Annotated in this window: 55 protein-coding genes (1 of these 55 cut by a window edge); 36 read left to right on the top strand and 19 right to left on the bottom strand. The window is 39.2% G+C overall.

Annotated features, from left to right (window positions below):
* Positions 1 to 305: 305 nt before the first annotated feature.
* A complete protein-coding gene (locus C9J42_RS16950) occupies positions 306 to 1,607 on the bottom strand; it encodes a GGDEF domain-containing protein (RefSeq protein ID WP_107261890.1) in 1,302 nt (433 codons plus the stop codon).
* A 543-nt stretch (positions 1,608 to 2,150) separates the two neighbouring features.
* On the opposite strand from C9J42_RS16950, the gene C9J42_RS16945 reads away from it, so the two are divergent.
* The 4 genes from C9J42_RS16945 to C9J42_RS16930 all read left to right on the top strand — a co-directional run bounded on the left by C9J42_RS16945 (position 2,151) and on the right by C9J42_RS16930 (position 5,278).
* Complete coding sequence (locus tag C9J42_RS16945; protein WP_369974361.1) at positions 2,151 to 2,552, top strand: YgiW/YdeI family stress tolerance OB fold protein; 402 nt, start codon at positions 2,151 to 2,153, stop codon at positions 2,550 to 2,552.
* 74 nt (positions 2,553 to 2,626) lie between these two features.
* Positions 2,627 to 3,268: an AcfA family outer membrane beta-barrel protein gene (locus C9J42_RS16940; protein WP_107291183.1), complete on the top strand. Its 642-nt coding sequence runs from the start codon at positions 2,627 to 2,629 to the stop codon at positions 3,266 to 3,268.
* Between the two features lie 136 nt (positions 3,269 to 3,404).
* On the top strand, positions 3,405 to 4,088 hold the full coding sequence (locus tag C9J42_RS16935) for a response regulator transcription factor (protein ID WP_107208631.1): 684 nt from the start codon (positions 3,405 to 3,407) through the stop codon (positions 4,086 to 4,088).
* Positions 4,085 to 5,278, top strand: a complete 1,194-nt coding sequence (locus C9J42_RS16930) for a cell wall metabolism sensor histidine kinase WalK (RefSeq protein ID WP_199189334.1) — start codon at positions 4,085 to 4,087, stop codon at positions 5,276 to 5,278. Before C9J42_RS16935 ends, C9J42_RS16930 begins: the two co-directional genes overlap by 4 nt.
* Positions 5,279 to 5,495: 217 nt before the next feature.
* Here the strand turns inward: C9J42_RS16930 and C9J42_RS16925 are convergent, their stop codons facing one another.
* Together C9J42_RS16925 and C9J42_RS16920 are read right to left on the bottom strand one after the other, a co-directional pair.
* Complete coding sequence (locus tag C9J42_RS16925) at positions 5,496 to 5,903, bottom strand: hypothetical protein (RefSeq protein ID WP_107302201.1); 408 nt, start codon at positions 5,901 to 5,903, stop codon at positions 5,496 to 5,498.
* 166 nt (positions 5,904 to 6,069) lie between these two features.
* Complete coding sequence (locus C9J42_RS16920; protein ID WP_107261894.1) at positions 6,070 to 6,543, bottom strand: hypothetical protein; 474 nt, start codon at positions 6,541 to 6,543, stop codon at positions 6,070 to 6,072.
* A 151-nt stretch (positions 6,544 to 6,694) separates the two neighbouring features.
* Between C9J42_RS16920 and C9J42_RS16915 the strand changes: the two genes are divergently transcribed.
* Positions 6,695 to 6,868, top strand: a complete 174-nt coding sequence (locus tag C9J42_RS16915; protein WP_233219147.1) for a hypothetical protein — start codon at positions 6,695 to 6,697, stop codon at positions 6,866 to 6,868.
* A 119-nt stretch (positions 6,869 to 6,987) separates the two neighbouring features.
* Here the strand turns inward: C9J42_RS16915 and C9J42_RS16910 are convergent, their stop codons facing one another.
* Positions 6,988 to 7,302, bottom strand: a complete 315-nt coding sequence (locus tag C9J42_RS16910) for a helix-turn-helix transcriptional regulator (protein WP_107208628.1) — start codon at positions 7,300 to 7,302, stop codon at positions 6,988 to 6,990.
* Between the two features lie 918 nt (positions 7,303 to 8,220).
* Here C9J42_RS16910 and phnC point away from each other — a divergent pair.
* The 13 genes from phnC to phnP all read left to right on the top strand — a co-directional run bounded on the left by phnC (position 8,221) and on the right by phnP (position 18,789).
* Positions 8,221 to 9,042, top strand: coding sequence for a phosphonate ABC transporter ATP-binding protein (gene phnC / locus C9J42_RS16905; RefSeq protein ID WP_107302200.1), 822 nt, complete (start codon positions 8,221 to 8,223; stop codon positions 9,040 to 9,042).
* A 19-nt stretch (positions 9,043 to 9,061) separates the two neighbouring features.
* Positions 9,062 to 10,057 carry a phosphonate ABC transporter substrate-binding protein gene (phnD, locus tag C9J42_RS16900; protein ID WP_107247564.1) on the top strand — a complete coding sequence of 332 codons (996 nt, stop codon included), beginning with the start codon at positions 9,062 to 9,064 and terminating at the stop codon, positions 10,055 to 10,057.
* Positions 10,058 to 10,126: 69 nt separating this feature from the next.
* Complete coding sequence (gene phnE / locus C9J42_RS16895) at positions 10,127 to 10,915, top strand: phosphonate ABC transporter, permease protein PhnE (RefSeq protein ID WP_107302199.1); 789 nt, start codon at positions 10,127 to 10,129, stop codon at positions 10,913 to 10,915.
* A 52-nt stretch (positions 10,916 to 10,967) separates the two neighbouring features.
* The gene (gene phnF / locus C9J42_RS16890; protein WP_107287312.1) at positions 10,968 to 11,663 is read left to right on the top strand and encodes a phosphonate metabolism transcriptional regulator PhnF; all 696 of its coding nucleotides are present in this window, start codon (positions 10,968 to 10,970) and stop codon (positions 11,661 to 11,663) included.
* Positions 11,664 to 12,116: a phosphonate C-P lyase system protein PhnG gene (gene phnG, locus C9J42_RS16885; protein WP_107302198.1), complete on the top strand. Its 453-nt coding sequence runs from the start codon at positions 11,664 to 11,666 to the stop codon at positions 12,114 to 12,116.
* Entirely contained in the window at positions 12,113 to 12,730 is a 618-nt protein-coding gene (gene phnH / locus C9J42_RS16880; protein ID WP_107302197.1) for a phosphonate C-P lyase system protein PhnH, read from the top strand. Before phnG ends, phnH begins: the two co-directional genes overlap by 4 nt.
* Positions 12,715 to 13,848: a carbon-phosphorus lyase complex subunit PhnI gene (locus C9J42_RS16875; RefSeq protein WP_107302196.1), complete on the top strand. Its 1,134-nt coding sequence runs from the start codon at positions 12,715 to 12,717 to the stop codon at positions 13,846 to 13,848. The genes phnH and C9J42_RS16875 overlap by 16 nt, the downstream gene beginning before the upstream one ends.
* A complete protein-coding gene (locus tag C9J42_RS16870; RefSeq protein WP_199189333.1) occupies positions 13,838 to 14,716 on the top strand; it encodes an alpha-D-ribose 1-methylphosphonate 5-phosphate C-P-lyase PhnJ in 879 nt (292 codons plus the stop codon). The genes C9J42_RS16875 and C9J42_RS16870 overlap by 11 nt, the downstream gene beginning before the upstream one ends.
* Positions 14,716 to 15,540, top strand: a complete 825-nt coding sequence (gene phnK, locus C9J42_RS16865) for a phosphonate C-P lyase system protein PhnK (RefSeq protein WP_107302195.1) — start codon at positions 14,716 to 14,718, stop codon at positions 15,538 to 15,540. Before C9J42_RS16870 ends, phnK begins: the two co-directional genes overlap by 1 nt.
* Before the next feature lie 5 nt (positions 15,541 to 15,545).
* A complete protein-coding gene (gene phnL / locus C9J42_RS16860) occupies positions 15,546 to 16,280 on the top strand; it encodes a phosphonate C-P lyase system protein PhnL (protein WP_233220756.1) in 735 nt (244 codons plus the stop codon).
* A 13-nt stretch (positions 16,281 to 16,293) separates the two neighbouring features.
* Positions 16,294 to 17,430 carry an alpha-D-ribose 1-methylphosphonate 5-triphosphate diphosphatase gene (gene phnM, locus C9J42_RS16855; RefSeq protein ID WP_107302194.1) on the top strand — a complete coding sequence of 379 codons (1,137 nt, stop codon included), beginning with the start codon at positions 16,294 to 16,296 and terminating at the stop codon, positions 17,428 to 17,430.
* Positions 17,431 to 17,443: 13 nt separating this feature from the next.
* A complete protein-coding gene (gene phnN / locus C9J42_RS16850) occupies positions 17,444 to 18,019 on the top strand; it encodes a ribose 1,5-bisphosphokinase (protein WP_107302202.1) in 576 nt (191 codons plus the stop codon).
* 2 nt (positions 18,020 to 18,021) lie between these two features.
* Complete coding sequence (phnP, locus tag C9J42_RS16845) at positions 18,022 to 18,789, top strand: phosphonate metabolism protein PhnP (protein WP_107302193.1); 768 nt, start codon at positions 18,022 to 18,024, stop codon at positions 18,787 to 18,789.
* Positions 18,790 to 19,006: 217 nt separating this feature from the next.
* Here the strand turns inward: phnP and tpx are convergent, their stop codons facing one another.
* Positions 19,007 to 19,510: a thiol peroxidase gene (gene tpx / locus C9J42_RS16840; RefSeq protein ID WP_107302192.1), complete on the bottom strand. Its 504-nt coding sequence runs from the start codon at positions 19,508 to 19,510 to the stop codon at positions 19,007 to 19,009.
* A 466-nt stretch (positions 19,511 to 19,976) separates the two neighbouring features.
* On the opposite strand from tpx, the gene C9J42_RS16835 reads away from it, so the two are divergent.
* The 3 genes from C9J42_RS16835 (at position 19,977) to C9J42_RS21650 (ending at position 24,011) form a co-directional block, all read left to right on the top strand.
* The gene (locus C9J42_RS16835; RefSeq protein WP_199188123.1) at positions 19,977 to 21,503 is read left to right on the top strand and encodes a methyl-accepting chemotaxis protein; all 1,527 of its coding nucleotides are present in this window, start codon (positions 19,977 to 19,979) and stop codon (positions 21,501 to 21,503) included.
* Between the two features lie 219 nt (positions 21,504 to 21,722).
* Positions 21,723 to 23,447 (top strand): class I SAM-dependent methyltransferase, encoded by a 1,725-nt coding sequence (locus C9J42_RS16830; protein ID WP_107261912.1) that lies wholly within the window; start codon positions 21,723 to 21,725, stop codon positions 23,445 to 23,447.
* A gap of 129 nt (positions 23,448 to 23,576) precedes the next feature.
* A complete protein-coding gene (locus tag C9J42_RS21650; protein ID WP_199189332.1) occupies positions 23,577 to 24,011 on the top strand; it encodes a hypothetical protein in 435 nt (144 codons plus the stop codon).
* Positions 24,012 to 24,157: 146 nt separating this feature from the next.
* On the opposite strand, the gene C9J42_RS16820 is transcribed toward C9J42_RS21650, so the two are convergent.
* The 3 genes from C9J42_RS16820 to C9J42_RS16810 form a co-directional block, all read right to left on the bottom strand.
* On the bottom strand, positions 24,158 to 24,436 hold the full coding sequence (locus C9J42_RS16820; RefSeq protein WP_107208613.1) for a hypothetical protein: 279 nt from the start codon (positions 24,434 to 24,436) through the stop codon (positions 24,158 to 24,160).
* Between the two features lie 90 nt (positions 24,437 to 24,526).
* Positions 24,527 to 24,823, bottom strand: coding sequence for a hypothetical protein (locus C9J42_RS16815; protein ID WP_233219148.1), 297 nt, complete (start codon positions 24,821 to 24,823; stop codon positions 24,527 to 24,529).
* A 121-nt stretch (positions 24,824 to 24,944) separates the two neighbouring features.
* Positions 24,945 to 25,151: a hypothetical protein gene (locus C9J42_RS16810; RefSeq protein ID WP_369917488.1), complete on the bottom strand. Its 207-nt coding sequence runs from the start codon at positions 25,149 to 25,151 to the stop codon at positions 24,945 to 24,947.
* Positions 25,152 to 25,614: 463 nt separating this feature from the next.
* Between C9J42_RS16810 and C9J42_RS16805 the strand changes: the two genes are divergently transcribed.
* Both C9J42_RS16805 and C9J42_RS16800 read left to right on the top strand, forming a co-directional pair.
* Complete coding sequence (locus C9J42_RS16805) at positions 25,615 to 25,827, top strand: cold-shock protein (protein WP_005363823.1); 213 nt, start codon at positions 25,615 to 25,617, stop codon at positions 25,825 to 25,827.
* Between the two features lie 159 nt (positions 25,828 to 25,986).
* Entirely contained in the window at positions 25,987 to 26,190 is a 204-nt protein-coding gene (locus tag C9J42_RS16800) for a hypothetical protein (protein WP_107208610.1), read from the top strand.
* Positions 26,191 to 26,520: 330 nt separating this feature from the next.
* Here the strand turns inward: C9J42_RS16800 and C9J42_RS16795 are convergent, their stop codons facing one another.
* The 4 genes from C9J42_RS16795 to C9J42_RS16780 form a co-directional block, all read right to left on the bottom strand.
* Positions 26,521 to 27,969: a hypothetical protein gene (locus tag C9J42_RS16795; protein ID WP_107302191.1), complete on the bottom strand. Its 1,449-nt coding sequence runs from the start codon at positions 27,967 to 27,969 to the stop codon at positions 26,521 to 26,523.
* 367 nt (positions 27,970 to 28,336) lie between these two features.
* The gene (gene btsR / locus C9J42_RS16790; protein WP_107291171.1) at positions 28,337 to 29,062 is read right to left on the bottom strand and encodes a two-component system response regulator BtsR; all 726 of its coding nucleotides are present in this window, start codon (positions 29,060 to 29,062) and stop codon (positions 28,337 to 28,339) included.
* 31 nt (positions 29,063 to 29,093) lie between these two features.
* Positions 29,094 to 30,764 (bottom strand): sensor histidine kinase, encoded by a 1,671-nt coding sequence (locus C9J42_RS16785; RefSeq protein ID WP_107208607.1) that lies wholly within the window; start codon positions 30,762 to 30,764, stop codon positions 29,094 to 29,096.
* A gap of 104 nt (positions 30,765 to 30,868) precedes the next feature.
* On the bottom strand, positions 30,869 to 32,353 hold the full coding sequence (locus C9J42_RS16780) for a carbon starvation protein A (protein ID WP_107208606.1): 1,485 nt from the start codon (positions 32,351 to 32,353) through the stop codon (positions 30,869 to 30,871).
* 580 nt (positions 32,354 to 32,933) lie between these two features.
* Between C9J42_RS16780 and C9J42_RS16775 the strand changes: the two genes are divergently transcribed.
* Both C9J42_RS16775 and C9J42_RS16770 read left to right on the top strand, forming a co-directional pair.
* A complete protein-coding gene (locus C9J42_RS16775; RefSeq protein ID WP_107262166.1) occupies positions 32,934 to 33,908 on the top strand; it encodes an OmpP1/FadL family transporter in 975 nt (324 codons plus the stop codon).
* A 252-nt stretch (positions 33,909 to 34,160) separates the two neighbouring features.
* Positions 34,161 to 35,153: a hypothetical protein gene (locus tag C9J42_RS16770; RefSeq protein WP_146144305.1), complete on the top strand. Its 993-nt coding sequence runs from the start codon at positions 34,161 to 34,163 to the stop codon at positions 35,151 to 35,153.
* A 152-nt stretch (positions 35,154 to 35,305) separates the two neighbouring features.
* Here C9J42_RS16770 and C9J42_RS16765 read toward each other — a convergent pair whose 3' ends face one another.
* The 3 genes from C9J42_RS16765 to C9J42_RS16755 form a co-directional block, all read right to left on the bottom strand.
* Complete coding sequence (locus C9J42_RS16765; RefSeq protein ID WP_107302190.1) at positions 35,306 to 36,049, bottom strand: acetoacetate decarboxylase; 744 nt, start codon at positions 36,047 to 36,049, stop codon at positions 35,306 to 35,308.
* Positions 36,050 to 36,068: 19 nt separating this feature from the next.
* On the bottom strand, positions 36,069 to 37,193 hold the full coding sequence (locus tag C9J42_RS16760) for a patatin-like phospholipase family protein (RefSeq protein WP_107247579.1): 1,125 nt from the start codon (positions 37,191 to 37,193) through the stop codon (positions 36,069 to 36,071).
* A gap of 97 nt (positions 37,194 to 37,290) precedes the next feature.
* The gene (locus tag C9J42_RS16755) at positions 37,291 to 38,070 is read right to left on the bottom strand and encodes a 3-hydroxybutyrate dehydrogenase (protein WP_107302189.1); all 780 of its coding nucleotides are present in this window, start codon (positions 38,068 to 38,070) and stop codon (positions 37,291 to 37,293) included.
* Between the two features lie 430 nt (positions 38,071 to 38,500).
* Between C9J42_RS16755 and C9J42_RS16750 the strand changes: the two genes are divergently transcribed.
* Positions 38,501 to 39,001, top strand: a complete 501-nt coding sequence (locus C9J42_RS16750) for a fasciclin domain-containing protein (RefSeq protein ID WP_107302188.1) — start codon at positions 38,501 to 38,503, stop codon at positions 38,999 to 39,001.
* A 208-nt stretch (positions 39,002 to 39,209) separates the two neighbouring features.
* Here C9J42_RS16750 and C9J42_RS16745 read toward each other — a convergent pair whose 3' ends face one another.
* Positions 39,210 to 39,734, bottom strand: coding sequence for a 4Fe-4S dicluster domain-containing protein (locus C9J42_RS16745; RefSeq protein WP_107208752.1), 525 nt, complete (start codon positions 39,732 to 39,734; stop codon positions 39,210 to 39,212).
* Positions 39,734 to 40,318 carry a molecular chaperone TorD family protein gene (locus C9J42_RS16740; protein ID WP_107208753.1) on the bottom strand — a complete coding sequence of 195 codons (585 nt, stop codon included), beginning with the start codon at positions 40,316 to 40,318 and terminating at the stop codon, positions 39,734 to 39,736. Before C9J42_RS16740 ends, C9J42_RS16745 begins: the two co-directional genes overlap by 1 nt.
* A 311-nt stretch (positions 40,319 to 40,629) precedes the next feature.
* Here C9J42_RS16740 and C9J42_RS16735 point away from each other — a divergent pair, with 311 nt between their 5' ends.
* The 3 genes from C9J42_RS16735 to C9J42_RS16725 are packed head-to-tail and all read left to right on the top strand — an operon-like array spanning position 40,630 to position 44,548.
* Positions 40,630 to 43,074 (top strand): DmsA/YnfE/YnfF family dimethyl sulfoxide reductase, encoded by a 2,445-nt coding sequence (locus C9J42_RS16735; RefSeq protein WP_107208754.1) that lies wholly within the window; start codon positions 40,630 to 40,632, stop codon positions 43,072 to 43,074.
* A 9-nt stretch (positions 43,075 to 43,083) separates the two neighbouring features.
* The gene (locus C9J42_RS16730; protein ID WP_107208755.1) at positions 43,084 to 43,701 is read left to right on the top strand and encodes a DMSO/selenate family reductase complex B subunit; all 618 of its coding nucleotides are present in this window, start codon (positions 43,084 to 43,086) and stop codon (positions 43,699 to 43,701) included.
* 1 nt (position 43,702) lies between these two features.
* Complete coding sequence (locus tag C9J42_RS16725; protein WP_107302187.1) at positions 43,703 to 44,548, top strand: DmsC/YnfH family molybdoenzyme membrane anchor subunit; 846 nt, start codon at positions 43,703 to 43,705, stop codon at positions 44,546 to 44,548.
* A gap of 124 nt (positions 44,549 to 44,672) precedes the next feature.
* Here the strand turns inward: C9J42_RS16725 and C9J42_RS16720 are convergent, their stop codons facing one another.
* Positions 44,673 to 45,326, bottom strand: a complete 654-nt coding sequence (locus C9J42_RS16720; RefSeq protein WP_107208757.1) for a toxin-antitoxin system YwqK family antitoxin — start codon at positions 45,324 to 45,326, stop codon at positions 44,673 to 44,675.
* Between the two features lie 190 nt (positions 45,327 to 45,516).
* Here C9J42_RS16720 and C9J42_RS21540 point away from each other — a divergent pair, with 190 nt between their 5' ends.
* Positions 45,517 to 45,765: a hypothetical protein gene (locus C9J42_RS21540; RefSeq protein WP_158259272.1), complete on the top strand. Its 249-nt coding sequence runs from the start codon at positions 45,517 to 45,519 to the stop codon at positions 45,763 to 45,765.
* Positions 45,766 to 46,998: 1,233 nt separating this feature from the next.
* On the opposite strand, the gene C9J42_RS16705 is transcribed toward C9J42_RS21540, so the two are convergent.
* The gene (locus C9J42_RS16705; RefSeq protein WP_107302186.1) at positions 46,999 to 49,110 is read right to left on the bottom strand and encodes a phytase; all 2,112 of its coding nucleotides are present in this window, start codon (positions 49,108 to 49,110) and stop codon (positions 46,999 to 47,001) included.
* Positions 49,111 to 49,495: 385 nt separating this feature from the next.
* Between C9J42_RS16705 and C9J42_RS16700 the strand changes: the two genes are divergently transcribed.
* The 6 genes from C9J42_RS16700 to C9J42_RS16675 all read left to right on the top strand — a co-directional run.
* Positions 49,496 to 50,341, top strand: coding sequence for a diguanylate cyclase domain-containing protein (locus C9J42_RS16700; RefSeq protein WP_158260212.1), 846 nt, complete (start codon positions 49,496 to 49,498; stop codon positions 50,339 to 50,341).
* Positions 50,338 to 51,357: an AraC family transcriptional regulator ligand-binding domain-containing protein gene (locus C9J42_RS16695; RefSeq protein ID WP_107302184.1), complete on the top strand. Its 1,020-nt coding sequence runs from the start codon at positions 50,338 to 50,340 to the stop codon at positions 51,355 to 51,357. Before C9J42_RS16700 ends, C9J42_RS16695 begins: the two co-directional genes overlap by 4 nt.
* A gap of 374 nt (positions 51,358 to 51,731) precedes the next feature.
* Positions 51,732 to 52,622 (top strand): metal ABC transporter solute-binding protein, Zn/Mn family, encoded by an 891-nt coding sequence (locus C9J42_RS16690; protein ID WP_107302183.1) that lies wholly within the window; start codon positions 51,732 to 51,734, stop codon positions 52,620 to 52,622.
* A gap of 10 nt (positions 52,623 to 52,632) precedes the next feature.
* Entirely contained in the window at positions 52,633 to 53,391 is a 759-nt protein-coding gene (locus tag C9J42_RS16685; RefSeq protein WP_107208762.1) for a metal ABC transporter ATP-binding protein, read from the top strand.
* Positions 53,388 to 54,221 (top strand): metal ABC transporter permease, encoded by an 834-nt coding sequence (locus C9J42_RS16680; RefSeq protein WP_107208763.1) that lies wholly within the window; start codon positions 53,388 to 53,390, stop codon positions 54,219 to 54,221. Before C9J42_RS16685 ends, C9J42_RS16680 begins: the two co-directional genes overlap by 4 nt.
* 501 nt (positions 54,222 to 54,722) lie before the next feature.
* Positions 54,723 to 54,741, top strand: the 5' portion of a protein-coding gene (locus tag C9J42_RS16675; RefSeq protein ID WP_107287328.1) for an immunoglobulin-like domain-containing protein. The gene runs 2,180 nt beyond the window's last position; the window shows 19 of its 2,199 coding nt (coding positions 1–19); it begins with the start codon at positions 54,723 to 54,725; the stop codon falls past the right edge of the window.

Here is a 54,741-nt window from a genome sequence, read left to right as displayed (position 1 = left end):
TGCTGCCTCTAATTTAAATTCAGCACTAAATAATCGTCTTGTTCGTTTTGTCATGATGTCACCTATCCATGTTAAGAGGTGATGATATCACCTCTGAGTAGGTGGCCAAATTTAATGTACCACTACATGGGGCACCTACGCCCACTTTGTATATCGGTTAGGCCGTTTTCGAGTGTTAGTTCGCCACGGTGATAGAAGGGCAATAACCTGTAATCATATTGCCATCCTCGAACACTGAATAAGCTATCAAGGATGGCATATAATAGTCGCTGATTTAAACTTTATTAAAACTAAGTATTAGCGAATTAAACAATCGTCGATTGATTACGACCATTATGTTTTGATTGATATAACGCATCATCACTAACTTTATATGCTTCACTAAATGATAATGTGTCTGACACAGTACCACCAATTGAAATAGTGACAGCAATGTTATGGATAGGGGATACCTGCACAACATGTCGAATTTTTTCAGCTTTTAACTTCAATTGTTCTTTCGTCATTGACGTAAAGCTTAGGATAAATTCTTCTCCACCCCAACGGATAGCAATATCACTTTGACGTATGCATCGCCCCAACCTTTCTGCTAACTTACGTATCACTTCATCGCCTACTTCATGACCATAGGTATCATTAATTGACTTAAAGTGATCAATATCAATAATCAGTAAGCAGAAACCTTTTTGAGCATGTAGTTTTTTCTCATAGTAATCACGTCGATAGAAGTGGGTCATGAGATCTCGTTGTAATGAGAACTTTCTCATTTTTATTTTTGCGGTTAACCAGTAAATAAAAAAAGTTAATGATAATGCAGGTATTAGTGAGTACTTTAAAATATTAAATAAGTTAACTCCGACATAAAAAGGGTCTTGGCTTGAGCAAGGTAAGAGTTTTTTAATGGAAAAGTCATACTTTGATGGATTCGAATAAAGTACAGTTTTATACTTATTATTATAAATCTTAAGTGCATCATTGAGTATATTGTTTTTAATATCAATAGCTAGTAACGCATCTAATTTACGGTTGTTATAAATTGGATAGTATAATGTTCTGATTGCTTGGTTTGATCCATCTTCTATATATTTCTCTGTCATTTTTATATTACAGCCATAAAAATAACTATAGGTTTCACCTAGGCCTTCTTTATCTATAATCCTTTTGATGACAGAATTTTTCTCATAGTTTTTATAAGATTCTAAATATTGTCTACGTGCGGGATCAAAATGCGCATGAGTTGCTGGATTATCAAAAACAGCGATTGTCCAAATATTGTTATCTGTTAGTTGATCCAGTTGATCACGAAGAAGGTTTATCCCTTTAGATAAGTTTTTCACTTCAGATGTATGGTTTATAACCACGGAAACACCATTGAAATACTGTTGGCCTTTTGGGATAAGTCTAGTATCTGTATTGTTGTAAAATGAACTAAAACGACGGCTTACAGAATATACTGAATTTATTGTCTTGAAGTATTGCTTATAAAATTTCTCTAAATGATAGGCATTATAAGCAAAATATCCACATGATATTATCGTAAAAAATAGCACGAATGGCTTAATAAAAGTAATTAACGTTTTGTTTTTATGTGTTATTTTATCGATCATTGCAATGTGAACACTAGTATGTAAGGGTTATATTTTCACATTCTAAATATATAAAGTAAATTTTATTTCTCATATCTTTAATGAATATATTTCATGAGAATGACAAATTAATTTTTCGTCGTTGTTGGTAAATATTAACAAGAGTAATTAAATGAGATTAATGTTTGTTGTCTGAAAGAGGATAAATATAAAAGGACTTGGTGAAAAAAATCAATATGAAATTAGAATTATAGTTTTCTATATTTAATTAAGCTATTCAATGGCCTATTTTAAATTCAAATAGAAACACTTTATTCCTGAATAAGCAGTAACAGCAACAGCAACAGCAACAGCGACTAGTGAAGTATCTCAACAATAGGATAGAGTCCGATCATTTACCTATTAAGATTATTTGCAACAACCTCTGGTGACTCAAAACATTCTTTACCTTGTGTACGGTGCTATTGCGAACCTTACAAAAATGTAAAGTTCATGACAGGTTGGTGTATAGAACCTTATGTATTCTTTCAGCATCAAAACAAACATAAGGTTTTCAACATGTCTATTAAACGTATTTCTTTATTCCTTTTACCAGCAGCATTGTTATCAACATCAGTTTTAGCTGAAATGCCAACTCAAGGTTTTATACCGTCAGTGGCAGTACAAACTCAACAACAAGGATTTACTGGACCAAGTTACGGCTTAGACACAGTGAAGGCTGTGCTTGATGCTGGCATGTTCAGTGATGATACACCGGTGGCACTGACAGGAAATATTACCCGCTCTTTAGGTGGTGAGCATTACACATTTACTGATGGTACTGGCTCTGTCACGATTGAGATTGATCATGACAAGTGGTTCGGCATCCAAGTTACACCGGAAACGAAAATAACGATCTCTGGCGAAATTGATAAAGAATTTAATCATACTGCTATTGATGTAGATTATATTCGAATTGCGAGTTAATACTTTCTAGATATCACGATAATTTCACAATTGTTGAAATAGTATAATCTCCTCATTAGTTACAGATAGATAAAATGAAAAAGTCAGTATTGCTTTCGTTAGCCTTCCTAAGTGGTAGTGCAGTGGCTACGCCTTATATGGGTTTGGAATATGGTGCAGCATCAGTAAAACACGATTACCAAACACACTTTCTCGCTGATAATAAAACGGTTGTAGCTAGTGATTCTAGCTCTGTGTTCGGTGGTTTTATTGGCTATAAAACAGAAAACAATTATGGTCTTGAACTTAGCTATAAACAGTTTGATTTAGACGGGGATAGCAGTCAGTTACTTCTGTCTGATAAACCTGGATTTATTTTAGAGCGCGAGTGGGAGTCGGATTTATCGGTTAAACAAATTAGCCTAAAGCCTGTGATGTTTTACTCATTATCTGAAAACATACAGCTTAAAGGCGGTCTTGGTTTAACGTATAGCCATTATAAATACACCTCATCATCTCATGATGAATATGAGCACGTATTAAATGATGACATTGAGATAAATCTACCTCGCTCTGGTGGTGAGAATAAAAAAGACAGTGCGTTAGGTATTGTTGCAAGTGTTGGCGTTGATTATAACCTTTACCGAAATATTCATATTGGTGCGGCAATGGAATACTATGTAGATAGCATCGCGAATGGTGGCAATATTACGGTAAATACGTCGTACTTTTTCTGAGTATAAGCCTACCTCTAAAATGATTGCAGTGAGCGATGTTGTTAAAGCGCTCACTGCTTTTCTGTATTGATCTAGTTCATTTATTTTTATTGGACAGCACGTTTAGTGAGTCTGATTATATTACCGAGCGATTATTATGCGTATCTTGCTTGTTGAAGACGATATCAGTTTAAGCCGTTATGTTGAGAAAGGCCTCCAAGAAGCCGGACATAATATTTTATGTGTTGATGATGGGAGACATGCATTATCGATATGTCTCACGGAACAATTTGATATTGCGATTGTAGATCGAATGTTGCCAGGCTTAGATGGACTCGCGCTTGTTAAGGCATTACGAGCATCAAAAATAACCATGCCCGTATTATTTTTAACCTCGCTGGGGGGGATAGATGATCGCGTTGATGGATTAGAGGCAGGAGGCGATGATTATTTAACTAAGCCATTTGCTTTTTCAGAGTTATTGGCACGCTTGTCTGCGTTATCTCGTCGTTCACATCAGTTGCTAGAAAAAGCCACTAACGAATTGCACTATGCTGATGTTTCACTGAATTTATTTGATCATACCGCATGTCGCCAAGGGCAAAACTTACAGTTACAGCAGAAAGAGTTTCGTATTTTGGAGCTTTTTCTTCGTCATCCAGGCCGTGTGATCACACGAACTATGTTACTTGAGCATGTATGGGGATTGTATTTTGAGCCTCAGACCAGTGTAGTAGAAACACATATCAGTCGCTTGCGTAATAAATTAGAAAAACCGTTTGGCGATCAGTTGATCCATACCGTACGTGGGGCGGGTTACAAATTAGAGTGCAAAAAATGAGAAGCTCAATACTGCCGTTAATGGTCGAACGCATAAAGACATTTTGCGCTTCGCATCCTTGGTTACGTCATTCTGCGATTCAACAAGGAGTAATGTTTGTTACCGTCTCTATAGTGAGCTTGCTACTGATATCAAGTATCACGATTTCGTATGTTGATTATCATTTAGATGAATTAAATGACGAGATTGAGCAAAACATTGAAGCCTTTATGTATGGAATGACAACTGAAATAGACAAAGAACCTATTGATGAAGATGATGTTATCGATGTTTTAGTCACAGGCTTTACCTTATCTGGGATACTCGTTGTGCTACTGAGTGGCGTAATCGTCACTTACATGAGTAAACGTAACCAAGAAAAAATTGATCGTATTGAACATGTGCTAAAAATGGCATCAGAAGGCAATTTATCGGCAAGAACCACCGTTTCTCGGCAAGATAATGATCTGGATCGTATCAGTTATTCGGTGGATGAAATGCTCTCTCACTTACAAAGTGTTGTGGCGGCAATGAGCGATATTTCTGCCAATATTGCTCATGAATTGAAAACACCTATCACACGTTTGCAGTATCATTTACTGACTCTCGATGAAATGCTGGTTCAACAAAATACAGTTGATAGCCATCATTTATCTGAGCAGTTAGCATTAGCTGTCAAAGAATCTACTCGTTTGGCTGATATTTTTGATGCGCTATTGCGGATTTCACAAATTGAGTCAGGTCAACGTCGTCAACGATTTGAAACTGTTGATATTGTTGATGTAGTCAATATTATTGCGGATATCTATGTCGATGTAGCAGATGATGCAGGGATGGTCTTAAACGTTCATACGCCAAAGTCTCCGCTTGTTATTCAGGGTGATCGTGAATTGTTGATCCAGCAACTGGCTAATTTGGTGGAAAACGCATTGCGTTATTGCCCTAAAGGAAGTGAGCTTTCTCTGATTTGCCGACAAGAAAATGAATCCGTGATGATCGCGATGAAAGATAATGGCCCTGGTATTCCTGAATGCGAAAAAGAGCGAGTGTTTGAACGATTATACCGGATCAATAAAGCACGAAATGATGGTGGTTTAGGCATAGGGTTATCTTTAGTTAAAGCGGTAGCTGAATTACATAAAGGTGACGTAAAACTTTATGACTGTCATCCTGGGCTCGGTGTTGATATTCATTACCCTAAAGAAGAGTAATTTCCATTCACTGTATGATATTCAAAAAGGCCGATAAATATCGGTCTTTTTTGTATCAAACATTTAGGCTAGGTATAAAGATGATTAAAAATCAGAAATAAAGATGTAATTTTTCACATTCTTTTTAATTATTTTATCACTAAGTATAAATAGCCGTATTTTATGTATCATATAAATAATTTTAAACCTGATTAAATTTGTATTTGCCATTATTCAGTTATTGATGCTCTGCATCTTTAGGTATGTTAGGCTCTTGATAGTCTCCCCTAATATCAGCAGACACTATTTTAGCGTTCCACTTATTATTAATCTGCTTTGCTACAATAGCGAATTGACCATATGTGGTACCGAATGAATGGTACTCTAGAGGGATGTCCATACCGTCGATATGAAGTGTTCCTCTGATATACCTCAGCAGGCAATCTCCTCTGTCATAAGGGTAGTCCTCCTGCTTTAACGACTGAGGACCTAACTTATCAATATAATTAGGCCTACATACAACTTGATAAAAAGTAAGTTCATCAATAGTACCTCGTGTACTGTTTAAAACTATATATTTTGGATAGGCGAAGGATGGAGCTGAAAATAGTAAAAAAGGGAGTATTGCTAAAAGAAGTTTTTTCATCACGTAGTATCCTTAACATCGATTATAGAATAAGTGACACGCGCTATGTATTTGTAAAAAAGTATATCTCTCAAGTGATCTGGTCGCTTATAAGTACATATATAAAGCCGCCAAAGAGCGGCTTTTTATTTTCCATTTGTCGTTATTTAGTTATTGAGGATTACCTTTACACCGAGGGAGTATCATCATATTTCGGGGTATCATCATATTTCGGGGTATCATCATATTGAGGGGTATCATCATATTGAGGGGTATCATCACTATTGTTATAGTTACCCAAAATATCGGCGGATACTATTTTTGCTGTTACCTTATTATCAACACGCTTCGATACAATAACGAATTGGCCATATGACGTACCTGATGAATGATATTCCAATGGTATATCTTCGCCATCAATGTGAAGTATTCCTTGGATACTCTTAAGCAGGCAAGCTCCCCTGCCATCAGAATCAGGCGTTAATGACCAGGGTGTTAGATTATCAATATAGTGCTCACCACAAAAAAGTCCGCTCATTTGTTTAAAGATAAGGTAGTCAACAGTACCTGAAGTACTGTTTAAAACCGTATATTTTGTATAGGCGAAAGATGGAGCTGAAAATAGTAAAAAAGGAAATAGAGCTAAAAGGAGTTTTTTCATCACGTAGTATCCTTAGCATCAATTCTAGAATAAGTGACACGCGCTATATATGCGCAAGAGACATACTATGTGTTCGGTAAATAAGTGACCGATCAAAATGACTCATTGTTGCGAATGTGAGACAGCCAATATTAGGTTTTTGAACCAATCTATGTTTTTTGTTGATATAGCCAAAGCGATGGGTATCGACACGGCAGCAATGACACAAGAGCAAGCAATGAATGTAGCCCTTGAAGTCATTGATGTGCTATATGAAAAGGTAGGGAGGAAACAACGCCTAGCAGATTTGGGTGTAACTGAAGACAAGCTAGCGTTCATGGCGTAAACGATGCGTGTTGTTTGGCCACCCCATACAAAGTGAGCTTCGAGGAAATCGTAGAAATCTTTAAAGCATGGATGTCATTAGCAATACCCTCCCAAAAGGTTGCTATCTCCCAGACTTTTTTATTCCGGTTGAGCCGTCGCCTCTTCAGTCCTGTCAGTGGAAAGCGTCACATAGCGTTGTTGCAGCTCCGCCAGTAACTCCAAGGTGTCAAATTCATCTAAAGAAGGACGATCACCAGCAAAGAACATAATGCTTTTATTAAACATCTTTGATAATTCTAAAAGTGTATCTAAGCGTGGTTGTGTTCGACCATTCTCTAAGTCTAAGTAGGTTTGTCTTGCTATCTTAAGGTGTTTGGCAGCATCGACTTGGGTCATGCCATGCTCTTCACGGGCTTGTTTTAGCCGGTGGTGAAAGATTAGGAGCTCATTCATTCTTTTATTCTTCTAAATTTAAAACGCCAAGATTGTATAGATAAACGATAAGTTGAAAAATAGGTGAAAGTGATTTTTGTGTCATTCAAAGTGAGTTTGGAAGGGGGGGCACTAATCAGAATGTAAAAGTTTCATGTTTAATCGACTGATTATGATTTTTCTTTGTAATCATCTATCGCGATTTGATTTTGACTCGTTTTTGAGGTAGAGAGTAGCCTGTTCATACCTTGAGTAGGTTGTTGCTTACTCAAGGCTTTCGGAAAATGATTTAAGAAAAACGCAGTGGTATTGGATTAACGTTTCTGATTTTCTGCAATTTAACGCTTTTATCTTTTATCTTTTATCCTTTATCTTTATTTCTTTCTTCAAAAAATGCTCTAAAGTCGAATTTAGTACAATTTCCATTATCATTGCTCATTAGTGCAGGGTTACTCACGAGAACACAATGCTCATTATCGCTTACTGAGTCTTTTTCACTATGGCTACTGCAACCCATTAACACCAATATTAATGTGGTTAGCGTTATTACTTTTTTCAATTCAGACGCCTTACTTTAGATATTGCTTATTATAATAGAAATATGATCAACCTTATGATTATATAGAACTTAAATTCAAGATAATACCTAAAAAGTATATTTTGTTTATGGGTTAAATACAATGAAATCTAAAGGCTATTTTATTTTCTATTATATATAGCCGCGCTATTGATTCATTTATTAACTTTTCATTAAGGCGTTATCTAGACAAGTTAGTGCTCTCGTCTAGATAATCTCTCTGCTCCTTTATTCTGCTTGAATCTTACCTGCTATACCTTTTTTGAATGCGCTTTTCTGCCACATTCCTGAAATGTTTTTTTTATAAAAGCGACACAAAAAATTGCCACGCTATGAGCATTATTTAACTAGGACTCAATAGCATGGATAACATTATTGAAGTCAAAGCGTTGACAAAAACGTTTGGAAATAAAAAAGCTTTAGATGGGATCGATTTCAGTATTCATCATAAAGAAATGACGGCGCTCTTAGGCCCTTCGGGATCGGGTAAATCAACATTAATGCGCCATTTAAGTGGCTTAGTCTATGGCGATAAAGATCAAAACAGTGAGATCCGTGTTTTAGGTGAAGTGGTCCAAGCGCATGGTCGTGCAACGGTTGATATTCGACAAAGACGCGCCCAAGCGGGGTACATTTTTCAACAATTCAACCTTGTTAATCGCCTCACTGTCCTAACTAACGTATTAATTGGTGCCATGAGCCATACACCGTTGTGGCGTACTTTAAGTGGTCGATTCAGTGTAGAGCAAAAACAGCAAGCGTTAGCTGCTTTAGAGCGAGTTGGGATGAGTGATTTTGCCTATCAACGTGTTTCGACTCTTTCTGGTGGGCAGCAACAACGTGTAGCCATCGCTCGTGCCTTGATGCAAAAAGCGAAGATCATTTTCGCTGATGAACCCATTGCTTCATTAGATCCAGAGTCTTCTCGTATTGTGATGGAATTACTGACAGACATTAACCAGCGGGAAGGGATTCCTGTGGTTGTTACTTTGCACCAAGTCGAGCATGCCCTTAAATATTGTAAACATGTCATCGCGTTAAAAGAAGGCAAAGTCTTTTATCAAGGTGAAAGCGCAAGCATCAGCCAACAAGAGCTTGAACAGCTCTATAGCTATCAACCCAAAGTCAATATTGATGAGAGTGAACCTCTACCACAAACCCATTCCACCCCTTTACTACGTTAACACACAAAGGATATTGAAGATGTTACGAGCACTAAAGACGATGGTTTGTAGTCTTGGACTACTTACAGCTGCAACAGCGATCCCCGTTTCTGCTGAAGAGCAATTGGAATCGCTTAATTTCGGTATTATTTCGACTGAATCACAGCAAAATCTCAAAACAGTGTGGGACCCGTTCCTAAAAGATATGAGTGATAAGCTGGGCATGGAAGTGAAAGCGTATTTTGCGCCAGATTATGCAGGCATTATTCAAGGTATGCGTTTCGATAAAGTTGATGTCGCTTGGTTTGGTAACAAATCAGCGATGGAAGCGGTTGACCGAGCTGGGGGCGAGGTTTTCGCGCAAACGGTAGACTCCGAAGGTAATCCTGGTTACTGGAGTTTATTGATCACCCATAAAGACAGCCCAATTAACAGTGTTGAAGACATGATTTCTCAGCGTTCGGAGCTCGCGTTTGGTAATGGCGATCCCAATTCAACATCAGGTTTTCTTGTACCGTCATACTATGTTTTTGCAAAAAATAACATTCAACCGTCAGAGTTTAAGCGCACGTTGAATTCTAGTCATGAAGTGAATCTCTTTGCTGTTGCAAATCAGCAAGTGGATGTAGCGACGAATAATACCGAAAGCATGCGCCGTTTCGAGCTTACCAATCCAGAAAAGTTTGCCAATATCAAAGTGATTTGGCAGTCACCACTGATTCCATCCGATCCTATTGTGTGGCGTAAAAATCTCCCTGATTCAGCAAAAAATGAAATTTACAGTTTTTTCATGGATTACGGTACTTCTGGTGATGAGAAAGAGCTAGCCGTTCTAAAAGAACTCGGTTGGGCTCCTTTTAAACCATCGAGTGACTTACAGCTGCTACCCATTCGCCAGCTAGCGCTCTTTAAACAGTTAAATAGCTTGAATAAACAAACAAGTTTAACCAAAGAGCAAGCGTCAAAATTAGAATCAGCGAAGAGTAAGCTTGCTGTTCTAAACCGCCAAATGAGTGCTCTTGAAGCAATGGAATAGCGTCGCATGGGCTGGAGGCGCGAGTTTTCCAGCCCTTTGCTGCCACACAGTTTTTAATGGATAGATGCAATGAGCAGTTCAACTCAAAATATCCCAATGGGTCCCACTTCTCAATGGAAGCGCTTTGCAATCATGTTATTGGTTGCGTTTGTTCTTGCTTGGTCTTGGCAAGGTGCAGAAATAAATCCAGTTCAATTAATAAAAGATTCTGGAAACATGATTGAGCTAGGGGCGGATTTTTTCCCGCCAGATTTTACTTACTGGAAACTTTACCTCGAAGAGACCTTGATAACGATACAAATTGCATTGTGGGGGACGATATTAGCCGTCGTTATTTCCATCCCATTTGGATTGATGTGCTCAGAAAATATAGCCCCTTGGTGGATATATCAGCCAATGCGCCGCTTGATGGATTCTGCTCGAGCCATTAATGAAATGGTATTTGCAATGCTATTTGTTGTTGCTGTTGGGTTAGGACCTTTTGCCGGCGTACTTGCGTTATTTGTACATACCACAGGGGTACTTGCAAAACTGTTTTCTGAAGCGGTCGAAGCGATTGATATTGGCCCAGTAGAAGGCGTTCGTGCGACAGGTGCCAATAAAATTGAAGAGATTTTATATGGTGTTCTTCCTCAAGTATTACCGCTTTGGATTTCTTTTACGTTATATCGGCTTGAGTCGAACGTTCGTTCGGCCACTGTGGTAGGCATGGTGGGTGCTGGTGGTATAGGGGTTCTGTTATGGGAAGCGATAAGAGGTTTTCAGTTCCAACAGACCGCTTGCATTATGTTGATCGTCATTGTCACTGTGAGTTTGATTGATTTTGCCTCACAACATATCCGAAAAATGTTTATTTAATATTTTTCATAACTTGTCTAGATAAGTCACCCGTGATGCTGAGAGATTGATGATGAGAGTGTATTTGAATATTGCGAAACACTTAGAAGAGGATGTTCGCCGCTATTTTCAAGCCGGTGACTATTTACCATCAGAATCAGTACTTGCTAAACGGTTTAATGTAAATCGTCATACCGTGCGTCGTGCGATAGATGAGCTGGTGTTTAATGGGATGATCGAACGCCAACAAGGACGAGGCAATATGGTGGTTAGCCAACCATTCGAGTACCCATTACATGCCGGGGCGCATTTTACTGATAATTTGTTGGAGCAGGGCAGTTTACCAACGAGTCGAGTGATCGAACGAGGTTTAACTCGTGCAAACGACAAGGTGGCAGCTCTCTTTGGTGTCTTACCTGAGTCATCGATTATTAAACTCACCACATTAAGAAAAATTGATGGTGTACCAGCCAGTGTGATTGACCATTACCTCTCTGATGTGAACTGGTGGCCTGCTGTAAAACATTTTGAAGTGGGATCGCTTCATCACTATTTGAGAGACAAACTAGACGTTCAACTGACGAGACGTTCGACGCGGTTGAGGGCCGTTATGCCCACCAAAACGGATTGTCGTCTACTACAACTTCCTAGCAAAACGCCAGTTATGGCATTTAAAACCACCAATGCCTTAAAGGGCACTGATCGGATCGTGGAGTTTTCATCTTCACATACGCGATCGGATTTGGTTGAAATTGTTTTGGAGCACTAAATGGAAACGGAACAAAGAACGCAACGACAAAAGTGGATGGCTGTGTTAGCTCGATGCGATCATCGTGCCTTAGCTAACGGTTGGCAGCAACTTGGTTTAGATCCGAGTTATCACTTTGTTCGAGAACCTGAGATTGGTCTAGCCCAAGTTCGCGCAAGAATGGGTTCAACAGGGAGCCAGTTTAATATCGGTGACGTTACGATGACGCGAACAGTGATCCAACTTGATAGTGGAGAGCTAGGGTATAGCTACATCACAGGTCGTGATAAATCTCACTCTGAGATAGCGGCTGTGATTGATGCCCTAATGCAAACATCGATGCAAAGCGATCTGCATCATCGTCTCATTAACCCGTTAAATGCCGACATTGTGAAGCAAGAACAGTCTCGGGCTAAACAGGTTTCCGCCAGCAAGGTGGACTTTTTCACCATGGTGAGAGGAGAAGATGAATGAGCCAGCTAGTAAAAGGATTTGATTGTCCAGTTCATGACGCTCAGCAGACTTTTCGTTTATTAATGGACGCAATGGCTAAACCTGGTCTCGTGGTTGAATTACCAAGTGATGTTCGCTTTGGTGGTGTTAGCAAAGCCGCAACACAGTTAATGCTTACTCTGGTGGATAACTCGACGCAAGTATTTATGTCTTCGCACTATTTAAATGATCCGTCTTTCATTGAGAATGTCCGTTTTCATTGTGCCGCTTCTTTAACACAAATAAGAGAGCACGCCGATTTCGGGTTGTTAGCAGGTAACGAAATAACAACGTTAAACGGTTTTTCTAAAGGCGAAGAGAATTATCCAGACAAAAGCGCCTCCCTCATTATAGAAGTGGACTCGTTACAATCTGGTATTGAGCTGTCGCTGACAGGCCCCGGTATTCAAGGAAAAAACACGGCCTATATCAATGGATTATCAAGCGAATTACTTGCCGCGGTATTGAATGGGCGAGGGGTATTTCCGCATGGCGTGGATCTTTATTTAACAAGTGGTCGCCAAGTTATGGCGCTACCTAGAACAACGCAAATTCGATTAAATAATAAAGAGGATACGCTATGTACGTTGCTGTAAAAGGTGGGGAAAAAGCCATTGCCGCCGCACATCGGCTTCAAGAGAAAAAACGTCGCGGTCCAACCTCGCAACAACCACTTGAGGTCGCTCAGATAGCTGAACAGTTAGCTGGCGCAACAGACAGAGTGATGACAGAAGGCAGTGTTTACGATAAAGAGTTGGCAGCCCTTGCCATTAAACAGGCCGGAGGCGATTTAATTGAGGCGATATTTTTACTTCGAGCTTATCGCACAACACTGCCAAGATTTGCTGTTACTGAGCCGTTACAAACCGAAAGTATGCGTATTGAGCGTCGAATTTCAGCGGCTTATAAAGATCTCCCTGGGGGGCAGATACTGGGGCCAACTTACGATTATACCCACCGTTTACTTGATTTCACGCTACTGGCAGAAGGCGGTGAACAGGCGCATATCTGTAGCGAAAGTGATGATAGAGAACAGCCGCTGAATAACACTGAAACACCAGCGTTAAGCCCCCAAGTCCTGCAAATTTTAGAGAAATTAGAGTTGGCAGTACAAGAGTCAGATAACGGGAAATTACCGGAAGATATAACCGTAACCCCACCTGCTTATCCTGCTAATCGAAGCGCAAGATTACAACAATTATCACGATGTGATGAAGGGTTTTTACTTGCGCTGGGGTATTCGACACAACGCGGTTATGGACGCAATCATCCTTTCGCAGGTGAGATCCGTTCAGGCCAAGTGACATTAGAAATTATTCCTGAAGAATTAGGCTTTGCTGTCGAAATTGGCGATATCGAATTGACAGAGTGTCAAATGATAAACGCATTTACAGGGAGTAAGACTGAAAAAGCCAAATTTACCCGAGGGTATGGAATTAGCTTTGGCTTTTCAGAACGCAAAGCGATGTCGATGGCACTTGTTGATCGTTCACTACAACATAAAGAGTACGATGAAAAGCCACAAGGCCCCGCTCAGGACGAAGAATTTGTTCTGTCACATGGCGATAATGTTGAAGCCTCCGGTTTTGTTAGCCATTTGAAACTTCCTCACTATGTTGATTTTCAATCTGAGCTTGAATTGATTCGAAAACTACAAAAAGAGTATGACGAGCAACAGAGTGAAATTATCAAAGAGGGCCTTCATGATGTTTGATTCAAACCAAACCGGTGGCTACAACTATGGCTACTTAGATGAGCAGACGAAAAGGATGATACGTCGAGCACTGCTAAAAGCGATTGCGATACCGGGTTATCAAGTTCCGTTTGGTGGCCGAGAAATGCCGATGCCTTATGGCTGGGGTACGGGAGGTATTCAAATCACAGCGGCGATAATCGGACAGCAAGATGTGCTTAAAGTGATTGATCAGGGCGCTGACGATACGACCAATGCTGTTTCTATTCGCCAGTTTTTTAAAAAAGTGGCAGCGGTTAAAACGACCGAAAAAACCAGTGATGCGAGCTTAATTCAAACACGTCATCGCATTCCTGAGAAACCGTTGAATGACGGGCAGATCTTGATATATCAAGTCCCGATCCCTGAACCATTACGTTTTATCGAGCCACGTGAAACAGAAACACGGAAAATGCATGAACTGGAAGAATATGGTGTGATGCATGTAAAACTGTATGAAGACATTGCACGATATGGACATATTTCAACGTCTTACGCTTACCCTGTTGAAGTGAATGGTCGATATATTACTGATCCTTCTCCGATCCCCAAATTCGATAATCCTAAAATGCATCAAATGCCAGCTCTACAACTGTTTGGGGCTGGCCGAGAAAAACGTATTTATGCCATTCCACCTTATACCGATGTGAAAAGCCTCGATTTTGATGACTACCCTTTTGAAATTCAGCAATGGGATGAACCATGCAGTATTTGTGGCTCGACGGATAGCTTCTTAGACGAAGTCGTAACCGACGATCAAGGAGGGAGAATGTTTGTCTGTTCAGATACGGATTATTGCCGTGAACAACAAGCGCTTCAAAAGAGTAAGGAGACGACATTGTGTCTTTAATGGATGTTGAAAAAAGTCGGAATGAGACGGTTGTTAATCAAACCGTTGAGGAATTACAACCTCTGCTTAAAGTGACGCAGCTGACGAAATTGTATCAAGCTGAGAAAGGCTGCCAAGAGATCGATTTTGAACTTTGGCCAGGTGAAGTACTGGGGATCGTTGGGGAATCAGGTTCGGGAAAAAGTACCTTACTCCGCGTTTTATCCGGTCGTGAAGTACCTGATAGTGGCGATGTTCAGTATCAAATTGACACCAATCATAGTGTTAGCTTGTTTGGTTTGTCTGAAAGTGAACGTCGTCGTTTGTTGCGCACAGAGTGGGGAGTGGTCCATCAGCATCCTATGGACGGTCTTCGTTCTAGCGTGTCTGCTGGTGGCAATATTGGCGAGCGTTTAATGGCTGTTGGTAACAGACATTACGGGGATATTAGAGCACAAGCGATTGATTGGCTTGGACAAGTTGAAATCCCCTTAGACCGCATTGATGATATGCCTATTACGTTCTCTGGCGGTATGCAACAACGGTTACAAATCGCACGAAATTTAGTGACGCATCCAAAGTTGGTATTTATGGATGAACCAACCGGTGGACTAGATGTATCGGTACAAGCCCGACTTCTTGATTTAATTAGAAATCTAGTTGTTGATTTAGGGTTGTCTGTCGTCATTGTAACGCATGATCTTGCCGTTGCTCGTTTGCTTGCTCATCGATTAATCGTGATGAAAGAAAGCCGCATTGTTGAAACGGGGTTAACTGATCAAGTATTAGATGATCCACAGCATCCTTACACGCAATTACTCGTTTCATCGGTATTACAAGGATAAGAAGCATGATGAATACTCACAATAACAAAGTAATGCTTCGGGTTGAAAATATCAGCAAAACGTTCGTATTGCATAATCAAAGTAGCGCGCGAATACCTGTTCTTGATAACAGCAGTTTTCAGGTGGAAAGCGGTGAATGCGTGGTGTTACTTGGGCACTCAGGCTCGGGTAAAAGTACCCTTCTTAAAGCGCTCTACGCCAATTATTTAGTCGATGATGGGCACATTCTTGTTCGCAAAAATCGAAATAATAATGACTGGGTAGATCTCGCCAATACGACACCTAAATCGATTCTTGAGGTAAGAAAGCATACCGTAGGTTGGGTGAGTCAATTTTTACGGGTTATTCCTCGTATCAGTGCATTAGATGTGGTCAGCCAGCCTTTGATTGATTTAGGAGTTGATAAAGACAAGGCGCGTGAAAAAGCACAAGTTCTGCTTCGTCGGTTAAATGTACCTGAAGCACTTTGGCATCTTGCCCCTGCGACGTTTTCTGGTGGAGAGCAGCAACGCGTTAATATCGCTCGAGGGTTTATTGTTGAATCGCCAATTCTCTTACTTGATGAGCCTACCGCGTCATTGGACGAGAAAAACTGCCAAGTTGTTGTCGAGTTAATTTCAGAAGCTAAGCATCGTGGTGCCGCGATTGTTGGTATTTTCCACGATGAGTCAGTTCGTAAACGCGTAGCGGATAAAATTTACGATATGTCCACGGCACAATTGAGTGAAATTGATCATTAGAAAGGAAGCCATGATGATTATTACCAACGTACAACTGGTATTGGAAAATGAAGTTATTAATGGTTCGATTGAAGTCAAGGAGGGTTTGATTCGGTCAATGTCGGACTCAAGTAGCCAGCGACCAGAAGCGATTAATGCAAATCAAAGTTTCTTAATGCCGGGCCTGATTGAGCTTCATACCGATAATTTAGAAAAATACTTTACCCCAAGACCGAAAGTCAATTGGCCTGCATTATCTGCAATGGCAGCGCATGACGCTCAGTTAATTGGCTCTGGTATCACGACTGTTTTAGATGCAATTGCGGTTGGTGATGTGCGTGATGGAGGACACCGACAGGAAAACCTCGACAAAATGATTGATACCATTATCGAAAGTGGCAAGTTGGGGTTAAATAGGGCCGAGCATTTTGTGCATATACGATGTGAGTTACCGCATTCAGCGACAGTGGAATTGGCAGAAAAATATCTCGACTTAGAGCAGATCCACATGGTGTCGTTAATGGATCATTCTCCCGGTCAACGTCAGTTTGTCAATATCAACAAATACAATGAGTACTACCAAGGTAAATACAACCTAAGTGATCAACAAATGGCAGAGTTTGAGCAATACCAGCGAGCTCAGTCTTTACAGTGGTCAGGTGTTAATCGAAAAGCGATAGCCAAATTGTGTCGTGAAAAACACATACCTTTAGCGAGTCATGATGATGCAACGTCTGCACACGTCGAAGAATCACATTCATTAGGAATGGTATTAGCTGAGTTTCCGACGACGGTTGAAGCCGCTCAACGCTCTCATGAGCTTGGATTAAAAGTGATGATGGGAGCACCAAACGTTGTACGCGGTGGCTCGCACTCAGGAAATATTGCTGCACATGAATTAGCAACACTGGGTGTATTGGATGCGCTGTCGTCTGATTACTTTCCTAGCAGTTTGCTTGATGCCGTTTTTGAGTTAGCAAGCGATGAACGTAACGCGCTTGATTTAGCATCAGCGACGCGCCTAGCAACGGCTAATCCAGCGGCGGCACTCAACTTGACGGATAGAGGGGCTGTAAAAGAAGGGTTGAGAGCTGACTTAATGCTTGTGGGTCGTAAAGCCAATCAAGCCGTGATTCAACAAGTATGGCGACAAGGCAATCGCGTTTTCTAAAGGAGAAACAGTGTTGGCGAGGTTGTTCTATGTCTTAGGTGCCTCTGGCGCGGGTAAAGATTCTCTTATCAATGCGGTTCGAGAAAGTTTAAGTGAGCGATTGATGATCGCACATCGCTATATTACTCGACCTGCATTTATGGGGAATGAAAATCATATCGCGCTATTAGACACCGAATTTGATTTACGCATTCATCGTGGGTTATTTGTCATGCACTGGCAGGCGAATGGCTGTCGATATGGCGTTGGCAATGAAGTGGATGATTGGCTCAATAAGGGATTGGATGTCATGGTTAATGGCTCCAGAGCTTATTTAGAAACCGCCAAGGCTCGCTTTGGTGAGCAACTTCAAGTGGTGTGGATCTCAGTTAGCCCTGAAGCCCTAGAGCAACGGTTACAGCTTCGAGGGCGAGAAAGTGAAGAAGAGATAACACAACGGTTGGAGCGCGCAGTGGCTTATGACGCTGTAAGACCACCATGTGCAATTGTGGTTGATAATAGTGGCTCTCTTCAAAGCAGTACAGAGCAGTTTCTGGCGCAGATGAAATATGCGGTGTACGAGTCTCAATCAAAAAACGTCGTGGGTTAATTATGTTATCACTGACATTACTCGGCACCGGTGCCGCTGGTGGTGTTCCCCTATATGGTTGTCATTGTGCTGCATGTGAGGCTGCAACCTATGATCATCATCTCGAACGAAAACCCTGTTCAGCGATGATAGAGTGGAGCAATGAGCAGAATAAAAAGCGTTTGCTTATTGATGCAGGCATCATGGATCTTCATAAGCGTTTTTCAGTTGGTTCATATATTGGCTTTTTGCTTACTCATTTTCATGTCGATCATGTTCAAGGTTTGTTTCATCTGCGTTGGGGAAATGGTGGATTAATTCCTGTCTGGTGCCCTAATGATCCTTTAGGCTGCGCTGATCTACTGAAACATTCTGGCTGTTTAGATTTTCGTCCGTATCTTCAGCATGGAGTACCTTTTTATGTCGAAGGGCTGAAAATCACACCGCTGTCGATGCAACACTCCAAACCTACGTTTGGGTATCTGTTTGAGTTTGATGGAAATACCGTCGCTTACTTAACAGATACCGATGGTTTACCTCTGGAAACTGAGCAGTATTTATTGTCAGTAAATAAACTAGATGCATTAGTGCTAGATTGCTCTTTTCCACCGACATTAGCACGAGGTAATCATAGCGATATTGATACAGCCTTTGATGTTTATGAACGCCTACGACCAAAGCAATTTATCATTACCCATATAGGGCATGAATTAGATTGTTGGCTGCAAGATAACCAAGTCCCTAGCTCGTTAGTTATTGGTGGTGATGGGTACAAAGTGGACTTGATGTAACTGATTGATTAATAAAATATAGCATAGCTTTTCTTATTAATGTTTTGTATCAGGATTATCGAGTTAGATTATTGCTCAATGCGGTGAGAGTTCGAACAATATATAAGATGGTAGAGAAAGAAGGGGCGACTCTTTTGACCGTGAATGTTATGCATACAGAATTTGCGAAAAAGAGATAAGCGGCCCCTTAAGAGCCACTTCAATTTTTATATTTATCTTATTTTTGTAGCGCTGCGATTGCTGCGTCGTAGTTAGGCTCATCAGTAATCTCTGCTACAAGTTCAGCATGGATCACAAGACCTTCCTCGTTTAGTACAACAACAGCACGAGTAGCTAAATCACGAAGTGCGCCTTCAGCGAGTTTAACGCCGTATGCTTCTGCAAATTCAGGGCTACGGAATAGAGAAGCCGTTTTAACGTTCTCAATACCTTCTGCTGCACAGAAACGACCTGTAGCGAAAGGCAAGTCAGCAGAGATACATAGCACAACTGTATTTTCAGTGTTTGCGGCTTTTTGATTAAATGCTTTTACACCAAGTGCACAAACCGGTGTATCGATGCTTGGGAAGATATTTAAAACAACTTTTTTACCTTTTACTGAATCAAGCGTGATGTCAGAAAGATCAGCGCCGCAAAGGGTAAATGCTGGTGCTTGAGTACCTACAATAGGGAATGTACCTGCAAGTTGAACAGGTGAGCCTTGGAATGTTACTTGAGTCATTTTTTACTTTCCTTTTATATAGCACGCAAATGGTGTGCAACTTTTTATTCACACACTATATACACAAAAGAATAAATTAATAGTGGCCAGCAGCATATTTAACCAAGGTCATACCACTAAGTGATTTTATTGTCTTTTAAGTTGCATTTACATCGAGGATAAAACTGATTATTTAATCGCCACAATTCAAAAGTAAAAACGCGATGCTGACTTAATTACTTTTTAGTAAGTGCATCAGATGTCGCGCTTTAGTGAAATTGTGATAACAGCATAAGTTTGAGCGTATTTGTTAAAGTTGTTGCGACTTTTACAGATAACGTAACTGAATGGTCACATCTTGTGTTGCGAGATGACATATTCAGTTCGAGCTATCAATGATGAGATTGACAACATTTGTTGATAGAGATTCACAACTTGCGTTGAGACAATAAGAATGAAAAAAATAATCCTATTAGCCGTTTGTGCCATGTTTGGCATTGCCGTTATGGCGAGTATGGCATCGACCTACTTTATATCTAGCCAAAAGATAGACAATATCATCCTCGATAAATCTCAAATACAGGCGGAATTCTTAGCCAAAAATGCAGGATATATTCTAGAAAATTCCGATACCCCTAAAAAAGATCTTCAAGCATTAGTCGATGATTTGAAACAACGTTCTGATGTTAGCTATGCCATTGTTATCGATAATAATGTTACAGCTGTTGCACATAGCGATAAGCAAAAGCTAAACAAAAAATATGATGATGCGTATACCGTAGACGGTGCGACAAAAGGCGTCCAACAATATTCCAAATGGTATGCCGACGTACAAAAGGTATGGGTGTTCGACATTATGGCGCCAATCTATGTGAATGGTCAGCTTTACGGCACATTTGATATTGGCATTCCCATTACCGAAGTAAGCCAAGCAACCAATGGCATTATCACTTACCAACTAGGTTCGATGATTGTGATCTTCGTACTTTGTTTAATTGTGCTATCTCTACTGCTTAATAAATTAATGCGCCCACTATCGGTACTTAAAGATGCATTGCATGATATCTCGCAAGGTGATGGTGATTTAACGGTGCGCTTACCAATAAAAGGTAATGACGAAGTTGCCCAGATCTCGTCAGCGTTTAATGTATTTGTTGAAAAAGTACATGGCATTATTTCCCAAGTGGTGAATTCTGGCGTGGAATTAAATGGTTCTGCCATTGCACTACGTGAACAGTCACAGCAAGCACTCGCGAGAGGACAAGAGCAAAATGAACAAACCATGCTCGTTGTGACATCAATGAATGAAATGATTGCCACGGTTAATGAAATTGCGTCTAACGCCGCGAGTGCCGCAGATGCAGCAAGCATGGCAACCAATGAAACCCAAGAAGGGTATAAAACACTACAACGAACAACAACGGCCATCTCTAACCTTGAAAATGAGATGAACAGTACTTCAAATATCATTGTTAGCTTGGCGGATAATACGCAATCTATAGGTACGATTCTTGAAGTAATACGTGGGATTTCAGAGCAAACCAATTTACTGGCATTGAATGCCGCGATTGAAGCAGCAAGGGCGGGTGATGCTGGGCGCGGGTTTGCTGTTGTTGCTGATGAAGTACGTAATCTTGCAACGAAAACAGCCCAATCAACAGATGAAATCGATGCCATGATCCACCAGTTACAAACAGAAGCCCAGAGCGCGGTAGGCTCAATGAGTAACAGTAAGGCACTGATTAACGAAGGGGCAACCGAAACAGAACATGCGCGACAAGCACTTGAATCTATTTCACAGCAAGTCACCACTATTTTAGATATGAATACCCAAGTGGCGACAGCCACTGAGCAGCAATCAACAGTGGCGAATGAGATTAACTTGAATATGGATACGGTGAGTCACTTAGTTAAACTTGGTTTGAACGCCAGTGAACAATTAGAGGCATCCAGCCAGCAACTTGCTGACTTATCACAAACGCTGGATAAGCATGTAGGGACATTCAAAATATAATAATGATGCTTGGAAAAAGGCGACGTTAGAGCTAATGCCATTTGTGAAAAGCGAATGGCATTTCTTTTTTGTAAGCTAGATATCTAATAAAACTTGCTTTTAGAATAATGCCTAAACATTATTAAAACCTTAGCAAAATTAGAATATTACTGAAATTTCAATCGTGAATATCAATAACTTACAGTATGATAAATTCACCTTGTTTTCAGAGCTATCATCATGTCTAAAACCATTGATTTTTATCACCAAAATGCACAAAGCCTGAGTGAGCAATATCAGTCGTTGACCTTTGAGCAAGTACATAAAAATTGGCAAGCGCATTGGCCTGTCAGTTCATCGAAAGATGCCTTAAAAGTGCTTGATATTGGTGCAGGGGCTGGACGTGATGCGCTATGGTTTGCGGAGCATCATTGTGATGTCTATGCAATAGAGCCAGCACAAGCATTACGAGAACAAGGTGAAAAATATACTCGGCAGTATGATGATAAAATCACTTGGCTTGATGATCAGCTACCCGAGCTACACAGTATTGTAGAGCTTGGTATGCGCTTTGATTGTATTTTGTTATCTGCGGTCTGGATGCACCTTTCTTCTTGTGCGCGTGAGCGAGCATTTCGCAAATTATCTAACCTACTGGCACCGAGTGGAAAGCTAGTGATCTCGCTGCGTTATGGTGATTTTTCTGATTCTCGCAAAGCCTATGATGTCAGTGTTGAAGAACTGGAACAATTAGCCAATAAACATGCCTTACAAGTTAACTTCGTTTCTGAACATGATGCCGATGAATTAGGTCGTAGCAGTGTGCAATGGCAAACCGTGGTGATGCAGTTGCCTGATGATGGTACGGGTGATCTGATCAAGGTTAGGCAAATCATTGTTAATGATGCTAAGTCTGCCACGTACAAGCTTGCGTTACTTCGTACTCTTTTACATATCGCTGACGCCCATCCCGGTGCTGTTCTCAGCCGCGAAGATAATAAAGTTCGATTGCCATTGGGCTTAGTGGCACTTTATTGGATACGACAATTTAAACGCTTAATCGATATTGATATTGATGGCTTTGGTATCCAACAAAGTAGCGACAGTAAAAAAGGCTTAGGCTTTGTAAAAGAGCAAGGCTGGAAAAAACTGACACACCTTAGTGCAGATGATTTATCTATTGGGGCGATGTTTACGGGTGATGAAGCTAAAGCACTCCAAACAACGATCCGAGATAGTTTGAAAACAATTCAAGATGGCCCTGTTACGTTTATTTATCAGGGAGATAAAAATAATACGTTATTTCAAATGGAGCGTGAAAAAGTACGTACAGCAGATTGCTTTGTACTTGAAATAGAAGCGTTAGCTGAATTTGGCTATTTCGTGCTAGACGAAAGTTTGTGGGAATGTCTGCGATTATACAGTAGCTGGATAGAGCCATTAGTCGTGAATCAATGGATAGCAGAAATGCGTCGTTATAAGTTAAATGAAGCGCGAGATATTCCGCTACAAACTTATTACGACTGTCTAAAATGGATTGATGAAAGTCATGACACCCGAGGTGTACGGCAGAAGATCATTGCTTTACAGCAAAACGGTGTAGAACTGGAAAGTGTATGGAGTGGTAAACGCTTACAGCCTGATTATCAGGTAGATCATTGCTTACCGTTTGCTTATTGGCCGAATAATGATAAGTGGAATTTATTGCCTGCCAGTAAAAATGAGAATAACCAAAAAAGGGCGCGAGTGCCGACAAGACGCCGTTTAATTGATTCGAGAGAGCGTATCGTTAATTGGTGGCAAGTAGCATGGCAAACAGAGCAAGAGCAAAAACGTTTTTTTGATGAAGCCGTATTATCACTGCCTCATTTACCGTTAGCATGTCGTAACTTTGATGATGTTTTTGAAGCGATGGGTTTACAAGTTAATGGTGTTAAAAGTCGTTTGCTGGTCGGCGAGTGGTAAAACTTATGGATATAAGTATTAAATTTGAGTTAGCTAAATGATCAATGAGCTTAATAGAATTTTTATCTAACTTACCTAGAAAAAACGTCATTTTAAATAATTGCTCTACAGCTACTTTAGGAAGATACCTTGAGAGTGAATACAGATTTATTTAGTTTATCGGCAGAAGTTCAGGCTGAAATTAATGAGCGCCACGAGTATGAACAAGAATTAAGTCGTCGACATTGCTCTTACGTTCATTTTATTGCAGAAAGCATCAATCAACCTGATTCTTACCGTTCTATTGATGATCCTGAATATCGAGAACCGACACCGAGTGAAATACGCGAAGTATTTGAACATTTAGCGAATGTTCATAGTAAAGGCATCGTGACAAAAATGCTGGGTATAAAGGGGAAATCGAACCCTATGCGAACAATTAACCGCTGGATAGATGGAGAATCGTCAATTCCTTATCCTGCTTGGCGATTACTGCTGATTCTTGATGGCAGAGTGGTTCAAACAAATAGGCTTCCTACTGAAATAGGAGAAAAGCCATGGAAGAAATACTATAAGAAAGTATGAAGATTTTTATTTGATTTCAGAGTTTGAATATTTTAGTCGTTATATATGTAAGAGGAATTACACATATTTATATAATTAAAACTAGTTCAATAATAAATGATTAAAAGACAAGTGATGGAAAATATTTACCCCATCACTAATGTTTATTATTGTTCTTTACTGCTTTTCTCGGCTGTTTCCATTAATTTCATCGAGTCTTTGTAATCGCCAAATTTTGTTGGCTCTGTTAATTTTAAATCTTTTTTCATTGATGTACTGAAAGTACCGTCTTTTAGGATAACAGACAGTATGCTGTAGGCTGGAATAGTGACTTTGTTCGCACCATCAAGATCTTGAAGAAAAGCACCCGATTTCGTGTAAGCGATAAATTGTTGGGTATAGTCTTCTGTGCTGCCATGCGGTAGGCGAAGGTTAATAGTGATCATAAGTGTCCTTAAATTTTACGTTATTAGGGATATGAATAAACGTAGAGATTGGCTGATTGAGTAAGGTAATGTTTAGAGATAAATTTCGCACTAGCTGTTGAAATGTCTTTCATCTGGCGACATACCAAGATTTAATGTTTGGTAGCATTTGTGTAGATTTAAAAACATACCTTCCTGCTCAATCTCTTTCGTCATGAGCTCTCGTAAGCTTTCTAACGTGTGGTTATCTTGTACTTCTATCGTGTAAATACCTGTTTCAACCATGCGCTGTTTAGCCTTTTTTGAAGGTTCATTAGCTATTTCTACTTTGTGAATTTTGACACCAAGCTTTGACAAAAAGGCTGGCATAGTCGCAGTACCGCAAATACATTCAGATCGAAAAGTCATTAGTTTCATGGTGTCGGTACTCAAAAGTAAAAGTCAGTCGAATGTTGAAACGCTGTATAGAGAGTGGATAGGAAGCTTACGGCTTTGAAAGATAGTAACAATTAAGGATAGTTAATTTTTATTATGATCCTGATTTTATACAGCGCTCTGCGCTTGCAAAAAGGTTATTACATATCGTCTGTTGTTTGTTATGTTCAGCTGTTCCTACTATTAAGGAATCTAGTACTTCTTTGGCTTTGTGGTAGTCTTCAACGATAAGAGCAAATCGATCTTCAAAAGCATTTTTTCTTATTTTTTTTCCAGGTTTCTTTCCAGATTTACGCATCATGATCTCGCTATATTAGAGGTGTAGTGCAAAGACAATCATCTAACTCAGTAATGAAGAAAAGATATTGCAGAATAGATGTGATGAATTAAATGGAAGAGAAACAGAGAAGCTTTTAATGGAATATTTAATTAATCGTTGTTTTGCATCGGCTATTGTACAGGTTATTCAAATAATAGATATAAAAATAAATTCAATAAAAAATATGTTTTAAATCAATTGCTTGGTTTTCATTTTCTTATTTTGATAAAATAAACATATACAGCCTATCGATTTAGTGCTCTACTGTAATGGCTCTGTTGTTCAGAGTTATTAATGAAACATCAAGTAAAAGTAAAACCCTCAGAATATCTTCGTTATTGTTGCCATCCTCTGTGTTTCCCTTAGCTTCTTCGTCACATCGATAATTCAGACTCTTAGTACTTCGCATTTGCGATATTTTATGAATTTATTTAAGGGACACATTATGTCTAATAAAAATACTGGTTTAGTAAAATGGTTTAACGAAGATAAAGGCTTTGGTTTTATTACCCAAGACAATGGCGGTGCAGATGTATTTGTACATTTTCAAGCTATCGTTTCTGAAGGTTTTAAGACATTGATGGATGGCCAAAAGGTTTCTTTTGATGTCGAACAAGGTCAAAAAGGTCTTCAAGCTTCAAATGTCGTTGCTTTATAAGACTTTCTAAAGGGTAGCATTTTATTGCTGCCCCATTATCGAACACTTAAAAATATTGCTTTTATCATTATTCTATTTGTTTCTATTATTTCTCGATAAAGTTTAGATAATAATTAAATAATAATCATAGTAATAACTTAAAATAAATAGGAAATATAAATGTCAGTATATAATATTATGTACATTAATGATTTAGATAAAATAATTAAATCTGAAACTGTTTTTATGAAATGTTTAAGAGGTGCGAAAGTATCATCTTCTTCATATGCTCCTTTTTTCACGGTAAAAATTGAATTGAGAGATATTGTCGGAAAATTATTAGCGACTAAAGAAAATAATGCTTGGGTTAATAATGATAAATAGACAAAAAACAACCAAAAAAGAGTTAGAAAAAGCACATCACTTAGGTGTGGTTAGAAGAAGAATTTAAGATGTAAGTAATATAGTGCTATTGCTTTCATGGCTCATTCCTTTGATATGTCTTTTCTAATTAAAATTTAACATTCAATATAGCTATTCCAACGCCTAATTCGGATAAGCCATTATTTTAAATTGCTTATATTTCGCTGTAGTTTAGCGTTACTAGCCCGTTAAAATAATGACATTATATCGAGCTTGCCGACACCCATAATACCATTAAAAAATAGTGGTATTATGGGGTGTAATACCACTAGTCATCATTGTTAGAATATATCATCGAGAAAAAATACTATTAATGAGATTTATTAACCAAGTCAATAACATCATAAAATAAGATGAAACTGGGTTTGATGAAGATTCATTATTTGGATGAGATGTCGTTGTTTCACTGTTGTCGGTATCAGACGATTCGCTGATATCTTCAGTCGTATCAGGTTGTTCATCATTTGGCGTAACAGATTCACTATTGTTTTCAGGTTCAATAGGTTGATTGAAGCTCACTGATACCACAACACCGGGTCTATCACTGAATAAATAATTATATTCTTGACCCAATAAGGTAACCACCTCCCCGTTATCAATCAGTGTCCCACATCGTAGAATATCGAGTGGATCATTTTCTCCATCGAGTGAGCTACACAAATCGTGTTGCCAGTTTTCGTTATCAAAGTAATAAAGTACGTTTGAATAAACTCGACCATCAACAGAAACTTCTAGATTGACCGATTCATAGGATGAAATGTCATATTGTTCGGGGCTGAATGAATTAACTTGTGCCCAAGTAGTCGCCTCAGTTAAATTATTAATCTTTTCACAATTACCGCATCCTAATTCAAAATTAATTCCCTGTTTCAGTTCTTTAATCGCATTGAACTTTCCATCTGAGAAATCATTTAAATGAGTTTTTGAGATGATTTGAGATAACATAATAGCAGCATCATTTCTTTCAACTACTCGTGGCGAGTAACGTTCAAAGCCCAATAATTTTGCGGCATCAGATGCTGTAATTCTAAAATCAGGTAATGTAAACAAAGTATATTCATCATACATGCCTTTTTTCAAATAATAAGTTACTTCACCCGTGTCAGAAATATGTATTCCTGCAGTTATCCATCCCGATAATGGTTGATAGCTATTTAGAAACCTCACATCAAAGTTAACTTTTTTAGGTATTCGGACATGAAGCCTATCCTGATAAATCCAAAGCCCCGGATAATGATCTTTTAGTTGATTATTATTTAATCTCTTCACTGTTAGTCTAAATGATGTAACTTGAGAAGCCTCGCCTAAATAGAGTTTTCCATAAAAGTAAGGGTTGTCTTCTTTTACCCAAGGTTGACCATAAAAGAAAAAATCATCTTGTCCATCATCATCAGAAACAGCATATATATTGCTTTCTGCCGCTCCAGGATGTAAGGCATACCATGCCTCATTCCGATTTTTACTTGCAAACACTAACGCATGTTGTTCAGTGTTCGGAACTGTTTGAGAAACAATATATTCAGGAGCACCTCTCTGAGTGCCTGATAAACCAAAACCTTGACCAGCCCAGCCCTTAGAATATGAAAAAGAATCACCTATAAAATCTGTTGAGTAATCAACTTCTGTGATTTGTGTTCCGGCAGGTTCGTTTTTAAAAGAATCGTATGATTGAGAATAAGATAAAGAAGATAGGGCGAGTATTGGAATTGCAATGAAAGAACCACGTAAACTAAAAAGCATAATATCTCCAGCCTTAAGATAGAAAAATTAAATGCACCAAAAAATGAGACCGTAGATTTTAAAATATAATTTCAAAAATTATTAAAATTAATTATTAATCTGAAAATTGAAATGTATATTGTAATAAAATAAAGACATTAATGTAAGTGTATTAATGTTATAATTATTTCATATTTATATGGGGATTTAATCTTCATTGTTTTTTCTAATAGAAAATTGCGTCTCTTATATAAATTCTATATGTAATAAGTGTTTATTTTAAAAATATTTTTCTTAACGTTTATAAATGAAATCAAGTTATAGAAATAGCCCTATAGGTCAATTAAATTGATTTATAAGACCATTATTTTCAATAAAGCAATGTGATTTACAAAATACCAAGTAGCTTTTTAAGTGCTGAAAGGTAGCGACGGCTAACGGGAAGTTCATACCCTGTTTTTGTAATAATTTCAGCTAATCCATTTTCTAATAACTTAATTTCACTGATCATTTTGATATTCACCAGATACTGACGATGACAACGCACCAATGGCGTTTTTTCTTCCAATGTTTTTAAGGTGAGTTGTGTGCTAGCAGTTTGATCATAGGAACGTACTTGTACGCCACTGATATCGCTATAGGCACATTCCACGGTGTCGGTGGTAAGAATCACAATACGGTTATGACCAATGCAGGGGATTTGATCGAGCTTATTCGGTGCAATAGCGGAGATGGCTTGTTGAGGCGTTGATTGTTGTATCACTTTATGTAAACGACTCACTGTTTTGGTTAAACGACTTGGATTAACTGGCTTCAATAAATAATCAAAAGCATTCTCTTCAAACGCTTGAATAGCATAATAATCGTAAGCGGTTACAAACACCACATAGGGCATAGTTTCAGGATCGAGCATGCTTAATAGTTCAATACCTGTTACTTGTGGCATTTGAATATCAACAAAGACAATATCTGGCTTTAGCTCATTGATTTTCTTTAGCCCAATGATAGCGTTTGGCGCTTCACCAATCACCGTAACATAGCCTGTTTCTTCCAATAGTTCTGCCAGCTCTTCACGGGCAAATTGTTCATCATCAATGACAAGAGCAGTTAACATCCAAGCTTACCTTTTATGTGATTTGCTGTACTTATTGTGCGTTGGGGATAATAAAACTTATTTGGGTAAATTGGTGCTGTGTGCATGTGATTTTTAGCGTTGAATCACGACCAAATTGATTGGATAGGCGTTTATCTACTATCTCCATTCCCAATCCGACATGGGTATCTGCTGGTGGCTGATAACTTCCTGCATTATCTTCAACCGTGATTTCGTAGCCCAATGGGTGAGGTTGGCTATAAATCTTCACTATTCCACCTTCTAACAGTGTAGAAATACCATGTTTGATAGCGTTCTCTACCAGAGGTTGAAGCGTAAAACTGGGCAGTTTGGTATCAAGTAATTCATGTTGAATATTAATGTCGACATCAAGACGATCCGTAAAACGGGCTTTTTCTATAGTGAGGTAGGCGTTTACGTGTGCCAACTCTTCTCGTAGCGTCACGGTGTTAATATTTTGCTTTAAGTTACTACGGAAAAATTGCGATAAGTTTTGAATAAGCTTTCGGGCTTTATCTGGATCGCGTCTTGTGATGGCACTGATGGTATTAAGGGCATTAAACAAAAAGTGAGGATTCACTTGCGCATGTAGCAGTTTAATTTCGGCTTGTGATAATAAGGTTTGTTGCTGCAAGTAATCACCGTAAAGAATTTGGCTGGATAGTAGCTGTGCAATACCTTCTGCCATTGACATGTTAGCGGTTGAAAACAGTTTACGTTTTGGCTCATATAACTTGATGGTGCCGACAACTTGATTGCCTGCGCGTAGTGGAATGATAAGCGCCGAACCAAGCTTACAGTCATGGGCGAGAGAGCATTGATATGGGGATTCACGACCATCAAGGTAGATGATGTCATTTTGTTCTATCGAATCTAAGGTGCTTTGTGAAGAAATAGGGGTGTTTGGCTTATGGTGATCATCCCCGATCCCCACAAAGGCTAAAAGTTTTTCTTGGTCTGTGATCGCAACGGCACCGACCTTGGTTTCTTCATAAATAATACGGGCGATCTTATTGGCATTGTCACTGTTAAAGCCGGTACTAAGAATACCGACCGAGCGATCTGCAATGGTTAAAGCACGGCGAGAAAAGGCCGCAGAGTATTTTTCAAAGATTGTTTTACGATCTTGCAGAATACTCATAAACAGTGCCGCACCTACGGAATTGGCAATGATCATTGGAACGGCAATGGTAGAAACGAGCTCATAGGCTTGGTCAAAAGGTTTGGCGACAGTGATTAAGATGATCATCTGCACTACTTCAGCAACAAAGGTGACACCAAATACCATGCAAGGGTTAAATAACAATGCGCCTTTGTTACGTTTAAGCAGGTAAACATGGAGTAAGCCACCAATTAAGCCTTCAGCAGTGGTCGAAATGGTACAGGCAAGATCGGTAAAGCCACCAAGAGTATAGCGATGAATACCGCCCGTTAAACCCACCGCAAACCCCACCACAGGGCCACCAAAAAGCCCACCCATAACGGCACCAATAGCACGGGTGTTCGCAATTGCATCGTCGATATGTAAGCCGAAGTAGGTACCGAGAATACAAAAACCAGAAAATAGCACATAACAGATTAGCTTATGGCTTAAACGAGAAGAAATGCTCAACAAAGGCAAAATAATGGGGGTCTTACTCAGCATATAAGCCAGTACTAAGTAAACACACATTTGCTGTAGCAAAGAGACTATCAATTCCATATTGGAGCTCATGATAAAAATAATGCGCGATTGTAAGGTAAACAAAAAAAGCCTGCGGTGCGCAGGCTCTTAGATTGAGGAATCAAGCAAATTAATGTTTGTGATTATGCTATTTCTGACGTTGCTTTTATTTCTTCCTCATCGGCAAAGTCAGTATCACCTTTTCCTTTCGATATCTTTATTACGTAACCTGTTACGAATAGCGAGAATACAATACCTACGATGGTTGAGATCTGCATGGGTAAGCCGAAACCTAATGTGCTGTTATTTAAAATGAAGGTCACACATACCGTTGTCATAAAGATGGCTGGAACGGTAGTGATCCAGTGCAACTTATTATGGCGAAGCAAGTAAGCAGAAGCCGTCCAAAGCATCATTACAGCTGTGGTTTGGTTAGCAAAGCCGAAGTAACGCCAGATAATCCCGAAATCGACTTGGGTTAAAATGCCACCTAATACAAACAATGGAACAGCCATAAGTAGACGATTACGCAATGTTTTTTGCTCAACATTGAAGTACTCAGCTAAGATCAAACGGCTTGAACGAAACGCAGTATCACCAGAGGTAATAGGTAGAATCACAACACCTAAGAACGCCAAGATGCCACCAAACGTACCCAGTAAACCAAAGGATGCACTGTAAACTACGTTACCCGGACCACCACTTTTCACCGCTTCAGAAAGTGACTCAAGCGAGCCGAAGAAAGATAGGGCAATAGCACACCAAATTAGCGCAATCACACCTTCACCGATCATCGCACCGTAGAATACGAAGCGGCCATTTTTCTCATTGTGCATACAGCGCGCCATTAATGGCGATTGTGTCGCATGGAAACCAGAGATAGCACCACAAGCGATAGTAATGAACAATGCAGGCCATAGTGGCATGTCATTCGGGTTTAAGTTAGTGAACATTTCGCTCACTTTGAAATCACCCATTACAGTATGTTCACTAGAGAACGCAATGGCTGCCATTAAGCCCACAGACATGAAAATGAGAAGAGCACCAAATAATGGGTAGAAGCGACCAATGATCTTATCGACAGGTACAATCGTTGCCAGAATGTAGTAACCAAAAATAAGCACAACCATAGTAGTTACATTAACGCTTAGGCTGGTTTGGTCGTTGATAAGGTTAGTGATCATATCGGCAGGAGCAGAAACAAAGACCACACCGACAAGCAAGAGTAGAACAATGGCAAAAAGGTTCATAAAGTGTTTTGCGCCATTGCCTAAGTAACGACCTGTAATGCTCGGTACTGATGCGCCGCCATTACGGATAGATAACATACCAGAGAAGTAATCGTGAACAGCACCTGCGAAAATGCAGCCAACCACAATCCAGAGCATGGCAGCAGGGCCATACAGCGCACCCATGATAGGGCCAAAAATAGGACCAACACCGGCGATATTGAGTAGCTGGACGAGGTAGACACGCTTTGTCGACATAGGAACAAAGTCGACACCATCTGTTTTGGTATGTGCAGGGGTTTTACGGTGTTCCTTTATGCCGAATACTTTCTCTACGAAAGCACCGTAAATAAAGTAGCCACCAATAAGCGCGGCAACACAGGTCAGAAACCACATCATAGCAATTGTCCTTAATATTGTAGGGGGAAGCTAGGGTGTATGGTATTGGTCTTTTTAGTTAGCCGCATTTAGTTAATAGGTCAGTGGCAGGATAGTGCGATGAGTGGTCGCTATGAAAGATAAGTGGTTTTCGTCATTGTGAAGAAGAATAGAGAGGGAATAAATGATCATTTACCTAATTGCTCTATTTAACTGTCTTAGATTAAATTCTCTCTTACCTTTAAGTCTTGATTGAATTTTGTACTTAATCATAACTGAGATCAGAATAAATCATTTATGTTAGCTTAATCTAGCCGTTAATCAGGTAACCTAATGTGATATATAGATAAGTTTTTTATATTTAATTAATTGTGCTCACTTTAAAGTGAATATCATATAGTTTTAAAAAACGTACTCCAATGCTTCACTATATTAGTTTGAATCATTTAGTGCATATTTGTATTAAAGGAATACCTTTGTCTCGCCAATTATTTCACTTATTCCGTTACTCTTTTCTTCATCAATATTTGCGACAGGATTAAGTTTTTCTGAATCATCAGCAACGAATACTGCGCTAGCTGCGGCTAACGGCGCTATTGCATTGGATGCAAGTGTACTTGCACTGGCACCTTCAAGTATCACCCAGTTGGAATCTAAAGAGTTCACCGCTGCGATTACACAATATAGCGTGACATCAGATTATGAAATATTTGGTAAGGTGTCTGAGTATAAAAAGAAACATCCAATACCATCATTCTTTATATCATCGCCATTAAGTCATAATTTTTATGCTGGAATTGGTCTTTATAGTCGAATTGCGGCTGATATTTCTGTTCCAGCCATTGGTTCGAGTTTTCTTCCATTATTTTATGAAACACGGGTTAGTCCAATTGTGTTATCTGCTGTACCGACATTAGCGTACCGCTGGGGAACATTGAGCATTGCAGCAAGTGTCGAATACATGCATGCCGAGTATGAGTTAGAGCAGAATCGTCGACAATTTGGTCGTGATAAACATAGTCGATGGGAAGGTAATGACAACGGTTGGGCAGGATCTCTGAGTCTAACTTGGAAACCAAGATCTGATTTAAGTTTTGCGGTAAAACATCAATATGGCAGTAATTTTGGCGATCATCAGGCTAACTTTGATCTCCCTGCTCAAACGCGTTTTTATTTTTCTTGGTTACCGACCGAAGCATGGACAATAAATGTTTCTGTAAGTGAAACTATGTGGGAAGGAAAAGGTATTTATTACAGTGAATACAAAGACCCTGTTGGTTTACTTGTGGGGGAGAGAAATAGCAAACGTGTCGCATTATCGAGCAGTTACCAATGGGGTAATTGGTTATTTATGGCTGGCTATAGTGAGGATGAAGTGGTTGATAGTTTAGGTGGTAAAGATAAGCGATACCGTCTTGGAACAAGCTATAAATTCAATAATAAATGGACAGTTACTGGTGCATGGCTTCAAGAGCATTACATACCGAAAGAATACTATACGGGATCTACTCGCCTTGTCTCTGTGAAAAATAACGGAACGGCGATATCGGTAGCTATAAACTGTAAGTTTAGTTAGGCGCATTTTATTATCACCACCGAAACTCAGATATTATTAATATATTCTCTGGTATCGGTGGTGATATTACTTTACATTTTTCCTTTATTTTATAAATTGATGCTAATGTATGTAATAAGACCTGTAATTCTGCGATATAACTCCCTAAAAAAAGCTGCTGACTTCCTATTTATTTACTAATTAAATCTGCTGATGTAACTTTAAAATTCAACGTGTTTTTTTGATTTATTATATTTTAAGTATATATATTTTATGTCTAGTCAAAAATTAGAGATGATGATGCGATTTTTTTGTATTTTATTTTTATTTACTTCAACTTTTTCTTATTCTGAAAATATAAATGTAGAATATAACATCCCAATGTATCTTGGTACGGATAAATATAATGATTTCAGTGTAGTTGTTGATTATAAAGTCGTTAATGGTGCTGTAGATATAAAATCTAATAACGAGTTTAAATTTCCAGGTAAAGAGTTTTTATCTAAAACGATCAGTAATTTTAAAAATAAAGAGATGTTTTATGATTTCATCAATAAAAACAGAAAACAAAAATATTCGGATGAAATGTTTTCACTTATTTATAGAAATTCTTCTTGGTTGAGAGAGTCGAATTCAATTTTACTAGAGGGTTATAGTCAAATTGGTGACTTTGTGTTTTATGTTCTTTCTGTAGAGGGAAGTAATAAAGTTATCTCTTTAGAAAAAACGAAGCATGGTTATCAATTTCCAGATGTTAATGAAAATAAATACTCGTATATTATTCCATTGTATGCATTGATTAAAAAGCATGACAATAATTTTAAAAATAATAATATTAACAAAGATTTCAAACGAAACTGTATAGTTAAAAAAATAGAAAATAGTTGTAATCTATTTCTTATTGCTAATGTTGAAGTTTATGAGAATGAGATTAAAAGTGAATTGTTGATGAACTTCTTTGACGATGCAAGAGGGTTACAGGGTGATGATAGTATTGATAAATTATTTTCATCAGATTTTCTTAGTCATAATAAAGCATCTTATTTATCTAATTTGTTAACCTTGAATCCAATGTTATCTATTGAGTTAAGTAATAGTATTATTTTTTATTTTGGACACGTCAATTCAGAAGGAATAAAAATTTCAAAAATAGTTAAATTCAAGAAAGAAAATAACAATATTTATATTACTGATAGCAATAGGTTTAATCTAGTTGATTCCACAATCTCGGATAGTGATTTCATTCATTCACTCTTAAATAAATAATTGATTCAAGTATGAATCTTTTAAAGTAAGATAAGAAAATCATCACATAAGCTATGTCGTTATGCCTGTTCTTATTTATGAGGATAACGATAGTATTATCTGATGATTTTCTTCGGGATAAATGTATTCATAGTAATGAATATAGAATAAAACTATTTAAGATAATCGAACAAAACGTTACCGTATGAAAGCGTAAAGTCGACGATTTGATGCTTACCCCCAACGACTTTTTTGATAGGTAGTTGAGCAACTGGCGCTAAGGCATGTTCGAATAACTGAAGCGCTGCTGGGCCTGTCCACACGCCTTTAACGTTTACATCTGCCATGTAATATTCAATTAATTGGCAAACGTCAGTGCCTTTTCCTGTCACACTGGGGATTACCTTTAAAATATAATTAGGTGTGGTTTCGAGTGCTGATTTTGTTGCAGCAGTATCACCTTCGTAATATTTATAGCCCATTGTGCCAATAGCGACGTCGGTTTGATTGTATTTTAATCGCCCAGTGAGGGTGTCAACATCGACATCGAGTGAGGGAAAACCGTATTTTTTAGGAAAGCCCCAAATTTCTCTGCCGGCTACAATAGAGGCGACATCATCAACAAACATCAGGTGACTATAAAGTCCTTTCCTACCATTGTACTCAACTTCAATCAATTGACCTGATTCTTTAAAGCTTCCGAACCCAGCTGAATCTGGCATTTTCATAAATTCAAAATGCACCACATTACTGATCACTTTTAAGGGCTCTGGTACCACTTCTTTTAATAATTCGATGTCAGTTTCATAAGAGATGATCAGATACTCTCTATTTTTAAATTTATAATCGATGAGAGGTGCCGAAGGGGTTGTGATCGGCATAGAAAAAGCATTATTTTTTATTTGTTCTATTTTCATAATTTATCTCTATCTGTTTTTAAAGAAGATCTTCATCTAGTGTATAAATATGGATATCGTTGTCATTTTCATCGATTAACCATTGTTTATGATCTTTTTGATAAAGTGCGAGAGTGTCTTTGTAACCATTATCTCGATGGCGATAATAATTTTCTTTGCTGAAGTTATAGTCTTTACTTTCAAGTTCAGCCTGTTGAGACTTATAAATTAAATGAACAATCTCGAGGCTATTGGTATGACTTAATTTTAATATTTCTTGAACTTTTGGATCTTTCTTATCTTCTTCCGATAAAAATTGCGTTAAGTAAGTAATGGCAGAACACAGATTTTTAGAGGTTGAATAAAGATAAGATGCTCTTCGAGTTCTTGAAGAAAATTGAATATCTTTCACTCTTTCAGCTAATGCATTCATGTTAGTTGGTAATTCACCTTTGGCTGAAAACAAGTCGACCATGAAGCACAGCTTATTTCGACGACCATCAGGGTTATTTAATATTCTTTCTAATATCGACATAATGGGTGTATTTGAATATAACCCACCATCGATATAATATTTTCCATCAATTTCAACAGGTGGAAAACCCGGTGGCATCGCACCACTTGCCATAATATGTTCAGCTGTGATGGTTTCATGAAAACTATCGAATGTTTTAAAATCACCACTTTCAAGATCGACCGCACAGAGACTTAATCTAATTTGCTTTTGATTTAAATAATCAAAATCGATCAGTTCATTGAGTGTTTCTTTTAACGGTGAGGTGTCATAGTAACTTAACTCTGATGTTTTATACGTTTCAAATTCGCTGGGCCATAATTTAGGTTTAAAAAATCCGGGTTGACCTTGCCATATTGCTTGTTGCGCATCTGCCCAGTTTTTCATTTTATTATCGACGTTAAAAAAGAGATTTGAAAAAGAAATAGAAGAGGTCACTCTTTCCCAAAATATCTCAAGGTTTTTCAATCTATTTTCTGGTTTATTACCCGCAATAATGGCGGCATTAATCGCGCCAATAGAAATACCGATAATAGAATCTGGGTCAAAACCTTTTTCATTTAACGCTTGAAATGCCCCTAATTGGTAAGAGCCTAACGCTCCGCCACCTTGGAAGACATAAACAATCTTTTTATTGGTTTTTTTCTGCATGGGTAATGCCTTATAGAAAATGGCTAAATACGTGTTACTGACTTTGAACCGTCAAATTAAAATTCAAAGTCAGAGGGGGATTAAACAGTGAATAGTGTTATTGCATAAACCAGCCATGGCTAACGACAAGAGACTGCCCTGTTAAGGCATTAGTTTCCCAGCTAGCAAAAACAACAGCGGCTTGCGCGATGTCTTTCATTGTTGAAAATTGGCCATCAACCGTATCTTTTAACATCACATTTTTAATTACTTCATCTTCAGTGATGCCTAATTCTTTTGCTTGCTCTGGAATTTGTTTTTCGACTAAGGGGGTTTTAACGTAACCAGGGCAAATAACATTCGCTCTCACGTTATATTCAGCGCCTTCTTTGGCAACAACTTCACATAAGCCAATCAGACCATGCTTGGCTGTAACGTATGGGGCTTTTAATTTGGAGGCTTCTTTACTATGAACTGAGCCCATATAAATAATTGAGCCTGATTTTTTTTTGTACATATGTTTTAAACACGCTTTGGTTGTTAAGAAGGCACCATCTAAGTGTACTGAGAGTAAATCTTTCCATTGTTGATAAGTTAATTCTTCAACAGACGCGATATGTTGATATCCCGCATTAGCAACTAAAATATCGATTCGACCAAAGTTATCAATAACCGTTTGAATATCATTATTGACTTGTTCTTCATTAGTCACGTTCATTGAAATAGCGAGCGCTTCTGAACCGTTATTTTTGATTTCAGCGACCGTTTTTTCAGCAGCATCAATATCGAGATCAGCAACAATAACTTTAGCGCCTTCTTTAGCATATTCAAAAGCAATAGCGCGACCAATTCCACTTGCTGCACCTGTAATAATAGCGACTTTATTTTCTAATTTCATATATAACCCCTTTTATATTGTGTAATTTTTAAGCGGTGTTATATTTAATATACATAAGAAACATAATTAAAAAGCGATCAAAAAAGTAATGTAAACTTTCAATTAATTAAAAGTGTAATAATTATTTTGTTTTTAATTTGTTCAACATCGATTAAGTATTAATGCGTCAGTATTAAGTGATGCCTAAATTTCAATATAAAGAAAAGTTTTTATAATAAATAACAGTGGTTGATGAAGTGGTTATTATTTTAAAGGGGTTGATTTAAGAATATAAAATATGGACTACCGTTTATTCATTTAATTATTGCTAGTTTCTTGTGATAGATTCGTTACGAAGTAAAATTTATCTCACCCGTTGTTGATCCTTCTAAAAAATGAATACGTAAATGAGATTGAACCATTTAATTTCTTAGTCGTTAGAGGGTTAACCATGTTAAAAACAGTACTTATTTCAGCATCAATTCTAGTAGGAAGTTTAGTCAGTGTTAATGCTCAAGCTGGGCATCATGGAGAGAAAGAGGATATTGTTGATATTGCCGTTGGAAATGGATCATTCAACACGCTTGTTACTGCCGTAAAAGCCGCGGGTCTGGTTGATACACTCAAGGGAACGGGGCCATTTACCGTATTAGCGCCAACAGATGAAGCATTCAGTAAACTTCCTGCTGGTACTGTTGAAACATTGTTAAAACCTGAGAATAAACAAAAGTTGATTGATATCCTCACTTACCACGTTATATCTGGAAAAGTTATGGCAGATGATGTGGTTAAATTAAATGATGCGACAACACTTGAAGGTCAGAAAGTTAATATTATTGTCGATAACGGCAACGTAATGATTAATGATGCAAAGGTTATTAACGCCGATGTGAAAGCCAGTAATGGTGTGATTCACGTAATTGATAGCGTATTAATACCGTCAAGTAACTAGATAACATATTTTAAATAATATCACTGTATTGATTCCCCCTTGATAAATGTGTTTAGCCTTAATATAAAAATGGATAGGAGCTAATGCTGCTATCCATTTTGTTATTTGATAAATAAAGTGTTTTTCTTGCAATAAATTAACTTACATTATTATCTTTTTAGAAAGAATGTTACTTAGAGTTAAAGGAACATTCGAGCGCAGAATATAATTAAGACACCGCCCCGATATAACAACTCGATAGGCATTCACCGCAGCCATTACAATCATCATTTAAGATTGGCGTGCTGTTAGCGATAAGGCTGAGTGCTTGTTTCGGGCAATCATCGACACATTCTTGGCAATTATCAAAAATCTTAGCGTTACAGCTTTTACTAAAAGTTGGACGCCAGCCTGTATCTGTGGTGTTAAGGGTATTCAGTGCTTGAGTATCACAAGCATGAATACAGGCTTGGCAAAAGGTGCAATGGTTAAAACTCAGATCCATTACAGGCCCACTTGTTCCCATTGCCAAGATATTCTGTGGGCAAGCCGCGACACACTTTTCGCAGTTATTACATAAACGAGAAAATAGGCTTTCTTCGACAGCACCGAGTGGCCTTCCTGTATTAATACTGTCAGCTTTTAGGGTATCGGCAGATTGCGATACACCGCGCGACAGCGCACGAAATAAACCACGGCGACTGTGGTTTATTTCATGTTCGTTAGGCATTGATTCGGTGCTATCGGTTTTCATTATTCGCTCTCTTGCCAGTAGTTACGGTGTGATGCGATTTGTAACTGTTTCTCTTCACAATAGATGCTTAACCATGCCTGTGTATAAGCGGCCAATTGTTGGTAAAAAGCGGTTTCAGCATGTTGCTGCATGCTTTCAAGCATGAAAGGCGCAAAAGGCATTAAGTGCTCACTGAGCAACTGATTTGCTGCTGCTTGATTATCTTGCTCAAGTAATAACGACACCAGCATTAGCATTAAACCAATGTGATCTTCAGGTTCGCGCATACCCGTATCGCAGGCTAAACCTTGTTGGCGAGTAAACTCACGGTATGCCAATGTTGATGAGCCAAATAAGGCATTTTCTTTATCTAAATACGCCGATCCCCATGGTGGACATGGCATATCACCACTGCCTTGCAGTAATTGAAAGTGATCAGCTTCGAGATTTTCCGTGTTAACAACACGGGCAAGCTCTGCAATATTTTTTAATAAATCATCATCTTGATCTGTGAAGGCTTGCAAGATGGCTGTGCCATTGTTTGATGTTGGTGAGTAGAACAAAAGACCACCAAGAAGGCGAAAAAGTGTAGCTTCGTAATGCATAGAGAATACTTGATAAATTTTTGGCGGAGCATACCGAGTTCATAAGCGGAAAAAATTGCGCTTGGTCAAAAAAACAAAACAAGCAATTGCATTTAATTATGTTATTAAATGTTTGTTAAATATTGGTGAAAATTTCATGTTGTATAAATTTGTGACTAACTTCTCAGTTGTGATTTAACAATTATGGAATTTCATATTGCAAATACGATTTGTTGATTTAGCGCAATAATTCTCTCTGTAATTTCAGTGTAAAAGAACGCCCAGAAAAAGACCGCGAGAGTCTTTTCGCATTTTTTATGAGTAGTTGTCCTATGAAAAACACACTGAAAGCAATGATTTCCGGTGGCCTATCAAGACGTGATTTTATGAAAACGTCGAGTGCTGTCGGTGGATTGGCTGCGACTGCCAGCGCCATGACCCTGCCATTTAAATCAAGCCCTGTTGCTGCCGCGACAGAGCAAGCGGTGAATGAAAAAATCGTCTGGAGCGCGTGCACAGTTAACTGTGGTAGCCGTTGTCCATTACGTATGCATGTGGTTGATGGTGAAATCAAATGGGTTGAAACCGATAACACAGGTGATGATGAATACGGTAATCACCAAGTGCGTGCGTGTTTACGTGGCCGTTCAATGCGTCGCCGTGTTTACAACCCTGATCGTTTGAAGTACCCAATGAAACGTGTCGGAAATCGTGGTGAAGGTAAATTCAAACGTATTTCATGGGATGAGGCGTATGATGAAATCGCTAACAATATGAAGCGAATCATCAAAGATCACGGTAACGAAGCGATCTATCTGAACTATGGTACAGGTACGCTTGGCGGCACCGTTACTAAATCATGGCCGCCAGCAGGCTCGCTTGTGGCACGTATGATGAACCTATGTGGTGGTTACTTAAATCATTACGGCGACTACTCAACAGCACAAATCAAAGAAGGCCTTAACTACACCTATGGTGGCTGGGGGGCGGGTAACTCGTTCTCTGATCTTGAAAACACCAAGTTAATTGTACAGTTTGGTAATAACCCGGCTGAAACCCGTATGTCAGGCGGCGGTTTGATCCATCACTTAATGGAATCAAAAGAGCGTTCAAAAGCGCGCATGATCATGGTTGATCCTCGTTATACCGACACTGCGGGTGGTCGTGAAGATGAGTGGATCCCAATTCGTCCTGGTACAGACGCAGCATTTGTTGCGGCAATGGCGTATGTGATGATCAAAGAAGATTTGGTCGATCAGCCATTCTTGGATAAATACTGTGTCGGTTACGATGAGAAAACTTTACCAGCATCAGCGCCCGCGAAGAGTGACTACAAGTCTTACATCTTAGGTGAAGGCGAAGACGGTATTGTGAAAACCCCTGAGTGGGCAGCAAAAATTACCGGCATTCCGGTTGATACCATTATTAAAACCGCCCGTGAAATTGGCTCAACCAAACCTTGTGCGGTATTACAAGGCTGGGGCTTACAGCGTACTGCGAACGGTGAAATTGCCTGTCGTGCGATCGCAATGTTAGCACTGCTTACAGGTAACGTGGGTATTAACGGTGGTGGTACGGGGGCGCGTGAATCTGACTACAACATTCCGTTTGTCCGTTTCCCAACCTTAACCAATCCGATTGAAGCGTCGATCCCTATGTTCCTATGGACAGATGCGATTGTGCGCGGCACTGAAATGACCGATCTACGTGATGGTGTCCGTGGCGTTAAACAGCTCAAATCACCAATTAAAATGATTTGGAACTACGCGGGTAACTGTTTGATCAATCAGCATTCTGATATCAACAAAACCCACGAGATCTTACAAGATGACAAAGCCTGTGAGCTGATTGTGGTGATTGATAACCACATGACGTCATCGGCAAAATATGCCGATATCGTCCTGCCTGATCTTACAACCTCAGAGCAATCTGATTTCTGTATGGATACTAAAGCAGCCAACATGCCGTATTTCATTTTTGCCGATAAAGCGATTGAACCGCAGTTTGAAGCCAAAGGTATTTACGAAATGTGTTCTGAAATTTCAAAACGCATGGGCGTGGGTGAGCAGTTTACCGAAGGTCGTGATCAAGAAGGATGGCTACGTCACTTGTATGCGTTAACTCGTGAGCAAGATCCATCACTGCCTGATTTTGAAACCATGCGTAAGCTAGGTATCTACAAGCGTCGCGATCCAAACGGCCACTTTGTTGCTTACAAAGACTTCCGTGAAGATCCAGAGAAAAACCCGTTAACCACACCATCGGGCAAGATTGAGATCTACTCTGAGCGTTTAGCACACCTAGCGGCAACATGGGAACTTCAAGAAGACGAAGTGATCCATCCACTGCCTATCTATGTGTCAACGTTTGATGGTTGGGATTCAAAACAGCGTGAGCAATTCCCACTGCAGTTAACCGGTTTCCACTACAAAGCCCGTTGTCACTCAACCTATGGCAATGTCGATGTGATCAAAGAAGCGGCACGTCAAGAAATGTGGATTAACCCGATTGATGCCCAGCAACGTGGTATCGAAAACGGCGATTTGATCCGTATTTTCAACGATCGCGGTGAAACTCAAATTCCAGCCAAAGTCACCCCACGTATTCTGCCGGGTGTGGTTGCTCTGGGTGAAGGTGCTTGGTATGCCCCTGATAAACGTAAAGTCGATAAAGGTGGCTGTATCAACGTATTAACCTCTCAGCGTCCGAGTCCGCTGGCGAAAGGTAACCCACAGCACACTAACTTAGTGGAAGTTCAACTGGTGAAAAAGGCATAAGGTTAAAGCATGAAACAATACGGCTTTTATATTGATTCAAGTAAGTGCACCGGTTGTAAAACGTGTCAGCTTGCTTGTAAAGACAACAAAGATTTAGATGTTGGGGTTAACTTCCGTCGTGTATACGAATATGCGGGTGGTAACTGGGTAGAAGATAACGGCACTTGGCGTCAAGACGTGTTTTCTTACTATGTATCGATGGCGTGTAATCACTGTACTAAACCTGCTTGTACCAAAGTTTGTCCAAGCGGCGCGATGCACAAGCGTAAAGAAGACGGCTTTGTGGTTGTCGACACTGAAAAATGTATCGGTTGTCAGTACTGTGGCATGGCATGTCCTTACGGCGCACCACAATACAATGCTGAAAAAGGTCACATGACCAAGTGTGATGGTTGTTATGAGCGAGTTGGTCAAGGGCTACAGCCTATTTGTGTCGATTCTTGTCCGCTACGTGCGTTGGAGTTTGGCCCTATTGCAGAGCTACGTGCCAAATACGGCAGTCATGCAGAAGTGGCACCGCTACCAAAAGCATCATTAACGCAACCAAACATCATCATTAAACCGAACCGCCATGCGCGTCCTTGTGGAGACACCACAGGTCACTTGGCTAACCCGAAGGAAGTGTAATATGGCATGGCATGAATGGCCGCTTATCGTCTTTACGGTATTGGCACAAACATCGGTAGGTGCATTTTTAGTGTTAGCTACCATGATGTTAACAAAGCAACTGTCACTCGCTGCAGAAAAGCGTCTTCATAAAGCGATGTTCGGTTTATGGGCGATAATGGGATTGGGTTTCCTTGCATCGATTATGCACCTTGGTAGCCCACTGCGCGCAATGAATGCGTTGAATATGCTGGGTAGCTCTTGGTTATCAAATGAAATTGCAACCGGTAGTGCGTTCTTCGCTTTAGGTGGCATGTTCTGGTTATTGTCGATATTAAACGTTGGCAGTGTAGCAATCCGCAAAGCCCTAATGATCGGTGCGATGCTGGTGGGCGTTGCCTTTATGTATGCGATGACCATGGTATACATGATTGATACTGTGCCTACGTGGTACACACCGTTAACGCCAGCAGCATTTGTGATCACTATGCTGATCAGCGGTACAGCATTGGCACAACTCCTGTTATCAGTGGCAAAACATGACAGCACAGTAGCGAACAAGCTGCTACCTGTTATGGGGTTGGTGGGGATGTTCGCGGTAGTGATGGTTGTGATGTTGCTTTCATCGCACCTAGCGAGTATTGAAACCAGTGTGACGACGGCATTAGCGGTAGTGCCACAGCACACAAGCTTGCAGATAGCCCGTATTGTCTTAATCGTCGCTGCAATGGTGCTGTGGTTATTACCTGTGGTTCAGCGTAAAAATGTAACAGTACTACCGATGGCTATGGCATTTACCATGATTGTGGTAGCAGAGCTAATCGGTCGCGGCTTCTTCTATGGCATGCACTTAAGCGCTGGTATGTAATACGCTGCCATATAAGCGAAATATTGATGAAAAATAAAATGGATAGGGGCGTGAGTTCCTATCCATTTTTTATTTTGGATGATAGGAAAAGAGTATCACGCTGCTATGAGCTATGAGCTATGAGCTATGGCTTATTGCTGTCAATTAATTCATCGTTCTTATAACGTAATCGACCAATTTGCTCACCTTGCTTGTTGTATATTTTTACCACCCCATTTTTTTTGCCATCAACATAATATTCTTCAACCTTTAATTGCCCATTTCTAAAGTAGCTTTTTGCTACGCCATTGAGCTTACCTCTACGGTAATTTTCTTCAAACTCTAGCGTACCGTCATCATAGTAGCCTTTTAAACTTCCCCTAGGTTTGCCATTAACATAGTTCTCTTCAAGTTTGATCCCACCATGTTGGTAGTAAGCCTTTAACAGCCCATGCGTTTGCCCATTAAGATAGTTTTCTTCGTATTTGAGTGCGCCACTTTTATAATAAATTTTGCTGGGGCCATGTGGGTAGCCGTTACGAAAATAGCCAACAAGCTGAAGTGCTCCATTGTCGTAATAGCTCTTTACCATGCCTTCGGGTTTGCCATTTTTAAAATAGCCCTCAGTTCTTAACACGCCATTTTTGTAAAAGCCTTTTCGTAGCCCTTCGAGCTTACCGTTCACATAGTTATCTAGACTTCTTAGTTCACCTGTGGGGTAGTATGTTTTGTGAATAGCAGCGGATGATAACGGCGAGAAAAGTAGCATGAATAAGGCGATCAGCGTTGTTATTTTCATGGTGCTACTCCACGTTGAACTTTTAGTTATAACGTGAGTATATGCATAGCATTTAATCTTGAGCGGTAAATAAGTGAGAGAGAAGAAAGAAATGCTTGATCTAAATAAAAGCGTTGAGGTTGGTGCGGTACGCTAATGCTGTTGTTAATATTCCGAGAACGACCACAATAAGAAGAGGGAAGTATTTAACGTGTTGATGAATAAAAACCGTAACGTTATGAGAGGCTATCCACGACGATACAGTTTTTATGATATAGGCGGTCGTTTTATCTCAGTACCGGCTATGTTAGCCCAAACAAATTGTCAGTTTGGTCATGTTACTGGCATTGCTATATATCGCGGTATCAGACTGATCACTATTGTTATGGCATTCAAGTCTGAATCCATCTCTGATCGTTGGGTTCTCATTAATGAAAGTATTGAAAGCTTCGATGCTTGATGTCGAGCTAATGACCGAATCAATTTCTCGATGGTTTGCTCCCTGCTGAATTATACCTGTTATCTTAAATTCACGAATTTCCATTGCTAAACCTTTACAGACTTTAAAACTCATTATTATTTTAACTCATTATATATTATGGACTGGTGATAAATATATAAAGAAATGATGAAAGCGATCTGGATCTACTAATAGATATATCTGACAACAGATAAGACAAAAATAACTCATTATTTTGTTTTAGCGAGTATATGTTTCATTCGGCTAATAATAAGTGAACAATATATAGCCGTATTTTTTATTAGTTTCATAGCGTTTTATTGCTACTTCTTAGTTTTTCGTAGTGTTTCTTAAAGTATAAAACGTAAATTTACGTATTTTAAATCGCATTCATGCGCTTTTTCTTAATAAAACCATATTATACTCTCGTAACAAATTTGAGCTTTGTCACAAAAAATAAAACTAAATTTAATCTTATTTTTAATTAAACTTAAAAATTAAATATATGTTTAATAAGTGTCATTTTTTAATTATTTAAATAAATGGTTTTATATTTTTTATTTGTAGCTTTATTGATATGGAAAATATAAGGTTGCGATGTTTTTACAAAATAATAATTGTAAAATAAAAGCTAATTCAATAATAAATAAAAAGACGTTTATATTGAAGAACTCATATATCGCATTAGTTATTGGACGTTTAATTTCTAGCAATGTTGCCCATGAGCAAAACCTGGTGTGCCAACTATCGAGTGGGGTGAGTATAAATATATGCTGCCTGAAATTTTCGCACTTATGCTCGCTCTTATAATGACAGTGAGCAGCGCTTTTTTGCTTGTGAACTAAGTTTTCAATAGGTTAAGTGTGAATCTTGTGACTCTTTTTTAAATAAAAATAACGCCAGAATGAAAACTTATTCGCATTAGTTAATCTAATGTTTACTTGGTGTTTTTCTCGTTTTTAAATTAAGTCTGCCTGATTATAATTCCTCACATAGCAGCAAGGTTGAAGCTTATAAAACCTGACTTTGTATGCTGTTTTAACTTTATTAATACTTGATTTTCAGAGGAATTAACCATGTCTACAATCATGAATAAAATTATCAAATTATACGTACCTGTTTTCTCACCAATGTACAAAAGCAACAACATGGTGAAATAATTTGATAGGACTAGTAGTAAATAACAATACTTAAAGGGCTTTGAAGATGAATTCAAAGCCCTTTTTATATTCATTATTGTTTCAATGCGTTGGCGATGTCACGCCAGTCTGCCATTTTGAAGTTTTGATTTTGATCGTCATACGAGGCATCAACGTTATAGCCATCTTGAACAAGGAATAATCCTTGCGGGAAACGATCACTAATCGTGGCAGAAACAGCATGAATACCATCGGTTTCACTGGCACCATCTAAGCCATTATCATCATCGGCGGTGAGCGCAAAGCTGCCTTTATAGCGGTAGTTATTATCCAGATCGTAAACAGCATAAGTGTGGTTACCTTGGCTTGATACAATCAGTTCATTCACCGTACCGTCGTTGTAAATTGTTAGCCCTTCTGCGTCGGCAACAATCTGCTTGCCATCTATTTCAATAATGAATTTTCCGTCAGTTGAACCTGCTTCATCTGCGGTAAATGCCCAAATCCCCGCATCTTCTTCACCGACATAGAGAGTATCGGAGGTTGGGTCAACGACACATCCTTCAGGTTGACTACTCACTTGCAGTTTACGCACAAGTGCACCTTCAATGCCATTATCGGTAATATCTAAGCGCCATTGTTCAATGTTGCCACTCTTACCGTTAATGAACACATAGTTAGCGCCAGTAGATGATTGATAGGTACATAAACCGTACACTTCATTGAGATCGGAGCGAAGTTGAGCCACTTCGTTGTGGGCATTATCACCAATCGCATCAAGCGCTACGATAGGTTTATTACCACCCGATGCCGCTTGAATTTTGTACAACGCAATAGTATTAAATTCACGGTTACTGGCCGCTGCTAGAGAATACGTTTCGCCACTAGGTGTCGTCACAGCTTGGATGATATCGACATTGTTTGGCTCTCCTTCATCAAGGTATTGCAGCTCTTTACCATCAAGATTGTAAGCGACCAGTCCACCTTGTTTATTGGTACCTATGATTAAACTGTTATCGGGATCAGCTTGGTTTAACCAAAATGCAGGATCATCTGCCGCATCACCATCATCATCGACAGGTGCTGTTTCGCCAACGACTTTCACCAAAGCAATACCCGTTGCTGCAAGGTTAGCTGAACTAAGTGTTTCATTAATTGGAGATTGAGTAAAAGAAGGGGCACTATTTAAGGTGCGATAACTGAGTTTTTCATACACTGGCTTATCGGCTTCTGAGTTACCGACCCAAATCCCGTTATTGGCGACAGCAAGCGACTTAATCTCATCGACACCGTCTAGCTGGATGTTTGTTTTCAATGCCCAGTCATCACGGTTATATAGCATCATACCTTTACCTTCATCACCCACAACGAGGTAGCCTTTACCGTCAGAAAGGTAGAGTAAATCTAATGCTTCAATTTCTTGCAAATTACCTAACGGCGCAATGCTATCAACAATTTGACGAGAGTTTATATCTTCTGGATCGGCGCCATATGCCCAAATACCTAAGTCTTGCTCTGCGATATACAGCGTAGACGTTTCATCATCCACTATACATGCGCTGAGTTCACCACCGACTTCCAGTTCGCGCACCGCGATAGGCTGCGCATTATCGTCAGCTAAAACACTTTTGATTTCACCATCTTGGTATTTCAGCTTGTATTGCACCGCCACACCATCATCAGTCACGCCCGTTAAGAGCAATGCACCGTTAGTGGTGTTTTTATGTAAACAGACACCTTCAGCGGCATAATCTGTTGTAAGCGTACCCACATCATTAAGAACCACACCGTTTTTATTACTCACGCTATAAAAACCGATACTGTTATCTTCTGGTAAAGCAACGGCGAGTAAATCAATACTGTCACCGTTATCGGCTTTAATACCGTAGCGTATATCTGCGCCAGTGGCTTCAATGTTTTCTAAGCGTTCAACCTCATCGCCTGCTGGGTTATAGACTGCCAATCCATCACCTTCTAAGGTGACAAAAAGTAAGCTCTTTGTTTTATCTTCACTATTTAGCCAGTAAGCCCCATCGCCAATATCGTCATAACTTGTTTTTGCTGTTGTTGATGTAGCGAGTGATTCGGTTGCTACCACATCAGATTTTGGTATTTCTGTTTCAACATAAACGGTTTTAGTTTTATCGCTATTACATCCTGTTAGCAGTGATAAAGCGATGATTGAGCTTAATAATGAACGACGCATTTTTCCTCTCCATGTGTGTAAGTCAGGAGGGAAGCTAAGCCAGTATTATTACAAAAAAGTGACTGATTATTTTCTTTATTTAATAATATCAATGTTTTAAGTGTATTTTTGTTAAGACGTGAGCTGTTTGGACTAGAAGCAATATAAGGCTATCTCTCAATATTAATATCAATAGGCTGTCATATTTGTATGGGAGGATAGATCACTTGAGCTTTTCGGACTTTTCTCATTACAACCGTTAAATAAGACATTGATTACTATGCCTACCTTCACAATAAGATCGTTTATTACCCGTTTTAATTATCAGTTATTTGACGTGCTTTATGGCATGCGTGTGCATTATCGGTGGCTTGCTCTATTGGTTTTAGCGTTACTGAGTCTGATTGTGTTTAATATTACGAACGGCACGATTAAGCGTTATGAGCAAGTTAATTGGTTAGATGTTGTAGGGGAAGGCTCATCGGCAATCATGGTATTGGTGTGGCTGGTGGTGATCCTGTCCACCCGTGCACCGGGGAGAATTACCAACTATTTTGCGATGGGGTTTACCTGTATTTTTTTAGCGTTAACCCAAGATGTTATTGATGAGTTTATTCGTTTAAAAAACTACACCATGATTGGAAATACCATGGAGTACATGATCCTTGGGCTGGCCATTGTGACTTATGCCTTTTGTTTGTGGCGTAAAGAGCTTGCAGTAGTAAAAAATTATGTGATGCAACGCCAACAGTTAAATGCGCGAACGCCGCTCCATCCTGAAAATTATCGCCTCCCAGAGCTGAGTTATTTACACCGTGCACTGACAGCGCAATACGCAGAGTCGAGCAAACAAAATGATTGTTATTTGATTGCGATTAACTTACAAAACAGTTACCAACTTTTACCTCAACTTTCACCTCAAGAAGCAGAAAGACTCAGAGTCTCGATCTCTGAATTGCTGTTAATTGCATCTCGCCATAATGATTTAGTGTGCCAAGTTGCAGGGCATCACTACCTTATGTTACTGGACGGGTTAAGCAAGAAAGATGCAGTAATATATGCTCGCTATGTTGAACAGTTACTCAGCACTTACCAATTTTATTTAGATTCTAGTATTCGCATAGAGATGCAATGGCAAATAGGTATTGTTGAAGTCAAACCGTCCACTTACTCATTACCGTCACTATACAAACAGATAGATGAAGCGATAAACCTTTCACGTGAGCCCCACGTTTATAAAGGTAGCGCATGAAAGGGCATTTCGCAGTGACGGCACCATGGTTGGAATGCCACGATAAAACCATTCCTGCAAGGCAACACATTGCGTTATTACTGGATTTACTCAGTAGCCGTGGTGTAAATATGCACTACGTATTACGGCATACAGGGATTTTTTATGATGATTTAATTACGCAAGATTTACAGGTAAGTCCCGTACAATTCTCTCGTTTAATTAGTAATGTAGCGAAGTTAGAGCAGTTTCCAGAATTGAGCTTTCTGTTTGGGCAGCAATTGATCCCGAGTGTATTTCCGACGACTAGCCATATATTGATCCATGCCCCGACCGTCAACACCTTGATGAATAATATAGCGCTTTACTCTGAGAGCTACTTCCCTTTATCTAAACTCACCACACAATTTGATGATTCGGGCGTTTATGTTTTCGTCGAAGATCCTTATGGGATTGAGGCTTCATTGAGTTCCCGAGATCGTATTGCTTATTTTCGTTGGTTAACAGAGTATGTCTTTACTTCGGTTATATCGTTAGTTAATTGGCGAGCTGATACCCAATTACCTTGGTCTGTTATGGTGGATTGGTTATGCCCACCATGGCAAGAGCATTATCAGATGTATTGGGAGAAGGTCAATTTCAATCAGCCGATGATTGCCTTGCATTTACCCAAGCAGTATCTGGATGTCACTTTGAAAGATAGCTCTTCAACCTTGTATAAAGTGGCACGAAAGATAACACCCATTCCAAGTTGTGGTTTATTGAGCCATATTCGAAATGTGTTTCGCCAAAACCTTGTTCAAGTCCCGTCGTTAAATGCGTTATCTGAAATGATGTTAATGAGCCCTGCCACGCTAAAACGTCGATTAAAAGCACATCATCATACTTACCGTTCATTATTGGGCGAGGTTAACCAGCAGCATGCTTTATATTTACAACAGATAAAACAATGGGATGATCACCAAATTGCGCAAGAGATGCAATTTTTTGATGTCAGTAATTATCGCCGTGCAATTCGCCGTTGGAAGACAAATTAATCACGTCAATTATTCTATAATGTCTAGTAATATAGAGTAAGGTGTACTAATTTCACGACCACGTAAAATTAGCACTTATTAATAACCAGCAATATCGATAATTAAGATTTCACTGATAATAAGAATAATAACGTTAAACAATGAGAGTTAACGTTTTTAATTAAATATCTTTATGATATTTAATTAAAAAATAAAAGAGGGGAAGGTTGGTTGTTATTTAATGCTATTATATTTAATGGTAGTTAATTGTTATTAATTAACTAATATTGCTTCTTTTATAAATATTCGAACTATTAAAAACAAAGAAATGTTATAACATAACAATTCTGAGTGTTTACCTCAGGATTATTCATGTCGTGATTAGGAATAGATCAATGAAAAAGAAGTCTTCATTTATAGTATTGATGACAACGCTGTGCGTCTTGTTATCAGTATCAAAAGCAATGGCTGCAGAAGCGCCAATTGATGTAACGGTAAGTATTGCCCCACAAAAGTATTTTGTGAAAGAAATTGGCGGGAATAATGTTAATGTCAATGTAATGGTGCCAGCAGGCGCTGAGCCAGATGATTACGAGCCAACACCAAACCAAGTTGTGTTACTTAACAAGAGTAAACTTTACTTTTCTATCGGTGTGCCATTTGAAAAAAGCTGGTTAAACAAATTTAAAAGCTCAGCAAAAGATCTAAAGATTGTTGATACCCAGCAAGGTATTGAGCGTATGCCAATGGATTATAACGACGATGGTGAGCGTATTCCTGAGGCATCAGGCATTAAAGACCCACATATTTGGTTATCACCAGCCCTTGTGCGTATTCAAGCCATGAACATTCGTGATGCATTAATTAACATTGATCCTCAGCACCAGCAAGAATATCGCGAAAATTATCTGAAATTCTCTAAAAAGATCAATCAAATTGATGATGCTTTAATTGCGATTATGGCGAAGATCCCTGCAGCACATAATCAATTTATGACGTATCACCCAGCGTGGGGTTACTTCGCGACAGATTACGGCTTACGTCAACTGCCTATTCAAAATGAAGGTAAAGAAGCCAGTGCGCAACGTCTAAAATCACTGATTGATACAGCAAAGAAACAGCACATTAAAGTTATCTTTATTGAGCCGCAGTTTTCAAAAGAACAAGCAAAAGTTATTGCGAATGCAATTGGCGGCAAAGTGGTGGCAATTAACCCACTTGCAGAAGATTGGGGTAATAACTTGCTAACGGTTGCGAACGCGTTTGAATCTAACGTGAATCATTAAGAGCGAAAAAATGAAAAAGATTGTGGATGTACAGAATGTCAGTTTTGCTTATAAGAACCATCAAGCATTAATTGACATAAACTTCGAGCTTTACGAAGGTCAACGTTGTGCATTACTTGGACCCAATGGCGGTGGTAAAACGACATTAGTCAAACTACTACTGGGCATATTATCGGGTTATCAGGGCAATCTCGCACTGTTTGGCGACCGTCCCGGTCGCCATCCAGCGCTTATTGGGTATGTTCCTCAACAATATAAATTGAATCCAATATTACCCGTCACAGTAAAAGACGTAGTATTAATGGGGGCCAATGCAGAGCAGCTAAAAGATAAGGCATCGCTGCCAGCCTTATTAACCCAAGCATTACAACAAATGCATATCGAGCATATAGAAAATACGCTGTTTAAAGACCTTTCCGGCGGGCAGCGTCAACGTGTATTAGTGGCTAGGGCGTTGATTGCCCAACCTAAGTTATTAATCCTTGATGAGCCAACCAGTAATGTCGATCCAAGCATGACGGCACAATTTTTTGCCTTGATATCAGCGCTGCCCAAAGATGTTGCAGTATTAGTGGTAAGCCATGATATGGGGATTTTAGAGTATCAGATTGATGTGATTTTAGGGCTAAACCAAACCATGAAAGTGCAGCAGAGTAAGGCATTAACGTCTGATATGTTGCAACACTTATACGGCGTGAACAGCCATTTTCTTCAAGATCTTGTTCAGCCAACTACAACCAATCACAAAACAAGTCCTGCTTTAGTATGATCGAGCTCTTACAATATAACTTTATTCAACATGCATTAATTGCAGCAGTGCTGGTTAGCATTGTTGCCGGCATTATTGGCGTATTAGTCGTGACCAATCGATTAGTATTTCTCTCTGGTGGTATTGTTCACACAGCATACGGCGGTGTGGGGTTAGCTTTCTATGCAGGCACTGCGGTAATGCCAACAACCTTGGTATTTACTTCGATTAATGCCTTGTTATTAGGGGTGCTAAGTCAGCGTAAACTAGAGCAGTTAGATATTTTTATCGGTCTGATTTGGTCGCTAGGCATGGCAATCGGCATCATCTTAATGGCGTTAACGCCGGGATATGGGGCAGATTTAAGCAGTTACCTGTTTGGTAGTATTCTCACTGTTCCAGTCTCGACGTTATATCTGATGGGGGGCAGTGTACTCATCATTGGTGCTTATACGATTTATAACTATCGTTCGCTAGTCTTAATGTCTTTTGATGCTGATTTTGCGCAGAGTAAAGGCGTTAAAGTAAAACGCATGTACTTATCATTATTAGTGCTGGTGGCAATTGCCAGCGTTATCTTAGTGAAAGTGGTGGGTATTGTATTGGTGATGGCGCTGCTAACCATGCCAGCGTACATGGCGGCGCAATATACAAAATCGATGTTATCCATGATGTGCCACAGTATTTTATGGTGCCTTGGCTTTACGTTAACGGGGTTGATTTTCTCTTACCAGATGAATCTACCGTCAGGGGCCACCATTGTTGTTACCGCGTCTATTTGTTTAGCGTTGCAACTGGGGCTTAAAGAAATCCTGAAATTCTTCAAAAAAGGCGCTGTTCAAGCCGCGTAATGGTACAGCAAGTAGAAGCGCCCCTTCTACTTGCTACCTACTTCTATACCCTCGTTATCCTCTTCCTGTTTTTCCCATGTCACCCACGCTTTTTACATTCATGATTGGTAGATTTCTGCGTAATTGCACAGTAAATGTTACAAAGTGTAACGAGTAAATATTCGCAGTTAGCATTAAGTTATTGTTTTTAATTTCTTTAGGTTATTAGTCATCTGCTGATTTGATCTTCTTCGCGTCAAAAAAGTATCGTTGGTAACCAAAAAAAATATTTTTCTGAAAGCAGGTCTAAATTTTGAACGCTGTTCTATATTGGTGTCGCCAAAAAAATAACGATAGCTATGTCACAAATTTGAACCAATCAAAGACCGATCCCGCGTGCCGTAATAATGTTCTGTTACATCTCACCACTGTGGATTCTCACAAGCTCCGTTATGCTCCACGCATCTTAGGCACTTTTATTAAAGATACATGCCTATCCAATGTCGTTTTAAGAGTAATAACATGAAAAAAACATCTCTAT

The organism is Photobacterium sp. GB-56, from assembly GCF_003026105.1.
Taxonomy (GTDB): Bacteria; Pseudomonadota; Gammaproteobacteria; order Enterobacterales; family Vibrionaceae; genus Photobacterium.
Note: the sequence above shows the minus strand (reverse complement) of the source record. Positions and strands in the feature narration are given on the sequence as shown.

What these genes read in the sequence shown, in the direction of transcription:
- C9J42_RS16950 (WP_107261890.1), bottom strand. Translation starts at nt 1,607, where the DNA reads ATGATCGATAAAATAACACATAAAAACAAAACGTTAATTACTTTTATT.
- C9J42_RS16940 (WP_107291183.1), top strand. Translation starts at nt 2,627, where the DNA reads ATGAAAAAGTCAGTATTGCTTTCGTTAGCCTTCCTAAGTGGTAGTGCA.
- C9J42_RS16935 (WP_107208631.1), top strand. Translation starts at nt 3,405, where the DNA reads ATGCGTATCTTGCTTGTTGAAGACGATATCAGTTTAAGCCGTTATGTT.
- C9J42_RS16930 (WP_199189334.1), top strand. Translation starts at nt 4,085, where the DNA reads ATGAGAAGCTCAATACTGCCGTTAATGGTCGAACGCATAAAGACATTT.
- C9J42_RS16925 (WP_107302201.1), bottom strand. Translation starts at nt 5,903, where the DNA reads ATGAAAAAACTTCTTTTAGCAATACTCCCTTTTTTACTATTTTCAGCT.
- C9J42_RS16920 (WP_107261894.1), bottom strand. Translation starts at nt 6,543, where the DNA reads ATGAAAAAACTCCTTTTAGCTCTATTTCCTTTTTTACTATTTTCAGCT.
- C9J42_RS16915 (WP_233219147.1), top strand. Translation starts at nt 6,695, where the DNA reads ATGTTTTTTGTTGATATAGCCAAAGCGATGGGTATCGACACGGCAGCA.
- C9J42_RS16910 (WP_107208628.1), bottom strand. Translation starts at nt 7,302, where the DNA reads ATGAATGAGCTCCTAATCTTTCACCACCGGCTAAAACAAGCCCGTGAA.
- phnC (WP_107302200.1), top strand. Translation starts at nt 8,221, where the DNA reads ATGGATAACATTATTGAAGTCAAAGCGTTGACAAAAACGTTTGGAAAT.
- phnD (WP_107247564.1), top strand. Translation starts at nt 9,062, where the DNA reads ATGTTACGAGCACTAAAGACGATGGTTTGTAGTCTTGGACTACTTACA.
- phnE (WP_107302199.1), top strand. Translation starts at nt 10,127, where the DNA reads ATGAGCAGTTCAACTCAAAATATCCCAATGGGTCCCACTTCTCAATGG.
- phnF (WP_107287312.1), top strand. Translation starts at nt 10,968, where the DNA reads ATGAGAGTGTATTTGAATATTGCGAAACACTTAGAAGAGGATGTTCGC.
- phnG (WP_107302198.1), top strand. Translation starts at nt 11,664, where the DNA reads ATGGAAACGGAACAAAGAACGCAACGACAAAAGTGGATGGCTGTGTTA.
- phnH (WP_107302197.1), top strand. Translation starts at nt 12,113, where the DNA reads ATGAGCCAGCTAGTAAAAGGATTTGATTGTCCAGTTCATGACGCTCAG.
- C9J42_RS16875 (WP_107302196.1), top strand. Translation starts at nt 12,715, where the DNA reads ATGTACGTTGCTGTAAAAGGTGGGGAAAAAGCCATTGCCGCCGCACAT.
- C9J42_RS16870 (WP_199189333.1), top strand. Translation starts at nt 13,838, where the DNA reads ATGATGTTTGATTCAAACCAAACCGGTGGCTACAACTATGGCTACTTA.
- phnK (WP_107302195.1), top strand. Translation starts at nt 14,716, where the DNA reads ATGGATGTTGAAAAAAGTCGGAATGAGACGGTTGTTAATCAAACCGTT.
- phnL (WP_233220756.1), top strand. Translation starts at nt 15,546, where the DNA reads ATGATGAATACTCACAATAACAAAGTAATGCTTCGGGTTGAAAATATC.
- phnM (WP_107302194.1), top strand. Translation starts at nt 16,294, where the DNA reads ATGATTATTACCAACGTACAACTGGTATTGGAAAATGAAGTTATTAAT.
- phnP (WP_107302193.1), top strand. Translation starts at nt 18,022, where the DNA reads ATGTTATCACTGACATTACTCGGCACCGGTGCCGCTGGTGGTGTTCCC.
- tpx (WP_107302192.1), bottom strand. Translation starts at nt 19,510, where the DNA reads ATGACTCAAGTAACATTCCAAGGCTCACCTGTTCAACTTGCAGGTACA.
- C9J42_RS16835 (WP_199188123.1), top strand. Translation starts at nt 19,977, where the DNA reads ATGTTTGGCATTGCCGTTATGGCGAGTATGGCATCGACCTACTTTATA.
- C9J42_RS16830 (WP_107261912.1), top strand. Translation starts at nt 21,723, where the DNA reads ATGTCTAAAACCATTGATTTTTATCACCAAAATGCACAAAGCCTGAGT.
- C9J42_RS16820 (WP_107208613.1), bottom strand. Translation starts at nt 24,436, where the DNA reads ATGATCACTATTAACCTTCGCCTACCGCATGGCAGCACAGAAGACTAT.
- C9J42_RS16815 (WP_233219148.1), bottom strand. Translation starts at nt 24,823, where the DNA reads ATGACTTTTCGATCTGAATGTATTTGCGGTACTGCGACTATGCCAGCC.
- C9J42_RS16810 (WP_369917488.1), bottom strand. Translation starts at nt 25,151, where the DNA reads ATGATGCGTAAATCTGGAAAGAAACCTGGAAAAAAAATAAGAAAAAAT.
- C9J42_RS16805 (WP_005363823.1), top strand. Translation starts at nt 25,615, where the DNA reads ATGTCTAATAAAAATACTGGTTTAGTAAAATGGTTTAACGAAGATAAA.
- C9J42_RS16800 (WP_107208610.1), top strand. Translation starts at nt 25,987, where the DNA reads ATGTCAGTATATAATATTATGTACATTAATGATTTAGATAAAATAATT.
- C9J42_RS16795 (WP_107302191.1), bottom strand. Translation starts at nt 27,969, where the DNA reads ATGCTTTTTAGTTTACGTGGTTCTTTCATTGCAATTCCAATACTCGCC.
- btsR (WP_107291171.1), bottom strand. Translation starts at nt 29,062, where the DNA reads ATGTTAACTGCTCTTGTCATTGATGATGAACAATTTGCCCGTGAAGAG.
- C9J42_RS16785 (WP_107208607.1), bottom strand. Translation starts at nt 30,764, where the DNA reads ATGGAATTGATAGTCTCTTTGCTACAGCAAATGTGTGTTTACTTAGTA.
- C9J42_RS16780 (WP_107208606.1), bottom strand. Translation starts at nt 32,353, where the DNA reads ATGATGTGGTTTCTGACCTGTGTTGCCGCGCTTATTGGTGGCTACTTT.
- C9J42_RS16770 (WP_146144305.1), top strand. Translation starts at nt 34,161, where the DNA reads ATGTCTAGTCAAAAATTAGAGATGATGATGCGATTTTTTTGTATTTTA.
- C9J42_RS16765 (WP_107302190.1), bottom strand. Translation starts at nt 36,049, where the DNA reads ATGAAAATAGAACAAATAAAAAATAATGCTTTTTCTATGCCGATCACA.
- C9J42_RS16760 (WP_107247579.1), bottom strand. Translation starts at nt 37,193, where the DNA reads ATGCAGAAAAAAACCAATAAAAAGATTGTTTATGTCTTCCAAGGTGGC.
- C9J42_RS16755 (WP_107302189.1), bottom strand. Translation starts at nt 38,070, where the DNA reads ATGAAATTAGAAAATAAAGTCGCTATTATTACAGGTGCAGCAAGTGGA.
- C9J42_RS16750 (WP_107302188.1), top strand. Translation starts at nt 38,501, where the DNA reads ATGTTAAAAACAGTACTTATTTCAGCATCAATTCTAGTAGGAAGTTTA.
- C9J42_RS16745 (WP_107208752.1), bottom strand. Translation starts at nt 39,734, where the DNA reads ATGAAAACCGATAGCACCGAATCAATGCCTAACGAACATGAAATAAAC.
- C9J42_RS16740 (WP_107208753.1), bottom strand. Translation starts at nt 40,318, where the DNA reads ATGCATTACGAAGCTACACTTTTTCGCCTTCTTGGTGGTCTTTTGTTC.
- C9J42_RS16735 (WP_107208754.1), top strand. Translation starts at nt 40,630, where the DNA reads ATGAAAAACACACTGAAAGCAATGATTTCCGGTGGCCTATCAAGACGT.
- C9J42_RS16730 (WP_107208755.1), top strand. Translation starts at nt 43,084, where the DNA reads ATGAAACAATACGGCTTTTATATTGATTCAAGTAAGTGCACCGGTTGT.
- C9J42_RS16725 (WP_107302187.1), top strand. Translation starts at nt 43,703, where the DNA reads ATGGCATGGCATGAATGGCCGCTTATCGTCTTTACGGTATTGGCACAA.
- C9J42_RS16720 (WP_107208757.1), bottom strand. Translation starts at nt 45,326, where the DNA reads ATGAAAATAACAACGCTGATCGCCTTATTCATGCTACTTTTCTCGCCG.
- C9J42_RS16705 (WP_107302186.1), bottom strand. Translation starts at nt 49,110, where the DNA reads ATGCGTCGTTCATTATTAAGCTCAATCATCGCTTTATCACTGCTAACA.
- C9J42_RS16695 (WP_107302184.1), top strand. Translation starts at nt 50,338, where the DNA reads ATGAAAGGGCATTTCGCAGTGACGGCACCATGGTTGGAATGCCACGAT.
- C9J42_RS16690 (WP_107302183.1), top strand. Translation starts at nt 51,732, where the DNA reads ATGAAAAAGAAGTCTTCATTTATAGTATTGATGACAACGCTGTGCGTC.
- C9J42_RS16685 (WP_107208762.1), top strand. Translation starts at nt 52,633, where the DNA reads ATGAAAAAGATTGTGGATGTACAGAATGTCAGTTTTGCTTATAAGAAC.
- C9J42_RS16680 (WP_107208763.1), top strand. Translation starts at nt 53,388, where the DNA reads ATGATCGAGCTCTTACAATATAACTTTATTCAACATGCATTAATTGCA.